The 55554-nt window shown below is 64.9% G+C and carries 58 protein-coding genes (1 of these 58 only partly in view); 45 read left to right on the top strand and 13 right to left on the bottom strand.

The features are described from left to right. On the bottom strand, positions 1-1762 hold the 5' portion of the coding sequence (locus ACFSCT_RS03335) for a DEAD/DEAH box helicase (protein WP_310459385.1). The gene continues 1541 nt to the left of window position 1, outside the view; 1762 of the gene's 3303 nt are visible here — the first part of the coding sequence; its start codon is at positions 1760-1762; the stop codon falls past the left edge of the window. Next, a complete protein-coding gene (locus ACFSCT_RS03330) occupies positions 1762-2661 on the bottom strand; it encodes a hypothetical protein (protein ID WP_379140092.1) in 900 nt (299 codons plus the stop codon). Before ACFSCT_RS03330 ends, ACFSCT_RS03335 begins: the two co-directional genes overlap by 1 nt. Positions 2662-3141: 480 nt before the next feature. On the opposite strand from ACFSCT_RS03330, the gene ACFSCT_RS03325 reads away from it, so the two are divergent. From ACFSCT_RS03325 to ACFSCT_RS03265, 13 genes are all read left to right on the top strand, one after another. After that, positions 3142-4101: an ArdC family protein gene (locus ACFSCT_RS03325; RefSeq protein ID WP_379140091.1), complete on the top strand. Its 960-nt coding sequence runs from the start codon at positions 3142-3144 to the stop codon at positions 4099-4101. Beyond that, on the top strand, positions 4098-4493 hold the full coding sequence (locus ACFSCT_RS03320; RefSeq protein WP_012092593.1) for a DUF2958 domain-containing protein: 396 nt from the start codon (positions 4098-4100) through the stop codon (positions 4491-4493). The genes ACFSCT_RS03325 and ACFSCT_RS03320 overlap by 4 nt, the downstream gene beginning before the upstream one ends. 123 nt (positions 4494-4616) lie before the next feature. Further along, a complete protein-coding gene (locus ACFSCT_RS03315) occupies positions 4617-6767 on the top strand; it encodes a ParB/RepB/Spo0J family partition protein (RefSeq protein ID WP_379140089.1) in 2151 nt (716 codons plus the stop codon). Between the two features lie 98 nt (positions 6768-6865). Continuing rightward, entirely contained in the window at positions 6866-7342 is a 477-nt protein-coding gene (locus ACFSCT_RS03310; protein ID WP_058098278.1) for a hypothetical protein, read from the top strand. Between the two features lie 71 nt (positions 7343-7413). Beyond that, positions 7414-7680, top strand: a complete 267-nt coding sequence (locus tag ACFSCT_RS03305) for a DUF6117 family protein (protein ID WP_012092596.1) — start codon at positions 7414-7416, stop codon at positions 7678-7680. Beyond that, complete coding sequence (locus ACFSCT_RS03300) at positions 7677-7973, top strand: hypothetical protein (RefSeq protein WP_012092597.1); 297 nt, start codon at positions 7677-7679, stop codon at positions 7971-7973. The genes ACFSCT_RS03305 and ACFSCT_RS03300 overlap by 4 nt, the downstream gene beginning before the upstream one ends. 424 nt (positions 7974-8397) lie before the next feature. Next, the gene (locus ACFSCT_RS03295; RefSeq protein ID WP_166507195.1) at positions 8398-8562 is read left to right on the top strand and encodes a hypothetical protein; all 165 of its coding nucleotides are present in this window, start codon (positions 8398-8400) and stop codon (positions 8560-8562) included. Positions 8563-8772: 210 nt separating this feature from the next. Continuing rightward, positions 8773-9261, top strand: coding sequence for a DUF6878 family protein (locus tag ACFSCT_RS03290; RefSeq protein ID WP_012092608.1), 489 nt, complete (start codon positions 8773-8775; stop codon positions 9259-9261). 10 nt (positions 9262-9271) lie between these two features. Next, positions 9272-9652 carry a DUF6915 family protein gene (locus ACFSCT_RS03285; RefSeq protein ID WP_012092609.1) on the top strand — a complete coding sequence of 127 codons (381 nt, stop codon included), beginning with the start codon at positions 9272-9274 and terminating at the stop codon, positions 9650-9652. 39 nt (positions 9653-9691) lie between these two features. Further along, positions 9692-10060 (top strand): thermonuclease family protein, encoded by a 369-nt coding sequence (locus ACFSCT_RS03280; protein ID WP_012092610.1) that lies wholly within the window; start codon positions 9692-9694, stop codon positions 10058-10060. A 131-nt stretch (positions 10061-10191) separates the two neighbouring features. Beyond that, complete coding sequence (locus ACFSCT_RS03275) at positions 10192-10749, top strand: hypothetical protein (RefSeq protein ID WP_143794786.1); 558 nt, start codon at positions 10192-10194, stop codon at positions 10747-10749. Positions 10750-10815: 66 nt separating this feature from the next. Beyond that, a complete protein-coding gene (locus ACFSCT_RS03270; protein ID WP_012092612.1) occupies positions 10816-11232 on the top strand; it encodes a hypothetical protein in 417 nt (138 codons plus the stop codon). Continuing rightward, complete coding sequence (locus tag ACFSCT_RS03265) at positions 11225-11869, top strand: antitoxin of toxin-antitoxin stability system (RefSeq protein ID WP_088233766.1); 645 nt, start codon at positions 11225-11227, stop codon at positions 11867-11869. Before ACFSCT_RS03270 ends, ACFSCT_RS03265 begins: the two co-directional genes overlap by 8 nt. 17 nt (positions 11870-11886) lie before the next feature. Here the strand turns inward: ACFSCT_RS03265 and ACFSCT_RS03260 are convergent, their stop codons facing one another. Beyond that, a complete protein-coding gene (locus tag ACFSCT_RS03260) occupies positions 11887-12270 on the bottom strand; it encodes a type II toxin-antitoxin system VapC family toxin (RefSeq protein ID WP_058098141.1) in 384 nt (127 codons plus the stop codon). Then, positions 12267-12524 carry a type II toxin-antitoxin system Phd/YefM family antitoxin gene (locus ACFSCT_RS03255; RefSeq protein ID WP_058098140.1) on the bottom strand — a complete coding sequence of 86 codons (258 nt, stop codon included), beginning with the start codon at positions 12522-12524 and terminating at the stop codon, positions 12267-12269. Before ACFSCT_RS03255 ends, ACFSCT_RS03260 begins: the two co-directional genes overlap by 4 nt. Positions 12525-12684: 160 nt before the next feature. On the opposite strand from ACFSCT_RS03255, the gene ACFSCT_RS03250 reads away from it, so the two are divergent. From ACFSCT_RS03250 to ACFSCT_RS03200, 11 genes are all read left to right on the top strand, one after another. Beyond that, positions 12685-13107, top strand: coding sequence for an antirestriction protein (locus ACFSCT_RS03250; RefSeq protein ID WP_058098139.1), 423 nt, complete (start codon positions 12685-12687; stop codon positions 13105-13107). 158 nt (positions 13108-13265) lie between these two features. Further along, entirely contained in the window at positions 13266-17615 is a 4350-nt protein-coding gene (locus ACFSCT_RS03245) for a strawberry notch-like NTP hydrolase domain-containing protein (RefSeq protein ID WP_379140085.1), read from the top strand. Continuing rightward, positions 17615-18658, top strand: coding sequence for a DUF7146 domain-containing protein (locus ACFSCT_RS03240; protein ID WP_058099097.1), 1044 nt, complete (start codon positions 17615-17617; stop codon positions 18656-18658). Before ACFSCT_RS03245 ends, ACFSCT_RS03240 begins: the two co-directional genes overlap by 1 nt. Before the next feature lie 372 nt (positions 18659-19030). Next, positions 19031-19966 carry a DUF2493 domain-containing protein gene (locus tag ACFSCT_RS03235; RefSeq protein WP_058099096.1) on the top strand — a complete coding sequence of 312 codons (936 nt, stop codon included), beginning with the start codon at positions 19031-19033 and terminating at the stop codon, positions 19964-19966. Positions 19967-20126: 160 nt separating this feature from the next. Then, positions 20127-20543: a hypothetical protein gene (locus ACFSCT_RS03230; protein ID WP_058099095.1), complete on the top strand. Its 417-nt coding sequence runs from the start codon at positions 20127-20129 to the stop codon at positions 20541-20543. A 704-nt stretch (positions 20544-21247) separates the two neighbouring features. Beyond that, positions 21248-21649: a single-stranded DNA-binding protein gene (locus ACFSCT_RS03225; RefSeq protein WP_058099094.1), complete on the top strand. Its 402-nt coding sequence runs from the start codon at positions 21248-21250 to the stop codon at positions 21647-21649. 232 nt (positions 21650-21881) lie between these two features. Further along, the gene (locus tag ACFSCT_RS03220) at positions 21882-22133 is read left to right on the top strand and encodes a helix-turn-helix domain-containing protein (protein ID WP_058099093.1); all 252 of its coding nucleotides are present in this window, start codon (positions 21882-21884) and stop codon (positions 22131-22133) included. Positions 22134-22172: 39 nt separating this feature from the next. Continuing rightward, positions 22173-22505: a DNA -binding domain-containing protein gene (locus ACFSCT_RS03215; protein WP_425433971.1), complete on the top strand. Its 333-nt coding sequence runs from the start codon at positions 22173-22175 to the stop codon at positions 22503-22505. A 112-nt stretch (positions 22506-22617) separates the two neighbouring features. Next, complete coding sequence (locus tag ACFSCT_RS03210) at positions 22618-22926, top strand: transcriptional regulator domain-containing protein (protein ID WP_379140082.1); 309 nt, start codon at positions 22618-22620, stop codon at positions 22924-22926. Then, on the top strand, positions 22880-23389 hold the full coding sequence (locus ACFSCT_RS03205; RefSeq protein WP_227493460.1) for a DUF2285 domain-containing protein: 510 nt from the start codon (positions 22880-22882) through the stop codon (positions 23387-23389). The genes ACFSCT_RS03210 and ACFSCT_RS03205 overlap by 47 nt, the downstream gene beginning before the upstream one ends. Positions 23390-23762: 373 nt before the next feature. After that, positions 23763-23873 carry a DUF6127 family protein gene (locus tag ACFSCT_RS03200; protein WP_223191438.1) on the top strand — a complete coding sequence of 37 codons (111 nt, stop codon included), beginning with the start codon at positions 23763-23765 and terminating at the stop codon, positions 23871-23873. 27 nt (positions 23874-23900) lie between these two features. Here the strand turns inward: ACFSCT_RS03200 and cueR are convergent, their stop codons facing one another. Next, complete coding sequence (gene cueR, locus ACFSCT_RS03195; RefSeq protein WP_058099091.1) at positions 23901-24350, bottom strand: Cu(I)-responsive transcriptional regulator; 450 nt, start codon at positions 24348-24350, stop codon at positions 23901-23903. 155 nt (positions 24351-24505) lie between these two features. After that, positions 24506-27067, bottom strand: a complete 2562-nt coding sequence (locus ACFSCT_RS03190) for a heavy metal translocating P-type ATPase (RefSeq protein WP_082658172.1) — start codon at positions 27065-27067, stop codon at positions 24506-24508. A 160-nt stretch (positions 27068-27227) separates the two neighbouring features. Here ACFSCT_RS03190 and ACFSCT_RS03185 point away from each other — a divergent pair, with 160 nt between their 5' ends. Both ACFSCT_RS03185 and copM (ACFSCT_RS03180) read left to right on the top strand, forming a co-directional pair. Further along, entirely contained in the window at positions 27228-27434 is a 207-nt protein-coding gene (locus ACFSCT_RS03185) for a heavy-metal-associated domain-containing protein (protein WP_058099090.1), read from the top strand. Next, on the top strand, positions 27434-27838 hold the full coding sequence (gene copM / locus ACFSCT_RS03180) for a CopM family metallochaperone (protein WP_058099089.1): 405 nt from the start codon (positions 27434-27436) through the stop codon (positions 27836-27838). The genes ACFSCT_RS03185 and copM (ACFSCT_RS03180) overlap by 1 nt, the downstream gene beginning before the upstream one ends. 126 nt (positions 27839-27964) lie before the next feature. Here copM (ACFSCT_RS03180) and copM (ACFSCT_RS03175) read toward each other — a convergent pair whose 3' ends face one another. The 7 genes from copM (ACFSCT_RS03175) to ACFSCT_RS03145 all read right to left on the bottom strand — a co-directional run bounded on the left by copM (ACFSCT_RS03175) (position 27965) and on the right by ACFSCT_RS03145 (position 36323). Then, the gene (gene copM, locus ACFSCT_RS03175; protein WP_379140079.1) at positions 27965-29335 is read right to left on the bottom strand and encodes a CopM family metallochaperone; all 1371 of its coding nucleotides are present in this window, start codon (positions 29333-29335) and stop codon (positions 27965-27967) included. A gap of 308 nt (positions 29336-29643) precedes the next feature. After that, a complete protein-coding gene (locus ACFSCT_RS03170; RefSeq protein WP_058099087.1) occupies positions 29644-30054 on the bottom strand; it encodes a hypothetical protein in 411 nt (136 codons plus the stop codon). A gap of 164 nt (positions 30055-30218) precedes the next feature. After that, on the bottom strand, positions 30219-30722 hold the full coding sequence (locus ACFSCT_RS03165; RefSeq protein ID WP_465263169.1) for a DUF411 domain-containing protein: 504 nt from the start codon (positions 30720-30722) through the stop codon (positions 30219-30221). Between the two features lie 102 nt (positions 30723-30824). Then, positions 30825-33230, bottom strand: coding sequence for a heavy metal translocating P-type ATPase (locus ACFSCT_RS03160; RefSeq protein ID WP_088233771.1), 2406 nt, complete (start codon positions 33228-33230; stop codon positions 30825-30827). 101 nt (positions 33231-33331) lie between these two features. Further along, a complete protein-coding gene (locus ACFSCT_RS03155) occupies positions 33332-34303 on the bottom strand; it encodes a cation diffusion facilitator family transporter (RefSeq protein ID WP_088233772.1) in 972 nt (323 codons plus the stop codon). 57 nt (positions 34304-34360) lie between these two features. After that, positions 34361-35869: a multicopper oxidase family protein gene (locus tag ACFSCT_RS03150; protein WP_058099084.1), complete on the bottom strand. Its 1509-nt coding sequence runs from the start codon at positions 35867-35869 to the stop codon at positions 34361-34363. A 73-nt stretch (positions 35870-35942) separates the two neighbouring features. Next, positions 35943-36323 (bottom strand): hypothetical protein, encoded by a 381-nt coding sequence (locus ACFSCT_RS03145; RefSeq protein ID WP_233141200.1) that lies wholly within the window; start codon positions 36321-36323, stop codon positions 35943-35945. Positions 36324-36417: 94 nt separating this feature from the next. On the opposite strand from ACFSCT_RS03145, the gene ACFSCT_RS03140 reads away from it, so the two are divergent. The 19 genes from ACFSCT_RS03140 (at position 36418) to ACFSCT_RS03050 (ending at position 55372) form a co-directional block, all read left to right on the top strand. Continuing rightward, positions 36418-36879, top strand: coding sequence for a c-type cytochrome (locus ACFSCT_RS03140; protein ID WP_082658174.1), 462 nt, complete (start codon positions 36418-36420; stop codon positions 36877-36879). Positions 36880-37085: 206 nt separating this feature from the next. After that, entirely contained in the window at positions 37086-38363 is a 1278-nt protein-coding gene (locus ACFSCT_RS03135; protein ID WP_058099082.1) for an ATP-grasp domain-containing protein, read from the top strand. A gap of 538 nt (positions 38364-38901) precedes the next feature. Then, positions 38902-39183: a helix-turn-helix transcriptional regulator gene (locus tag ACFSCT_RS03130; RefSeq protein WP_012092626.1), complete on the top strand. Its 282-nt coding sequence runs from the start codon at positions 38902-38904 to the stop codon at positions 39181-39183. Between the two features lie 18 nt (positions 39184-39201). Continuing rightward, positions 39202-40377, top strand: a complete 1176-nt coding sequence (locus ACFSCT_RS03125; RefSeq protein ID WP_379140075.1) for a replication initiator protein A — start codon at positions 39202-39204, stop codon at positions 40375-40377. Further along, entirely contained in the window at positions 40374-41027 is a 654-nt protein-coding gene (gene parA / locus ACFSCT_RS03120; protein WP_058096760.1) for a ParA family partition ATPase, read from the top strand. The genes ACFSCT_RS03125 and parA overlap by 4 nt, the downstream gene beginning before the upstream one ends. Then, entirely contained in the window at positions 41024-41767 is a 744-nt protein-coding gene (locus ACFSCT_RS03115; protein WP_058096761.1) for a DNA-methyltransferase, read from the top strand. The genes parA and ACFSCT_RS03115 overlap by 4 nt, the downstream gene beginning before the upstream one ends. Then, complete coding sequence (locus tag ACFSCT_RS03110) at positions 41764-42018, top strand: ribbon-helix-helix protein (RefSeq protein WP_058096762.1); 255 nt, start codon at positions 41764-41766, stop codon at positions 42016-42018. The genes ACFSCT_RS03115 and ACFSCT_RS03110 overlap by 4 nt, the downstream gene beginning before the upstream one ends. Further along, a complete protein-coding gene (locus ACFSCT_RS03105) occupies positions 42015-42500 on the top strand; it encodes a DUF2840 domain-containing protein (protein WP_058096763.1) in 486 nt (161 codons plus the stop codon). Before ACFSCT_RS03110 ends, ACFSCT_RS03105 begins: the two co-directional genes overlap by 4 nt. Beyond that, entirely contained in the window at positions 42497-43042 is a 546-nt protein-coding gene (locus ACFSCT_RS03100; protein ID WP_379140072.1) for a S26 family signal peptidase, read from the top strand. The genes ACFSCT_RS03105 and ACFSCT_RS03100 overlap by 4 nt, the downstream gene beginning before the upstream one ends. A gap of 67 nt (positions 43043-43109) precedes the next feature. Next, positions 43110-43445, top strand: coding sequence for a DUF736 domain-containing protein (locus tag ACFSCT_RS03095; protein WP_058096765.1), 336 nt, complete (start codon positions 43110-43112; stop codon positions 43443-43445). Between the two features lie 2 nt (positions 43446-43447). Beyond that, the gene (locus ACFSCT_RS03090; protein WP_088233775.1) at positions 43448-44212 is read left to right on the top strand and encodes a lytic transglycosylase domain-containing protein; all 765 of its coding nucleotides are present in this window, start codon (positions 43448-43450) and stop codon (positions 44210-44212) included. 243 nt (positions 44213-44455) lie between these two features. Then, entirely contained in the window at positions 44456-46210 is a 1755-nt protein-coding gene (locus ACFSCT_RS03085; RefSeq protein ID WP_379140070.1) for a relaxase/mobilization nuclease domain-containing protein, read from the top strand. Positions 46211-46235: 25 nt separating this feature from the next. Then, positions 46236-48221, top strand: a complete 1986-nt coding sequence (locus tag ACFSCT_RS03080; protein ID WP_379140068.1) for a conjugal transfer protein TraG — start codon at positions 46236-46238, stop codon at positions 48219-48221. A 4-nt stretch (positions 48222-48225) separates the two neighbouring features. Further along, positions 48226-48669: a ribbon-helix-helix domain-containing protein gene (locus ACFSCT_RS03075; protein ID WP_058096996.1), complete on the top strand. Its 444-nt coding sequence runs from the start codon at positions 48226-48228 to the stop codon at positions 48667-48669. Between the two features lie 279 nt (positions 48670-48948). Continuing rightward, positions 48949-50517: an ATP-dependent nuclease gene (locus ACFSCT_RS03070; protein WP_379140066.1), complete on the top strand. Its 1569-nt coding sequence runs from the start codon at positions 48949-48951 to the stop codon at positions 50515-50517. A 172-nt stretch (positions 50518-50689) separates the two neighbouring features. Next, the gene (locus tag ACFSCT_RS03065) at positions 50690-51658 is read left to right on the top strand and encodes an IS110 family RNA-guided transposase (RefSeq protein WP_058096994.1); all 969 of its coding nucleotides are present in this window, start codon (positions 50690-50692) and stop codon (positions 51656-51658) included. Positions 51659-51907: 249 nt separating this feature from the next. Then, complete coding sequence (locus ACFSCT_RS03060) at positions 51908-52366, top strand: ATP-dependent metallopeptidase FtsH/Yme1/Tma family protein (protein WP_143795075.1); 459 nt, start codon at positions 51908-51910, stop codon at positions 52364-52366. Between the two features lie 359 nt (positions 52367-52725). Then, a complete protein-coding gene (locus tag ACFSCT_RS03055; RefSeq protein WP_379140064.1) occupies positions 52726-54708 on the top strand; it encodes an oleate hydratase in 1983 nt (660 codons plus the stop codon). A gap of 37 nt (positions 54709-54745) precedes the next feature. After that, positions 54746-55372, top strand: a complete 627-nt coding sequence (locus tag ACFSCT_RS03050) for a TetR/AcrR family transcriptional regulator (RefSeq protein WP_088233781.1) — start codon at positions 54746-54748, stop codon at positions 55370-55372. The last annotated feature ends 182 nt before the right edge of the window (positions 55373-55554 follow it).

Raw genomic sequence — 55554 nt, 5'->3', positions numbered from 1 at the left:
AGATCGAACCATCCCGGTTGAGCTTACCGGTTAACGTGACCGGCGCATCGGATATGGCCGTCAGGGTGCAGCTTGGCGCTGCACCGGCCAGCCAGTTGTGTCGAAGCCCGAAGAGAGCATGCGGCGGGCACTGCAGAGCTTCGGCAGCCGGTTTGCGCAGGTTCTTTGCGCGCTTTTTCTTCCGGGCATCCTCCGCGCGCTGAACGGCGATCGCGTTGCGTGTCATCTGCACGATGGCGGCACTCTCATACAGCAGGACGCCGCGCGCCTGTCGGCTCGGCTTCCAGAGCGGATCGGCAAAAACACAGGTGCGACCGGTGAGCTCTTCAATCCACTCTGCGAATGCAGCGCCATTGTCGAGCATCGCGGAAAGGAACAGGAAGTCGGCTTCCGGTGCGATGCTGTTGAAGGCAAGGACGCAGAACATTCCGTCCAGCGCCCGGCGGAGATTCGATACGGGGCTGAGGAGATGACATTCGTCAAAGACCAGCAGCCCTACGTTTTCAAAAGCCTCGGGCGAATATGACAGAAGCGCAAGACAGCGCTCCGGCGTCATGACCTCGATGCTTTCGAAGTTGGTGCCGGAAGCGAACAAGCGGTCGAAATCGCTCGAAACAACCGAACCTTCCAGCGATTCCGGGAAGACCTTCTGCAGATCGTCGGAGAGCTGATCCACAAGCGCGTGAGTTGGAGCCAAGAACACAACCGACTTGCCGCTTGCGAGTACAGCAGCAATCTTCAGGCAAGAGACCGTCGTTTTTCCCGCGCCGGTCGGCAGAACGAGCACGGCGGACTTGCCGCTCTCGTGGAATCCTTTCGCTATGGCCTCCCTATGATTGGGCCAGACGAAAGGTGCGGCATTCGCACGATACCTCAGCCAGCTTCGCCAGTAATCCCGATCTGAACCATCGGGTGGCTGCAGGCGTGTAACCGCCGCGCCCGCAATGGAGTCATAGGCTGCCACCAGCAGTGATGCGAGATGACGCGGTCCCGGATAGGTGGTCTGAAAATTCTGGGACAAATCGCCGAGGCGCCCGTGCTCCAGCGAAGAGAGGGCCAACACGCGGGCGAACGCCGCTCTTGCGCCGTCGAACCGCCTTGCCGCCTTCTCTGGCACATCCTCTGCCAGAACTTCCGCAGCAAACAACTCGACACCGACGACGAGGCTCTCGAAGAGCGCCGTTGTCCCCCGCTGTTCAAGCAGTCCGCCGGAGAAGAACCCCTCCGGACGGCGCTGCGCGCGGTCAAGAATGCTCCGGAAATTGCCGCGCGCTAGGTCACGGATATCTTCTGCCAGAATCGTGCAGACATAGTCCTGCTCTCCATCTTCCGGCCTGATAAAGCGCGCGGCTTCGTGGGCGTCCGCATACTGCTCGGCCACCAGAAAAAGCACCGCGGCCGCGATCGCCGGATGGATGCGATCCCGATCCATGATGGCAACAGACCCGGCAGCGTCGGTCTGCGCGAGGTCCTGCGCCAGAATTTGATGCGCCGTGCCGGCAACGAATGCCGCCGCCCTGCGGTAGTCGGCATCGCGCCGGACGGACACAACGATCTCATAGGCGTCGGCAATACGGGCGAGAGGCCATTCGCCGTCAGCAGCGCCGTCACCCGCCGCATCTTCAGCGCCTTCGACGCGTCTCATTCTGCGGGCAGCCAGTTCTGCATACTGCGCTGTAAGCAATTGCGGCAGCTCGGCAGGATTCAGGCCTGGCAAGGCTGGCGCAGTACGCATGATTTCCGCTGTCACCGGATCGAACATTAGTGATCATCCTCCCCGAGCTCGTCAATGAAGGCGATTGCCCGACCGGCAATTTCGTCAAACCAGGTGCGCAGTTCCGAAGGCGGCAGGAATGTCGCCCCGATTCGCTGCGCCCCGGTGATCTTTTCAAGCCCCTCATATCCTTTGAATAAGGCTTTGCGTCCCAGCTCCGAGTCGTGGTTAGGGTTGATCGTCAATCCGGCGCGGTAGGCCCTGAATGCCATATCCAGTACCCGCCCTGCAGCCTCCATGACCGCTTCGTCGGGAATCCTACCGTCAAGCAGCGAAGATGTTGCCGCTACCAGCTCCGAAGCCCTTCTGCCCGCATGGTAGTTTCGGAAGGCAGGCAGAACTTCGTCTCTGAATTTTCGCCGGGGGTCGTTCGAACATTTGTCTTCGAGAATTGTCGCGCGGACGACCGTTTCACCTTTTTCATCCAGTTCGATCATGAGCCCGTCAAGACCCTGTGTCGTCGCGCTGATGTGCGGCTCTCTCATGAGCACGTTGGCGGCAGCACCCTGTCGGGCGGCGATCCAAGAGATCGCCTCGAAGATCAGACCGTCGCGATGCCATCTGTGAGCGTCCTGCTTTTCCGGCGTTTCTCCGGTCACGGTCAGACGCTGCTTCGCATCGGCACGGAGCACGTCGATCGTCAAGGCCGGAACCGCTGGCTGCAGGTCCACGATAATCCGCGCCGCGTGCTTCGCCTGTCCCATCGCGATGATCGCTATGAGCCGCGCTAGTAACTTGACATCACCGACCGTCCAGTGATCGCCGACACAGTGCTCGTTGACCTTGCACGCTGCCGTCGAAATCGCCGTTGGGGACGCAACTCCGGCCTCCGGCCCGGCCGAAACGGTTATCTTGTCGGGGCTGTCTATCTCATGGGCCTTGTTCATCTGGTTAAGACTCTCTTAGCAGCGGCGGCTGCATGCGCGTTCTTTTCAATGACAGTGCTGCGGATGTGCGACAACAACTACATGACTTTATTTGGTTTTACGTGAGAAACGTACTTCAAGTCGAGCAATCTGTTCTGTGAAGTGGCTCGAGGGGTAGCTCGCGATCGGGAACATCGGGAAGTTTGTGGTCATTCGCGCTCACGGCAACGAACGTCCGTTCTCCGCCCCTTCAATCGCTCAAGCCTCTGTTCGGACTGTCACACTATGCAGGCGCAGTGAACGACTACAAGGTTCATCATGGCTGAGATTCTCAGGTGGCAGGGAAAAGCCTTCCCCCTGGTCGGCACTGCGTTGCCGACGCACCCCCATCAGCGGGGAGACCCCGCAACGCCCCCTGAGAGTTCGAGTGCGGGCGGGTTTTCCGTGACGGGTTGAGGGCTGGAGGAGTGGCCTCCGGCGCCCGTCGCGGAGATCATCCCGATGGCCAGACAGGACCGCGCCCGCCCAGGCGGCGCCCGCAGCAATCTCTATGACGACATCACCGACAAGATCATCGCCGAGCTGGAGGATGGCCGGCTTCCCTGGGTCCAGCCCTGGGGGACGGCGGCGGCGAAGGCGCCGCTCGCCATGCCGAGAAACGCCGCGACCGCGCGGCAATATTCCGGGATCAATGTCCTGATCCTCTGGGGCGCCGTGGTCCACCACGGCTATCCCAGCCAACATTGGCTCACTTTCCGCCAGGCGCTCTCGCTCGGCGGAAATGTCCGCAAGGGCGAGCGCGGCACCACCGTCGTCTATGCCGACCGCTTCACCCCCGAGGACGAGAAGCGCCGCGCCCAGGAGACGGGAGAGGAAGCAGGCAGCATTCCTTTCCTGAAGCGCTTCACCGTGTTCAACGCGGCGCAATGCGAGGGCTTGCCCGAGGACATCGCCATCGAGGCCCCGCCATCGCCGCCCGGCATGATCGAGCCAAGGGTCGAGGCACTGATCCGGGCCACGGGTATCGAGTTCCGCATCGGCGGAGATCGCGCCTTCTATGTTCCGGCGCTCGACTACGTCCAGGTGCCGCCGCCGGCTGCCTATTTCGAGCCGATCAACTGGCACAGGACGGCGCTCCACGAGATGGGTCACGCCACAGGCCATGCCTCGCGCCTGGGGCGGGATTTCTCTGGCAGCTTCGGCACGAAGAAGTATGCCTTCGAGGAGCTGGTGGCCGAGATGAACGCGGCCTTCTGCTGCGCCTCGCTCGGCATCGTGCCGACGGTACGCCATGCCGACTACATCGGCTCCTGGCTGGAGGTGCTGCGCAAGGATAACCGCGCCATCGTCCGCGCCGCCTCGCAGGCCAGCAACGCGGCCGACTGGCTGCTGTCGCATCTGCCGGCCGAAGATGCCGGGGAACCGGATCCGGCTGCAATCGACGGGAGGGTCGCGGCATGATCCTCCTGACCGGAACACAGCGTGACCGGCTTCTGGCCAATGGATGCCAGCGCGGCGGGGATCACATCCCCGTCGTGAAATTCTTCAACCCCTTCGGCGCGGGCGTCTGGCTCGCCACTGAGCTGGATCAGGGCGGCGACATCATGTTCGGCCTGGCCGATATCGGCTACCCCGAACTCGGCTCGTGGAGCCTGGAAGAGCTGCGTGGGGTCCGGTTGCCCTTCGGCATGGGGATCGAGCGGGATCTGCTCTTCACCGGGGATTTCCCGATCTCGGTCTGGGCGGAGGCTGCGTGGGAAACCGGCAGCATCCAGGCGGCGGAACGAGCCCTCTACCGCGCCGGTGCGGCATTCACCCGCACATCCACAGATACGGAAAGCCGGGAATCCTGATTTCCGGTTGCCGGCTTTGTGGCCTGGCGTCGCACTCTTCAGAGGAAGAGGGCGGCGCTTCGCTTCGTGACGGGTTGGAGGTCGAGAGAGTGGCTCCCGGCCGCCCGTCGCGGAGAAATCACCATGGCCAAAGCTGCCAGGAAGAAGCCCGTCGCCCCGATGATCGTCTTTTCGCGGGCGCGCGACATTCCGTTCAACCGCATCAGGCTGTCGGACAGCAATGTCCGCGAGACCGATGTCGAGGCGGGTCTGGACGAACTTACCCATGACATCGACCGGCGCGAGGATCTCGTGCAGGGTCTCAATGTCCGCGCCATCCTCGACGAGGACGGCAATGAGACCGGCGAGTTCGAAACCCCGGCCGGCGGCCGCCGCTACAGGTCCATCGCGCGCCTTGTCGAGGCCGGTCGCTTCCCGGCCGAAGGGCTCGTGCCCTGCATCGTCAAGAAGGCCGACGCCAAGACCTCGGCCGTGGACGACTCGCTGGCCGAGAACCTGCTGCGCCTCGCCCTGCATCCGCTCGACCAGTTCAAGGCGTTCAAGCGGATGTTCGACCTGGGCATGTCGAAGGAGGAGATCGCCGACGCATGGCGGACCACCCCGCGCTACATCATGCAGCGTCTTCGCCTCGCCACCGTTGCGCCGACGCTGCACGACGCCTATGCGCGCAACGAGATGACGCTGGCGATGCTGGAAGCCTTCACCGTCAACCCCGACCACGAGCGCCAGCAGCAGGTCTGGGAGCGCATCAGCACGTCGTGGCAGAAGGAACCCTGGCAGATCCGCAACATGCTGACCGAGACCACGGTTCCGGCCGCCGACAAGCGCGCCCGCTTCATTGGCGTTGACGCTTACGATGCGGCGGGTGGCCCGGTGCTGCGCGACCTCTTCTCCGAGGAGAACGGCGGCTGGTTGCAGGACGTCACGCTTCTCGACCGGCTGGTCGACGAGAAGCTGCGCACCGTCGCCGACGAGATCGCCGGTCAGGGCTGGAAGTGGATCGACGCGGCAGTCGAGCTGCCCTACGGCCACACCAACGGGTTGCGCAGGCTGGTCGGCGTGACCCAGGAACTGACCGACGAGGAACGCGCCACCCGAGAGGCGCTGCGCGACGAGTATGACGAACTCGAAGCGCAGTATGCCGAAGCCGACGAGCTGCCCGATGAGGTCGATCAGCGGCTCGGGGAAATCGAAGCCGAGCTGGAAGCCTTCGAGAATCGGCCTGTCACCTTCGCGCCGGAAGACATCGCTCGTGCCGGTGTCTTCGTCAGCATCGGCCGCGATGGCGAGTTGATCGTCAGCAACGGCTACGTCCGCTCCGAGGACGAACAACCCGAGACCGTCGATGGCGAGGATGCCACCGAGGGTGCGGACCCGTCCGATCCCGATGCGGTGCAGCGCGCGGTCATCACCGTCGGCGGCGAGCCCGTCCCGGACGCCGATGAAGAGGATGACGATGCCGTCAAGCCGTTGCCCGAGCGACTCGTGACCGACCTGACCGCCTGGCGGACGCTGGCGCTGCGCAATGCGCTTGCCAAGAATCCGCGCGTCGCCATGACGGCGCTGCTGCACAAGCTGGTTCTCGATACTTTCGAGCGCACCGCCACCTCGGGAACCAGCCTCTATGCCGCCGTGCGTCACATCTATCTTCCCACGGATGCGACCGGGCTCGCTGACAGCGCCGCCGCGAAGATGATCGACGAGCGCGCGGACGCCTGGCGGGGGGACATTCCCTCCGGTGATGACGACCGGCTCTGGGACTGGATCGACGGTCTCGACGATGCCAGCCGCCTGGCGCTGCTTGCGCATTGCGTCAGTTTCGGCGTCAACGCGCTCTACGAGCGGCCCAACCCCTATTCGGGGAATGGCATCTCGCAGCACGGTCTCGACCGCCGCATGGCCGAGGCCGAACGGCTGGCGCAGGCCACCGGCCTCGACCTCGTCGAAGCGGGCTGGAGGCCAACGGTCGAGAACTATCTGGGCCGCGTGACCAAGACCCGCATCATCGAGGCGGTGCGCGAGGGTGCCGGCGATCGCGCGGCCGATCTCATCGCGCATCTCAAGAAGGGCGACATGGCGAAGGAGGCCGAACGGCTCCTGGCCGATACCGGCTGGCTGCCGGAGCCGCTGCGCCCCGCCATCGAGGCGCAGGCCGTGGATGGCGCGACCGATCAGGACGAGGACAGCGTGGCGCTGCCCGACTTCCTCGCCGGTGGCCATGAGGACACGGCCGAGGCCGCCGACGATCCGGAGGCCCTCGTCGCCGCCGAGTGACGCGAATCAGCGGGGCGGCCTCCGTCGCCCCGCATTCCATCCCTTCCATCTCAAGGCCCGGCATCTCGCCGGGCCGCTTTCGTTTCAGGAGCAAGATCATGTCCGCTTCCCTCATCTTCGACATCGTGCCGCTCGGCTCGCTCGTGGCCTACAGCGACGGCCAGCCGAAGCCGCCCGCACGTTTCACCAAGAAGCTCGCCGCGTGGAAATCCCGCAACGGGGCCGGTCGTCTCGTGCGCAAGGAACCGGGCCGCGAGCGCCCGACCTACACGACCACGCCGTCCTTCACCCTGCATGAAGGCGATTTCGGCGAAGGCGGCATCATTCTTATCACCGTCATGCGCAGCTACGGCATCGACAGCGATCTGAGCTTCCGGGTGATCGAACGCCCGAAGATCGGTCAAGTCCGCGTTGTGCAGGATGTCGGAGAGAACGTCGAATTGCTGCACCTCGCGGAGAACCACGAGGCGGCCGAACTCTGGCTAGCCAGGAACGGCTACACCCGCGCGCGCCTCGAGGAGATCACCGCCGACGAGGCAGGCGCCGACGCCGTCGAGGGTCGAGCTGCCGCGTGACGTTCGCCGATCCCGTTCATCCGGCCCGCTTGTCCCGTGACGGCGGGCCTTCTTCGTTTCAGGAGAACACAATGGCCATTCCCGATCCCGTTCGAACGAACTTCGACACTCTGCTTCGTGCTGCCGATGACGGCAATCTCGCCCTTATGGAATGCCTCGACGCCGCGACCCGTGAGACACGCTATGTCCTGTGCGCGGTCGGCCGCGACGGGGGTGATTACGTCTTCACGCCGTTCGGCCATCTCGCAAGCGGCAACCCCTATGACGCCTATCTGCCGCCGGATCCCGACGATCCTGCCGGCTTTGTCGAGAAGGCCGAAGATGGGGGCGCATCATGATGACGGTCGATGAAATCTTCGCCGATGACCGCCGCAATCCGCCATCGGAGCGCTCGCTTCCCTGGGAGGAAACCCGCAACGGCGTCACCGTCATCGTGGAACCGAAACCGCATTGGGCCGAGGACATGCGCGCCTTCCGGCTCGATGCCCGCGAATACTGCCGCTATGCCGACTGGACGGCCCATGGCGCCCGGACGCGCTTTTTCGGTCATATCGACACCTCCGGCGACGATGTGATGATGAAGGCCCGCGCCATGATCGCCCGCGAAATCGCCGATGGGTTCTGGGACTGACCGGCCCTGAAAGCCGAACCTTGCACACGGGGCTATCGGGTATCGCTGCACAAGCAGCGATGGATCGAGTTCGAGCTTCACCATTGCGCCAACTCCTTGGTGTTGTGGGGGCAACGGGTTCCGTCCCCGGCCTGAAACACACCCTGAATATCCGCCGGCAACGAGGCTGGCGCAGCAAAGCATCTGCGACGGGTTTCCGGCACCGGCTCGACGCAAAGCACCATCCCCCGCTTCCATTCGCTAACCTTGGTCCGACCGTCTCTTTGCATTCAACCCCGGTGGGGTCGGCTTACGCGCGCGTGCCGCCCTCGGGGATTCGGAAAGAATCCGAACGCCCGAGGGTGATTGCAGATCCGGTCAGACACTTCGGGCGCCTGTCGCGCGGGGGATGGTCCCCCGCCTCCAAAGACAGGAGCCGGAACCCATGTCCTACGCAGATGCCACCGCTTTCGCCGCCAGCCTCGCCACCACGCTGATGGTCGTGATCGTCGTGTTCCAGGCCGGGGACGGCACCCACGGCGCCATGCCCGCCGACGAGTTCGACGGCGACGAAGAGATGGTGAAGCTCGAACTCGATCCCTTCGGCTGAGGCGCGAAAGCGCCTCCGCCCGACGGCCCGGCCCGCGTCAGGCGCAGCCGGGCCTTGTGCCATGCGCAGGCTGCGCATCGCCAGCGGCGGTGCCGAGGCCTCGCCTCGGCTCTGGAAAGGGAGAGTTGGGCCGGGATCGGGGCGAGCCTGGCGGAAGGAGAGGAGAGCGCCGCCGGGCCATATCATCCCGCTCTCCTGGAGGATCATCCAATGACCGATACCGACAAACCAGCCACGCCGGAATTCGACATGGCCGCCAGCGTCGCGCGCTTCTTCGCCGAGCGCGATGAGCGCAACCGTCGCGCTGAAGCGGTCCGTCCCGACAACAAGACGGCGCTGTTCGATGCGCTGGCCGCCGCAGGCATCACTCTCGTGACCGTCACCTTCGACGGTTCTGGCGACAGCGGCCAGATCGAGGACATCACCGCGCAATCGGACGACCGGACCGTGGACCTGCCGCAGGGCGAGATCACCATTGCCACGGTGGCATGGGGAACCGACAAGGTGACCGCAATCTCAATGGGCGTTGAGGCGGCCATCGAACAGCTCGCCTATGACTTCCTCTCGGAAACCCATGGCGGCTGGGAGAACAATGATGGCGCCTATGGCGAGTTCAGCTTCGATGTGGCGGCGCGCACCATCACGCTCGACTACAACGAGCGCTACACCGCCACCGAATTCTACAGTCACGAGTTCTGAGGGGGCGGAAATGGCACATCCCTATCATCATGCGCTCTCGTCGGTGAAGAAATGGGGCGGCACGGTCGAGGATTACTTGCCCATCCATAGCTGGTTCGATGCCAGCAAGGAGATCCTGGCCGATTTTCGTCATCGCGCGCTTCGCCACCATGCCGAGGGCATCTTCATGGCCGAGACCATTTTCGGGGCGACGATCACCCTGTCCACCGGCAGGGTGATCCCGGCCCGATGGGTCGGGGAGCAGCATGTCCGCGAGGATCTGGGCCGTATCCCGTCCTTCGCCGATTGGGCGCGGGCAATCCACCCGGCGCCTTGGATGGGGCGGACGCAGCGGATCGAGGCGGAGGTCGATCCGCATTGCGTCAATGGCCGACTTCAGGAAGAAGTCTGAGCAGTCGCGTCAGCCTCCCCCTTATGAAAGCCTCTTGCCATGCTCAGCCATATCGTCATCTCCGTCCTGCTCTGCACGGCTTCCTGCGAGCCGGCGGAAATCCGCGTCTGGGACGGTGACTCGATCCGGCTGGGTATGGGACAGCAGTCCGAAGCTGTTCGGATATTCAACATCGACGCTCCCGAAATGGAGGGCCGCTGCATCCATGAAACCGACCTTGCCCGGCAAGCGAAGATCAGGCTGGCGGAAATCCTGCAAGGTCGGCGGGTCGAAATCCTGCGTCAGGGGACCGACCGCTATGGCCGGACCCTGGCGGCGATACGCGTCGAAGGCCGCGATGTCGGCGATATTCTCGTCGATGAAGGGCTGGCGAGAACCTGGGCCGGGCGGCGTGAGCCCTGGTGCTGATCGCCGGATCGTCCCGCCGAGGTGCGGGACGATCCACCGTCGGGACGGGAGAGTAAGAGTGCGGGCCGGTTGGCCGTGACGGATTGTGAGGCGGGAGAGGGGCTTCCGCCGTCCGTCGCGGAGCATTCCCCATGAGCCTTTCCCACCACACCACTTTCGCCTCGATCGGCGAAATTGTCGCGCGACAGATCCTGCCCCGGCTGCGTCACGCCCAGAAGCTGCCTCTGTGCATCTCCTGCATCGGTATCGCCAGCGATGACGAAAACGATGACGTCGGCCGCTTAGACCGCACGCTCGTCATCGGGCAGTGCCAATCCCCCGAAGAGGCGATGACCATCGCCAGCCAGCGCGTTGGGCGCGGTGATTTCCGCGCTGGACAGGGCGATGCGCTGCGCTTTCGCCCCCGCGTCATGGTCATTCAGGACAAAGAACTGGGCCTTGTCCTTGCCGGTCAGGTCCGGGCCGGGAGCGTGCTCTGGCAGCACCCGGTCGCGTCCGACGCCGAGGCCCGCCGCATCGTCACGGAGGCCAGCCGTCTGCGGGGCATGGCCTTCACGGCATCCGGGCGCGGCGATGCAGTATCCGCTCGTGATCTCCGCCACCGCGCCAACCTGCTCGAGGCGCGGCTGGTCGATCCCTTCTGGCGCGAGACGACTGCCGATCTGGTTCGGCTGCCACAAGCCGCCTGACCTGTTGCCCATTCCCACCCATTCGGCCCGGCCCCGCGCCGGGCTTTCTCGTTTCAGGAGCCTGTCATGGCCGACTACTTCACCCATTTCTCCTGCCTGCTCGACGTGGGCAGCCCCGAGAACGCCGCCCGCGCGCTTGATCTCTACAACGCGCTGGCGCGTGAAAACGCCGCCGAAGATCCGCCCTCGGACGGCTTCATGCTTTCGATCCAGCCCGAACATGGCGGCACCCAGCTCTGGATGCGCGATGACGGCACCGGCGATCCCGAGCATGTCATCCAGTTCGTCAAACGCTGTGCCGCCGCGTTCGGCCTGACCGGGCTATGGGGGATGCAATACGCCAATACCTGCTCACGTCCGAGAATCGACGGGTTCGGGGGCGGCGCGCATGTCCTCGACCTCGCCACCGGCGAGACGGTGGACTGGATCTACACCGACGGTTGGCTTTCCACCGTTCTGGACGGGGGCGACCCCAATGCCTGACGTCATCGAAACCACGGTCTATCGGCTCGACGAGCTTTCCGAAGCCGCGAAAGACAATGCCCGCGCCTGGTATCGCGAGGGCGGCTTCGACTACGATTGGTACGATGCCGTCTATGAGGATTTCCGGCGGATCGCGGACATCCTCGGCATCCGCATCAAGACCCGCACCGTCCGCCTCATGGGCGGCGGCGTGCGACAAGAGCCTTGCATCTGGTTTACGGGCTTCTGGTCGCAGGGCGATGGCGCCGCGTTCGAAGGCCACTATTCCTATCGCAAAGGCACGGCGGCGGAAATCCGTGCCTATGCGCCGAAGGATGCGGAGCTGCACCGCATCGCGGATGCCCTACATCAGGCGCAACGCCGCAACTTCTACCAGTTGACGGCCGAGACGACCCATCGGGGGCGATACTATCACGAATACTGCATGGCGATCTCGGTCACCCGCGACAGCCCGACAGGGCAGGGCATGACCGCCGATGCCGAGGAGACCGTCATCGAGGCATTGCGCGATCTCGCGCGTTGGCTCTATCGCCAGCTTGAGCGCGACTACGATGACCTGACTTCGGATGAGGCGGTCGATGAGGCCATCGGTGCCAACGAATACAGCTTCACAGTTGATGGGAATCGCTTCGGCTAAAGCCCGGCTTTCCGGGGTTACAGTACCGACCGCAGGTCCGTCCGTGAGAAATCATCGCCGACAAAGAGCAACGGACAGCCGCGCTCGCTCGCGACCTCATAGGCGAAGCAATCGCCGTAGTTGAGACCGGCGGGATGAACGCCCTTGCCCCAGCGGGCATAGGCTTCGGAGATCCTGCGTGCCGAAGCCTCCGTGACGGAGACGACCTCGAACCCAAGGCCCTCGATCAGGGCGGCAATCTCTTCCCCAACATTGCGGCGCCCGGCCACGATCAGCGTCTCGGCCACGGTTCCGGCCGAGATCAGCAATCCGTCCGCCGCCTCGATCGCCGCCATGCAGGTCTCGGCCTGCGGCTCGTCCAGCACGATCGCCATCAGCGCCGAGGTGTCGACGACGATCACGCCGGCATCCCGTCATCACCATAGAGGAAGTCCTGACTGCGCGCGGCATCGGCGCCGGGCAGTGCCTTGCCCCGCGCCGTGGCCCGGACCCGCTCCATCAGCGCACGCCGGCCTTTCGGGGTCGCTGCGACAGCAACCCGCACGAGGCGGGCGACCTCATGGCCCCGCCGGGTCAGGATCACCTCGTCGCCGGCCTCGGCGCGTTTCACCAGTTCGGTGAGCTGCCCTTTCGCCTCGGTGACAGAAACCCTCATCGCACATCGCTCCAGATGTTCTCCGCTATCCTGCCAAGATGGTCCATAGAATGGTCCATTTCAAGCCCCCAGAGCGAGAGGAGGGCCGGGAGAGGGTGCCTCCGGACGGGTTGAGAGAGGGTCGTCCGGCTGCCGTCCCTTTCCCTCCAGGAGACCGATCATGGCTTTGCCCGAACTTGCTTCTCAATCCGCAACCCGTGTCCCCGACGCGCGCCGCATGAAGTTCCTGCCGCGCCTTTTCGGCCGGCGCCTGCTCATCATCGGCGAGCATGCCGTCTTCCGATTCATGGAGATCCTCAGCCCCGCCGATTACGGCGGCGGGCTCTGGGATTTCTACGAACGCGCCGGCCAGCCGCTCTATCTCGCGCCGACATCAAAGCCCCGTTACCTCCTGTTCTGCGAAGGCAACGGTTTCGAGGGCGAGGTCTCATGCGATGCGGCTGGGATCATCGCCACGCTCTTCGCCTTCTCGCATCTTTCCTTCCGCTACGATGACGACGAACTCGCCGAGGGCTATGGCCGTCTCTACGAACATGCCGCCAATCACCCGGAGGCGGCGGCGATCTTCCAGGCCATCGACTGAAACCCACAAGCGCCCAGCCTGACGGTCGGGCGCTTGTTTCATGCCTGCTTTCGCCACGGCTTCAGAGCGAGAGATGGGCCGGAAGGGGTTTGAGCCGGTGCGGTCGAGAGAGAGCGCTGCCCGGCTTGATCCTGACTTGCTCTCCCGAGGAATCCCCGATGAACATGATTTCCGCATCCGCGGCGGCATCCGCCACCGCGCCGCTTCCGCGCGACCACGACGCCGAGACCGCAGCCCGCATATTCACCGCTGCCGGCCTACTGCTGCCGCATCTGGAGCGCGGTCAGCGCGTCGATGCCGCCACGCTGCGCGGCGCGATGGAAGCGGGTTTCGGCGCTTCCGATGCCACCGGCGCCTGGACCTGGAAGCTGGCCTATGATGCCTGCGAGGCTGCGACCGTCCTCTTCCTGCGCAAATACGGCAATGTGCTTTTCCGTAAAGCCGCCTCGAAGTCGGCGATCCTGCCGCAGCTCGGCAAGATCTCCGGGCTTCTGCCGACGCATACGCGCCGCTCGGAAGAAGCGCAGACCTTCCAGCAGTTCTCCACCCCGATCCTGCTCGGTTTCGCGGCGGTCACGGCGGCGGCGATCACGCCTGCCGACCGTGTGCTGGAGCCCTCGGCCGGCACCGGGCTCCTCGCCATCCTGGCCGAGATCGCCGGCGGCACGCTTCTCGTAAATGAACTGGCCGAGATGCGCGCCGGCCTGCTTTCCTCTCTCTTTCCGGCCCTTTCCGTTACCCGCTTCGACGCGGCCCAGATCGATGACCATCTCGATCCCTGCCTTGTCCCGACCGTCGTGCTGATGAATCCACCGTTCTCGGTCATGGCCAATGTCGAGGGGCGCATGCGTGACGCCGCCTTTCGCCATGTCGCTTCGGCGCTGGCGCGTCTTGCGCCCGGCGGACGGCTCGTGACCATCACCGGCGCGAGCTTCGCCCCCGATAATCCGGCGTGGACCGCCTCCTGGACCCGGCTGCAGGAACGCGGTCGCGTCACCTTTTCCGCCGCCATCGACGGCTCGGTCTATGCCAAGCAAGGCACCACTGTCCCGACCCGGCTCACGGTCATCGACAAGCTGCCGGCCGAAGATGCGGCGGTGTTTCCGGCAGCGCCTGGTGTCGCGCCGGACGTGGCCACGCTGATCGCCTGGCTAGCCGACCTGCTTCCCACGCGGCTGCCGGTCGATCCCGGCCTGACGGTGCCGGTCGCACGACCCACCGCGCCCCGCACCGTGCGCGGCTACGTCAACCGCGCCGCGCGATCCGCGCCCGCCGCGCCCCTTGCGGAACCGGAGGCCGTGCCGGTCGCCTACGAGACCGTGGATTGGGAACCGGCCGAGGGCGGCGGCCTCTCCGACGCGATCTACGAGGAATACGGGCTTCAGACCATCCGCATCGACGGGGCGCAGGCGCATCCTACCCAGCTCGTGCAGTCGGCCTCGATGGCGAGCATCGCGCCGCCGAAGCCCAGCTATCGGCCGACGCTTCCCAACGACATTCTCGGCAAGCTGTCCGAGGCGCAGCTGGAGACCGTGATTTATGCGGGCGAGGCCCATGGGGGCTTCCTCGCCGGGGGCTGGACGATCGATGACACGCTCGACAATCTCGCCGCCGCGCCGGAGGATGCCGAGGGAGCAATCCGTTTCCGTCAGGGCTTCATGATCGGCGACGGCACCGGCGTCGGCAAGGGTCGGGAATCCGCCGCCATCATCCTCGACAACTGGATGCAGGGGCGGCGTAAGGCGATCTGGATCTCGAAATCCGACAAGCTGTTGGAGGACGCGCAACGTGACTGGTCGGCGCTCGGCATGGAGCGGCTGCTGGTCACGCCGCTGTCGCGATTCCCGCAAGGCAAGCCCATCACGCTGAACGAAGGCATCCTGTTTCTAACCTATGCCACGCTGCGCTCCGACGACCGGGGGACAAGGGTTTCCAGGGTCAAACAGATCGTCGAATGGTTGGGCACAGACTTCGATGGGGTGGTGATTTTCGACGAGGCGCATGCCATGGCCAATGCCGCAGGAGGCAGGGGAGAACGCGGCGATGTCGCCGCCTCGCAGCAGGGCCGTGCCGGGCTGCGCATCCAGCATGCGCTTCCCGATGCCCGAGTCGTCTATGTCTCGGCCACCGGCGCCACCACCGTCCACAATCTCGCCTATGCGCAGCGGCTCGGTCTCTGGGGCGGCGAGGATTTCCCCTTCTCGACCAGGGCGGAGTTCGTCGAGGCGATCGAGGCCGGCGGCGTCGCGGCGATGGAGGTGCTGGCCCGCGACCTGCGGGCGCTTGGCCTCTACACCGCCCGCTCGCTGTCCTTCAAAGGCGTGGAATACGAGTTGCTCGACCACGAACTGACCCCTGAACAGGTCCGCATCTACGACAGCTATGCCGATGCCTTCGCCATCATCCATAACAATCTCGATGCGGCGATGCAGGCCGCCAACATCACCGGCGGCGAGGGCGGGTCCGGCACGCTGAACCGGCAGGCCAAGTCCGCCGCCCGCTCGGCCTTTGAGAGCGCCAAGCAGAGGTTCTTCGGGCACCTGTTGACGTCGATGAAAACCCCGACGCTGATCCGGTCCATCACGGCCGATCTGGAAGCGGGACATTCTTCCGTCATCCAGATCGTCTCGACCGGCGAGGCGCTGATGGAACGGCGGCTGGCAGAGATCCCCACCGAGGAATGGGGCGATCTGAAAATGGACCTGTCGCCGCGCGAATATGTCCTAGATTACCTTGCCCATTCCTTCCCGGTCCAACTCTACGAGCCGTTCACCGACAGCGAGGGCAATCTGTCCTCGCGCCCGGTCTATCGTGATGGCCAGCCGGTCGAGAGCCGCGAGGCCGCGGCCCGGCGCGACGAGATGATCGCAAGCCTCGCCAGCCTGCCGCCGGTTCCCGGCGCGCTCGACCAGATCATCCAGTATTTCGGGACCGACACGGTGGCCGAGGTCACGGGTCGTTCGCGCCGTATCGTCCGCAAACGCAGCGTCACCATCGACTGGCTCGTCGTGGAAAGCCGCGCCGGTTCGGCCAACCTGGCCGAGACGCAAGCCTTCATGGACGATCAGAAGCGCGTGCTGGTCTTTTCCGATGCGGGCGGCACGGGCCGGTCGTATCACGCCGAACTGTCGGCGAAGAATACCCGGCTGCGTGTCCACTATCTCCTCGAAGCCGGGTGGAAGGCGGACGCCGCCATCCAGGGCCTCGGCCGCACGCATCGCACCAACCAGGCACAGCCGCCACTGTTCCGACCGATCTCGACCAATGTGAAGGCCGAGAAGCGCTTCCTCTCGACCATCGCCCGCCGTCTTGACACGCTGGGCGCGATTACGCGCGGCCAGCGCCAGACCGGTGGTCAGGGCCTGTTCCGCCCGGAAGATAACCTGGAATCGCATTACGCCCGTGACGCGCTGCGCCAGCTTTATCTCCTGCTGGTGCGCGGCAAGGTCGACGGCTGCTCACTGGAGCGGTTCGAGGCTGCCACCGGGTTGAAGCTGATGGATGCGAACGGCATCAAGGACAATTTGCCGGCCATCACCACCTTCCTCAACCGGCTGCTGGCGCTGACCATCGAGCTTCAGGGCATCCTCTTCACCGCCTTCGAACAACTTCTGACCGCCCGCATCGAGGGCGCCATCGCCTCCGGCACCTATGACGCCGGGCTGGAGACCCTGCGCGCCGAGAGCTTCGTAGTGACGGATCGGCAGGTGATCTACACGCACCCGCGCACCGGGGCCGAGACCAGCCTGCTGACCATCACCGAACGCAGGCGCAACCGCCCGGTGACGCTCGACGCCGCGCTGGCGGAACTCGACGATCCCCGCGCCAGGCTGCTGATCAACGAGCGCTCAGGCCGGGCAGCGGTGCAGATCCCCACCACCAGCGTGATGTTGGACGATGGCGAGATCGAGCGCCGCGTCCGGCTGATCCGGCCGATGGAAGCGCAGAACGTCCAGGTCAGGATGATGCGCGAGACCCATTGGGTCGAAGCCGACAGGGATGCCTTCGCATCGGCCTGGGAAGCCGAAGTCGCGGAGGTGCCGGAGTTCGCCGAGTCCAACTTGCACATGGTGACGGGCCTGCTGCTACCGATCTGGAAGCGGCTGCCGAACGACTCCACTCGCGTCTATCGGCTTCAGTCTGACGCCGGCGAGCGCATCATCGGCCGCAAGGTCTCCCCGGCTTGGGCGGCCAATGCGACCGAGACCGGCATCACCTCGGTCTCGCCGGACGATGCCTTCGCGGCGCTGCTGGAAAGTCGGACCATCCTCGATCTCGCTGAGGGCCTCCAGCTTCGCCGGGTCCGGGTCATGGGGGCAAACCGGATCGAGCTGTCGGGTTTCACCGACACCATGCGCCAGCGCCTCACGGCCTATGGGCTGTTCCACGAGATCATCTCCTGGAAGCTGCGCATGTTCGTGCCGGTCGATGCCAGCGGTCCGGCGATCCTCGGGAAGCTCTTCGACCGCTGGCCGGTCGAGCGCATCGGCGAGCGGGAGGCAGCCTGATGCCCAGGCACGACGCATCCGAACTGGCGATCCGCCTTGGCCGAGAGGCCGAGGCGGTCTGCCGCCACTACCTGTCGTCCGGCCACCGCGCCGGGCGATACTGGCTGGTCGGTGACGTGCAGAACACCCCAGGACGCTCCATGTTCGTGCGACTGACCGGCCCGGAATCCGGCAAGGGTGCGGCGGGCAAGTGGAGTGACATGGCGACGGGAGAGCATGGCGACCTTCTCGACGTCATCCGCGAGGCGCTCGGCCTCGCCGATTTCAAGGACGTGGCTGAGGAAGCGCGCCGCTTCCTCGCCCTCCCGCATCCCGAACCGGCAAAGACGAGAGCGCCGACCGACAGCACATCCGGCGCGGCACCCGGTTCGCCTGAAGCGTCGCGGCGGCTCTTCGCCATGGCGCAGCCGATCCACGGCACCCTTGCTGCGATCTACCTCAACCGGCGAGCGATCACCACGCTCGAAGGCACCACCGCGCTGCGCTACCATCCCCGGTGCTATTACAGGCCCAACGAGCATGCGCCCACCGAGATCAGGCCGGCGGTGGTCGCCGCCGTCACCGATCTCACCGGCCACCAGACCGGCGCGCATCGCACATGGCTCGCCCCGGACGGTTCCGGCAAGGCGCCTGTCGAGACACCGCGGCGGGCGATGGGCGACCTTCTCGGCCACGCGGTCCGCTTCGGCATCGCCGATGAGGTGCTCGCCGCCGGCGAGGGCATCGAGACCGTGCTGTCGCCGCGCCAGGTCCTGCCCCGCATGCCGATGCTGGCGGCGCTTTCGGCCGCTCACCTCGCCGCCATCCTGTTCCCGCCGTCGCTGCGCAGGCTCTATGTCCTGCGCGATCGCGACCCGGCCGGGGACGGTGCAAGAGACCGACTGGCCGCCAGAGCAGCCGATCTCGGGATCGAGGCGGTCTCGCTCATGCCGCGCGAGGGCGATTTCAACGATGATCTGCGACGCCATGGCGCCGATGCCCTCGGGGCGGCCTTGAAGGATCAGCTTCATCCCGAAGACGTCCGCCGTTTCATGGAAGGGTGAGGGTGTGATCGGCCCCGGAGGCTCGGTCCGGCTCGGCCTCTGCCGGTTTCGTTCGCTTGGCATCGGCAGGTGCATCCACCGCCGGAGAGTCCCGCACCCACGGCCTTCGGAGAGGGCGATCGGCGCACAAACGGGACGGGCAGGCAATGGCCGGGAGCGACTAATTTCCGCCGGCGGGGAGCCACCCCACGCGACAGGTCGCGTGGGGACCCCGTCTCTGGCCCCGCCTTTGCATCGCGAAAGGCAAATTAGCCGCACCCGGCCATCAAGGCCCTCGCCGAGCGGGCGAGGGCTGTCAACCCGTCCCGCCCGTGCGCTTCGACGCCTGCGAAGGCCGCGATGGGCGCGGTCTCCAGACGAAGGACGCAACCGATGACGTTTGATCCCGAATATGCAGGGGCCGAGCCGGTCCACACCTCCTCCCAGACCGATCACGCCCTCACCGAACTCCAGCTCTACGGCTGGCGCCCGTTCCAGGACGAACCTGATCCCCGGCCGCTCCCCGAGGGCAATACCGTCGCTGTAGCCGTCACAGACATCTTCGACGCCCTTGTGGCGACGCTCAGTGACACCCGTCTCGAACCCGATCTCGAAGAGCTGCTCTGGGGGGCCGCCAATCTCTTCCACCGCGCCACCAGCCGGGTCGAACGCGATCTAGACGCCAACGAGCAGGCGCAGCGCCGGATGCAGCGGGAACAGGACGGCAGCGAGGTGAAGTCGGTCGAACTCGAACGCCTTACGGCCGAGGGGCAGACCCTGATTGAACGGCGCGCCAGCATGGAACTCTTCCGCGACCTCGCCGCCGAGGCTTTCGAGCACCACACCGGCAGCGCCTGGCGGCCGCGCACCGGCTCGATGGTCAACCATCGCAACCTGACTGCCGCGATGATCGACTCCAGAGACTTCCTTGCCGCCAAGCGCCGGGCCGAGACCGAGGTGATGCTGCCCGCCGGCCCTAAGGTGGCCGTGACCGGCGGCGCCGACTTCAACGATCACCGCCTGATCTGGGCGAAGCTCGATCAGGTCCATGCCAAGCACCCCGACATGGTGTTGCTGCACGGCGGGTCGCCGAAGGGAGCCGAACTGATCGCCTCCCGCTGGGCCGATCACCGCAAGGTGCTTCAGGTCGCCTTCCGGCCCGACTGGACCAAGCACGCCAAGGCCGCGCCGTTCAAGCGAAACGATGCCATGCTGGACGTGCTGCCGGTCGGCGTCCTCGTCTTCCCCGGTACCGGGATTCAGGAGAATCTCGCCGACAAGGCCCGCAAGCTCGGCATCCCGGTCATGAAGTTCGACGGCGGGGCGTAAGTCCCGCCGCCTGGCGGCTTTAAGCCGCCGAACCTTGACAGAAAACGCCGCCGCGCCTTTGATGGAACATCCTTGCAGAACCGGCGAAGCAGCATAGTCGCAGGCGGAGCGTATCTCCCGGCAGCCTGTCGTGATCCCCAACCGTTCTCTGGAGGTTTCCATGACGCTGATCCTGCTCGCCATCTCGCTCAGCATCGCGGCCTGTGTGATCGCCTACAATCTGGCGATCTATGCCTTGCCCGTCATGGCGGCGATCACGACCGCGCAATATGCCTGGGGCGCGGGGGCCGGTGTCGTGATGTCTGGCCTCATGGCCATCGGTGCCGCTTTGCTCTCGATCGCCCTTGTGATCCTGGTTCTTGGCTTCGCGAGGAACCCGGCCCTGCGGCTCATTGCGCTCGCTCTCTTCGCCGTGCCCGCCGTCATCGCCGGCTATGCCCTTGTCTATGGCATCACCAAGAACGCCATCGACTCGGGGCTGGTTCTCAACCTGCTCGGCGGCATGGGCGGCCTTGTCATCGGCATCTCGGCCATCGTCAATCTGAACGCCCTCGGCGAGTCGGTGTTCTCGCGCTGAAACGGCGGACGCGATCAGCCACTTCTGAGGAAGACTGGCAGCTTGCGCCATCGGGCGACGGTCGTTCCATCAAAGACGGAAAGTCGGTCCGACGCAGCATGTCACCATCGCACCCGGTCTGCTTCGCCCGGCTCTGGAAATGGGACATCGGTGCGTACCCGCAGTCCCGTGCGGTCGATGCCCCGCTGCATCGGTCCACGTCGTTTCGTGGGGCCTCCGCGAACACCTTCCTTGCCCCTTCACGATGCTGTGGGACCGAGCCTTTGGCCGATGAAGCAGGACGGTGTCATAGCGGGCATGAGAACCCGATAGCCTGTTCGATCACATCGCGGATGACAGGGCCTTCCGGCGGCGGACACGACGTTGACCGGCAAAGACGGTTGAACGAGTGCCATGCCGGTGGTCTCGGTTCGCAGGGGGCCTGCCTGGCCGCTGTCGCCAGCAAGGACGATGGTTCTGCTGTGCGTCCCCGATCTGCTTTCGAAAGCACCATCCCTCCGCCTGACTGATCCCCTAAGTCCGTTCGGCTTCCACCAGCAACCCCCGCGGCTCCCAGCCGTGTTGCCGCGCAAGCGCGGCTGCCCGCCCCACCTGGGGCCTTGGGGGCAAGCTGCAGCAAGGGCGGCAGTTGCAGGAGTCTTCCGACGGCCTTGGCCGGGTCTCGTCGGAGGGACGGTCCCTCCGAGGAGCAACGGAGACCTACAATGCAGAACATCGTCATCCTCGCCGGCAACATCGGCCAGGCCCCCGAAACCCGCACCACCCAGGGCGGCACCGGCATCACCCACTTCACCCTGGCCACCTCGCGCCCCCGCTATTCGGAAGGCCGCGTCCTGCGCGACGAGAACGGCTATCGGGTCCAGGACACCGAATGGCACCGCATCACCTGCTTCAACGGCCTCGGCAAGACGGTCCAGCAGCATTGCGACAAGGGCATGAAGGTTCTGGTTCGCGGCCGCATCCACTACACGAAATGGACCGATGCCGCCGGGGTCGATCGCTACGGCTGCGAGATCATCGCCGAGACGGTCGATTTCCTGAGCCGGGCGAAGCAGACCGAGAACGACGACGGCAAGTTCATCGACGACGATGACATTCCGTTCTGATCGGGAACCCGAGGCCCGGCGGCGCAAGCCGCCGGGTTTCTCCCCTGTCTCAACGGATCGCGCCCGCCGCCTCTGGCAAGGTCCAGCGACCGAATCAGACGGGCATGGACGAGGGCGTCGCCTCTCTATCCATGATAATTGCACCTGAATTTCGGCTGGCGCTCATAGCAAGAACGACTATTATAGTCGTAGTTCTGGAGTGCGTGCATATCCCGGTGGGAGGTGATCATGTATGATCACCGCTCGCCAATCACGGGCTGCGCGCGCGTTACTGGGATGGACACAGGAGACGCTCGCCGACAAGGCCCAGGTCGCATTGACCGCACTCAAACGCCTCGAATCCCAAAGCGGGCTCGAGGTGTTCGAGTCCACCCGCGACCAGGTGCGCCGCGCTCTCGAAGCGGCCGGGATCGTTTTCCTGTCGACAGATAAGGGCGAGGGCGTGTTGCTGCAACACAATGGAGCCAACACCGACAAACGGTGAAATAGCGGCCAGCGTGATGTCAGGTTCTCGTCAAAAGGAATGGCTATCTTCCGCCGAAGATGGTTAACAAATACGTTACCCGAACGTGAGCGAATGATGGGCCGCGCGACACAGACATATCTCGACACACCACCGTCCAGCCAGACGCTGACGTCTTATGATCGCGAGCACATGAAGCTCTACATGCGCCTTCTCGATGCCGAGCGTGATGGCGCCGATTGGCGCGAAGCTGTGCAGGTTCTCTTTGGCCTCGATCCAGAGTGCGATCCCGACCGCTGCCGCTCCATCCATGATACTCATCTCGCTCGCGCGCATTGGATGACCGAACACGGCTACCGCGAACTGGTCCGCGAAAGTCAGCGCAAGACCTGACCCGTGATGCGTGCCGCGCATCACCTGTTGACCAGCGCCTGACTTCCGAAACGCAACTCATGCGGGAATCTTGAGCCTTCCCTATTCGTTTGAGTGGATTCGGGAGGCCGCGATGACCCCTGACGCATCGACCTGGCGTTCTTCGGCGCAATACGACCATCAGGATGAACTGACGGCATCCGATCTGGCCTGGGAATGGCTGCGCCGCAATGACGATTATGACGCAGATTTTGAAGCCTCGATTGCCGACCAAGGAGACCCCCAACCGCTGACCGAACGGATCCGGCAGCGCTGGGGGTTGCGATTTCCCGGTCGATCCGCTGGTCCCGCCGCCCGATGCGCCGGTCTTCTGGCTCCCAGCGGAGGACACAAGTGTGGTGGTGCTGACCGAAGTCCCTTTGGAACTTGGCGACAGCACTGACGGCGCTCCGCTGAACTGGCGCCTCGACTTCTCGGTCGAGAACGCTGGCGCAGAGTTCCACGTCCCGCTTGGCAATGGGCAGAAGCTCCAGATCTTCGACGGCGCCATTAAGGGGGACGCGATCGCGGTCGCCGTCGTCCCTCTCAGCCTCGCCGGTTTCGACCGGATCGAGGCCATTCAACGCTTCCTTTCCGCCCTGCATGGTCGCGCGATCCCGCCGGATACACGCATGACACGCCAGCAACGCGCGCGCCTCCGACGGATGCTGCGGGCCTTCGATGGCCATCGGGCTGGTGCCACGCAGCAGGAGATCGCGCGGGTTCTTCTGAACACCGGCCGGCTTGACCGGGACGAATGGCAAGCATCCTCGGCCCGTCATGCCATCAAGGCACTCCTGCGCGATGCCCGTGCAATGGTCGCCGGCGGTTATCGGAAACTCCTTCGTCATCGCCGCCCACGATAGCGCGGGTTTGCGCCGGCAACAGCCACTTCGTTGCGCCCGTCGCGGGCGCGTGGCTCTTCGGTGCCACGCTGCTATACAAGATCAACTCCAGCACCAATGCGCGTATGCGCGGGCGGCTGGTGCTGAACGGATCGACCGAAATCCGAGATCAAAGGGCGAGATTTCAGGGGCGCACGCCTCCGAGGCGACGGCGCTCTGGCTGCAGACCATGGCGCCGCTCGCGCAGGGCGACACCGTCGAGTTGCAGGGCACCTTTCGCGCGGCGGATGGGTATTTCGCGGCCGATCACACGTCGTTCTGGGGCTGCAAGGTCGGTTGAGCGGCGGAAGGGAGAAGTGATGACACCACCCGTTCCGATCAGGGCTTTGTCCGCATGCCGGACGCCGAGTTCGAGGCGATCCTGACGCGCACGGCGGAAGAAGGCGCAAAACGCGCACTGGCGGATATCGGCCTCGACGGCGAAGAGGCCGCGCCGCCGGATTAAGCGGCGATGGCCGACAATGCCCCGCAGTCAGACGGAGGGGCGGCTGCCTGGCAGGGGTGCCCTCGCGGGTGCCGGCCGATGCTCCGGGGCCGCTTGCTCGAAGTCGCAGAGGATCGGGCAGTCGGGCCGGTGGTCGCCCGCGCAGGCGTCCGCCAGCGTCGTGAGCGTGGTGACCATGTCCTCCATCTCGGCGATCCGATGCCGCAGCTCCTCGATGTGCTGAAGAGCGACGCGCTTGACATCGCCGCTCTGCCGGCTGCCGTCACGCCAGAGGTTCAGGAGCTTCTGGATCTCGGGCACCGAGAAGCCCAGATCGCGCGCGCGACGGATGAAGCGCAGCATGTGGACGTCGGTGTCCGAATAGTCGCGATAGCCCGATTGGGTCCGGTTGGCGGGAGGGATGAGGCCGGTCTGTTCGTAGTAGCGGATCATCTTGGCGGAGACTCCCGAGGCGTGGGCTGCTTGTCCGATGTTCATGGGTGGCTCCTTTGGTTGGTGGTGAAGATGAGCGGAACGGCCGCTGGCGGAAAGATGACGTCGTGCGTGACGTGCGTGATATTGGTCATGACGGTCTTCCAGGCTAGGGGAATGACCGGGACGCACTCTGGCGCCCCGGTCGGCGCGGGTGGCGATCACTCGGCAGGTGCAAGCCGGCCGGACATGGCGGGGCTGGCGGTCGCTGGGGCCGTCGGATCGGTCCCCATCGGCGGCGTGAAGCGGCGCAGGCGGAGCGCGTTGCCGAGCACGAAGACCGAGGACAGCGCCATCGCCCCGGCGGCGAAGACCGGCGACAGCAGAACCCCGTAGGCCGGGTAGAGCACGCCCGCCGCGACCGGGATCAGCGCGGTGTTGTAGGCGAAGGCCCAGAACAGGTTCTGCCGGATATTGCCGATCGTCGCGCGCGACAACGCGATGGCGTTGGGCACGCCCTTGAGGCTGCCCGACATCAGCACCACGTCGGCGGCCTCGATCGCCACATCCGTTCCGGTGCCGATGGCAAGGCCCACATCCGCCTCGGCCAGCGCCGGGGCGTCGTTGATGCCGTCACCGACATAGGCCAGCGTCCCATGACTGGTCTTGAGACGGCGCACGGCCTCGACCTTGCCTTCGGGCAGCACCTCGGCCACGACCTCGTCGATGCCTAGCCGCCGGGCGATGGCTTCGGCCGTGCGGCGGTTGTCGCCGGTGATCATCGCAACCTTCAGGCCGAGGTCGTGCAACGCCGCGATCGCGGCCGGCGTCGTCTCCTTGATCGGGTCGGCCACGGCGATGATCGCCGCCAGCTTGCCGTCGATCGCGGCGTAGAGGGGCGACTTGCCCTCGTTGCCGAGACGCTCGGCGATCTTGGCGAAACCGGCCACGTCATGGCCAAGCTCGGCCATGTAGCGGTCTGCGCCGATCTCGACGGGCTTGCCGCCGGCCACGGCCCTGACGCCGAACCCTGTCACCGACTCGAAGTTCGAGACGGCGGGCAGCGTAAGGCCTTCCCCGGCGGCCGCGTCCACGATCGCACGGGCGATCGGGTGCTCCGACTTCTCCTCGACCGCGGCGACGAGGCTCAGGACCTCGGCCCGCTCGAACCCGGCGGCCAGTTCCAGATCGGTCAGCGCGGGGGCGCCTTCCGTCAGCGTGCCGGTCTTGTCCACCGCCACGACCCTGGCATCCTTCAGCAGCTGGAGCGCTTCGCCCTTGCGGAACAGCACGCCCATCTCGGCGCCGCGCCCGGTGCCCACCATGATCGAGGTCGGCGTGGCGAGGCCCATCGCACAGGGGCAGGCGATGATCAGGACCGCGACGGCGTTCACCAGCGCGAAGGTCAGCGCCGGGTCGGGACCGAAGAAGAACCAGATGCCGAAGGTCAGCGCCGCCACCGCCATGACGGCCGGGACGAACCACATGGTGACGCGGTCCACCAGCGCCTGGATTGGCAGTTTCGAGCCCTGCGCCTCCTCGACCAGGCGGATGATCTGCGCCAGCACCGTGTCCCCGCCGACCGCAGTGGCGCGAAAGGCGAAGGCGCCTTTCTGGTTCACGGTGCCGCCGGTCACGGCAGCGCCCGCCTGCTTCTGGACGGGGATGGGCTCGCCGGTGATCATCGATTCATCCACCCAGCTCTCGCCCTCGACCACCTCGCCGTCCACGGGGACGCGCTCGCCCGGACGGACCTCGACGAGATCGCCGGGAGCCACGTTGGCCACCGCGATGTCCTCGACGCGGCCGCCCCGGCGCACGCGCGCGGTCTTGGGCTGCAGGCCAACAAGGCGGGTGATCGCCTCGGAGGTGCGGCCCTTGGCGCGCGCCTCGAGATAGCGGCCGAGCAGGATCAGCGTCACGATAACGGCTGCCGCCTCGTAATAGACGTTGACGGTGCCCGCCGGCAGCAGGCCGGGGGCGAAGGTGGCGACAAGTGAATAACCGAAAGCCGCCAGCGTGCCGACCGCGACAAGGCTGTTCATGTCAGGCGCGCCACGGAACAGGGCGGGAAGGCCCTTCTGGTAGAAGCGGATGCCGGGGATGGCGAGGACCAGCAGCGTCAGCGCGAACTGGATATACCAACTGGCCTGCATGCCGATGGTGCCCGCGACGAGGTCATGGACGGCGGGAATGAGGTGGCTGCCCATCTCGAGGACGAAGACCGGCAGGGTCAGCGCCGCCGCCAGGATCAGGTCGCGCCGCAGCGTCTCGCGCTCGGCCTCCTTGCGGGCGTTGGCCTGCGCCTCATCGGCCCCGCCGCCGTCGATCAGCCGCGCCTCGTAGCCGGTTTCGGTGATGGCCCGCAGCAACGCGCCGGCATCGGCCGGGCCCGTGACGGTCGCGCGCTCGGTGGCGAGGTTGACGGTCGCCGAAGCAACGCCGGGCACCGCCTGCAGCGCCCTTTCGACCCGGCCCACGCAAGAGGCGCAGGTCATCCCCTCGATGGCGATCTCGACCGCACCCTGGGGCTTGGGCACGTCATAGCCCGCGCTTTCCACCGCACCCACCAGCGCGGCACGCTCGACCGGCGCGCTGAGACGGATGTCGGCGCGCTCGGTGGCCAGGTTGACATTTGCCGAGGCGACGCCGGGCACGGCCCGCAGCGCCTTCTCGACCCGGCCCACGCATGAGGCACAGGTCATGCCCTCGATGGACAGGCTGATCGGGGGCAGATTGATGCTGCCGGCTCCGGGCTCGCGATCTCGCGCTGGGGCGGTCATGAAGGGGGTCTCCTTGAAGCTATTCCATCATCCGCCAAGGGAAATAAGGGTTCCCATCGCTGGAAGGTCAAGACCTGTCAGGATCGATTCTTTCCTCTTGACCTTCCAACGATGGGAAACCCTATCTCACCTTGCATGAGACGAACCACAGGAGGCACTCATGCAGTTCCACATTGAAAATATGACCTGCGGCGGCTGCGCGTGCGGCGTGACCAGGGCGATTCACACGGTTGATCCCGCAGCGAACGTCGAGGCCGATCCCCCGAAGCGCAAGGTCGTCGTCACCTCCGGGCAGCCCCGCGCCGCCTTCGAGGCCGCGCTGGCCGAGGCGGGCTTTCCCGTCGCGCCGGTGGGGACGGTCGCCTGATGAACAAGCTGTCCGTTCTGTTCATGGCGACCGCGCTTGCCGCCGCGGGCGGACTGGCCGTTGCGCAATCGCAGATCGTGGATGAAGGCGTTACGATCACGGATCGTTCGGACATGGGTCATGGCGCGCATGGTGCGGCTGCCTCCGACAGCCCGGCAGTTCAGGCCTACATGGCCGCAAACGACCGCATGCATGCCGGGATGGCCGTCGAGTTCAGTGGCGACGCCGACGTGGATTTCATGCGCAGCATGATCCCGCACCATCAGGGCGCCATCGACATGGCGCGCGTCGTGTTGGGACACGGCGAGGACCCGCAGATCCGTGCCCTCGCCGAAGACGTGATCGCGGCGCAGGAGGGCGAGATCGCCATGATGCGCGAGTGGCTGGCCGCCCGCGGTCAGTAACAGGCTCGCGCCCCCCAAGGGATAGCGAGGGCCCGCCAATGAGACGGCGGGCCCTATTGTTCTGACCGACCGCGGCTCGGTGCCTGGCCGGTAGCTGGCGCCGGAGCGAACTCCGGCGCCGATCGCTCAGCGCGCCGGGCCGCCGTAGACGATGCCGTTCGGGCGATCGCCAACCGGCACTGTCTTGACCACTTCCTGGCTCCCCACGTCGATGATCGACACGGTATCGTCGGCGATGTTGGTCACGAACACATAGACCCCGTCCGCCGATGCCGATACTCCATGGGCGCCGCGGCCGGTGGTGATGGTCTTCACCACCTGACCGATTGCGGTGTCGATCACGGATACGGTGTCGTTCGGCTCGGCCTCGGTGCCCTGATTGGCGACATAGACGAATTTCCCATCCTGCGTCGCGATGAGCTGGATCGGGTTCGGCCCGACGTCGATCCTGTTCGTCACCTCGCGGGTTGAAGTGTCGATCACGGCGACGCGGTTCTCGTCGCGCAGCGAGACATAGACCTGATCGCCCGAGGGCGTGAACCCGACCTGAACCGGCGCGGTCCCGATCGGAATGCGCGCGACCTCGGACAGCGCCTGGGTGTCGATGACGGACACGGACCCGTCCTCGACATTGGCCACGTAAAGCTGGGTCTCATCCGGGCTGAGCCGTAGGCCGTGCGGATAGTCCCCCGTCGCGATACGCCCGATGACTTCGGCCCGTGCGAGATCGACGACCGCGATCTCGTCTCCGCCGGCCAAGGAGACATAGGCGCGCCCCTGCCGGTCAGCGACCACATGGGCCGGGTGCGAGCCTACCGCGACGGTCGCCTTGGGCGCCGAGAGGTTCTGCGGATCGAGAATGACCAACAGACCCTCGGCCGCACCGTCCCCGCCGTGCCCATGCCCGTCCGACCCGTGATCCCCTTCGACGGCAGGATCGCCAACGGCCAACAGCAGCTTGCCGTCAGGCGTCAGGTCGACGTTGTGGGGCGCGATCGGGATCAAAACCGTGTCGACCGCTCCGGTGGCGAGATTGATGGCGCTGATGGAATTGCCGCCTTCATTGGCGGACCAGACAGTCCCGCCGGTCTGACCAAAGGGCGCAGGTGCCTCGCCGGCCTTCGCCTCCAGCCATGCCTGCATTTCGGCGATCTCGCCTTCCTGCACCGCGATGATCTGCTCCGCCCACTCCCTTGTCTTCGGGTCGTCGCCATACTGCAGGACGATCCGGGCCATATCGATCGCGCCCTGATGATGCGGGATCATGCCCCGGACGAAGGCGACATCCGGATCGTCGGCCATGACGCCGTCCATCATCGGTCCGTGCATTTCATTCATCGATTCGACGTAGGCCCGGGTGAAATCCGGAAGGCTTTCGTTAACCGGGGCCGCCCCGGCGTTCGGCGCGCCCATCATCCCCTGCATCATCCCACCCTGCATCATCTGGCGCATCGCGCCCATGCATTCCGGGGTCATGGCCTGGCACTGCTCGGGCATCATCCCTTGCATGCCGGGCATCTGGCCTGAAGGCGGCGTTGGCGCGGGCGCCTGCTCCGCCTGTGCGGGCGGGGTTCCCGGGTGATGGGTGTCATGTCCGGCCTGCGCGAGAGCAGCGCCTGGCAGGCCTGCCAGCAGGCTGACAGTAAGGGCGATTACGATTGCTGTTCGGTTCATTGGATTTCATCCTCTGGTTCCGGAGCACCGGCCCGGATTTGCGGGCGCGGCTCTCCATCCTGTTCGTTTGTCTTTCGGGTTTGCGCGGAGCGGCCGGAGACGTCTCTCGTCCTCGCGGCGATCCCTGCGCATCACGCAGCGATGAGACGTGGCGGCTTCAGGATGCCTTCGGGTGATCGGTCGTGCGGATCAGTGCGCACAACCGTGAAAACCTCACCGTTCACGGACGGGCCGAACGTCGGCGGCGCGACGAGAACCGCGGCGGCCAGACAGATCTGGCAGCAGTCCGCCGGACCCTGGCCACTGTCCTCGTTCAGGCAGCCTGCCGATTGATCTGCGCCATGCTCGTCCGGCAGGTGAGGCTGGGCGCAGTGGCTTGCCGTGGCGGCGACCTGCTGCTGGTGGATGGCGTGTCCGGCGGGGCCGGCATGTACCGGGACCTGCAGAACCAGGGCGCCGATGGCAAGCAGCAGGATGCAAACCGCAAACTGGCGCAATCGACCGCATCTCACCCGGAAGGCAGCTCGCACCCGCCCGGTCATGCGCCACTTTCCTTCCCGGCGGCACGCCGGGCCAGTGCGATGTCGCGTTCACGTCTCCCGCCACCCGACGCCGCGAGACCGCCCCGCTGACGGAGGCAAGCCGCCTCGGCCAGGTGCTGTTTCGGATCATTCGCAAGTCGGGCGATCATGTCGGCAGCCCCGTGTCAGATTTCCCGTGGACCGAGAAAGCGCCCGAAGCTCCGGACGGTCGGGCCGAACAGGAACGCTTCATAGGGCTCGGGATCGACGCCCGGAAAATCCATGCCGGGCGAGCCGGCCGGCATGCCGGGAACGGCCAGCCCCGTCGCGTCAGGCCGCTCGGCCAGAAGGCGGCGGATGGCTGCGGCAGGCACATGGCCCTCGACCACGTAGCCGCCCACCTCGGCGGTGTGGCAGGAGGCCAGTTCGGCCGGGACGCCGAGCCGCTGCTTGAGGCTGTCCATATCGGAGGATTCTACCACCTTCACCGGGAAGCCTGCGGCCTCGATATGCGCGACCCAGCCATCGCAGCAGCCGCAGGATGGATCCTTGCTGACGCTCACCAGCGGCAGCGCTTCGGCATGTCCCCGCCTTGGCATGGACATCAGCAGGGGCAGCGCGCCGGCAGCGGCCAGAACGGTGCGCCGGCTGATGGGGTGATCGTTTCTCATCGTCAAACCTCGTTTCATGGATTCATTATCTCGCCGTCACGGTCCGGGCGCGACGCACGAAGGGGTGAGCAGGTGCTTGCATGCTGCGGCATGGTGCCGGCAGAGGCGCGCCAGCGGGCATCACAGCTTCACCCTCCGCAGCCGAGCGGCATTGGTGATCACGCTGACCGAGGACAGCGCCATGGCGGCCGCCGCGATGATCGGCGACAGCAGGATGCCGAAGAACGGATACAGCACCCCGGCCGCGACCGGCACGCCCAGAGCGTTGTAGATGAAGGCGAAGAACAGGTTCTGGCGGATATTGCCCATGACCGCTTCCGACAGCTTGCGGGCGCGGACGATGCCGGTCAGATCGCCCTTGAGCAATGTGACGCCCGCGCTTTCCATCGCCACATCGGTGCCGGTGCCCATGGCGATGCCAACGTCCGCAGCGGCCAGCGCCGGGGCGTCGTTGACGCCGTCGCCGGCCATCGCCACCACCTCGCCCGCCGCCTTGTGCCGCTGCACGACCGCGCTCTTCTGGTCGGGCAGCACCTCCGCCTCGACCTCGTCGATGCCGAGCTGGCGCGCGACGGCCTTCGCCGTGGTCCAGTTGTCGCCGGTGAGCATCACCACGCGGATGCCCTGCTCCTTGAGCGCGGCGAGCGCCTCGGGCGTCGATGGCTTGACCGGATCGGCGATGGCAAAGATGGCCGCAACCTGCCCGTCCACCCCCATGAAGATCGCGGTTGCGCCGTCCTCGCGCAGCCGGTCGGCCTCATCGGCCAGCGGCGCGACATCGACGCCCTGCTCGGCGAGGAACTTGGCATTGCCAAGGGGAATGCGCTTGCCCTCGACCACTCCGAGCGCGCCCTTGCCGGTGGGTGAGTCGAAATCCGCGACCGGTGCGAGTTCAAGGCCGCGCTCCTCGGCCGCCCGCACGATGGCCAGCGCCAACGGATGCTCGCTGGCGCGTTCGACACTGGCGGCAAGGCGCAAGGCTTCTTCCTCGGTAAAGCCAGCAGCCGGAACGATGGCGGTGACGGCGGGCCGGCCCTCGGTCAGGGTGCCGGTCTTGTCGACGATGATGGTGTCGACCTTCTCCATATGCTCCAGCGCCTCGGCGTTCTTGATCAGCACGCCCGCCTGCGCGCCGCGCCCGACGCCGACCATGATCGACATCGGCGTCGCCAGCCCCAGCGCACAGGGGCAGGCGATGATCAGAACCGAGACCGCCGCGATGAGACCGAACGAGAAGCGCGGCTCGGGACCCCAGATCGACCAGGCGATGAAGGCGAGCACCGCGACCACGATCACCGCCGGGACGAACCAGCCGGAGACCTGATCGGCCAGCCGCTGGATCGGCGCGCGGCTCCGCTGCGCCTCGGCGACAAGCTGGACGATCTGCGACAGCATGGTGTCGCGGCCGACCTTCTTCGCCTCGATCACCAGCGCGCCGGACTGGTTCATGGTGCCGCCGATGGCGGTGGCGCCGACCTCCTTGGTCACCGGCATCGACTCGCCGGTCACCATCGATTCATCGACGGCGCTGCGACCCTCGAGCACCTCGCCATCGACCGGAACCTTCTCGCCGGGCCGCACCCGCAGGCGGTCGCCGACATGAACGGTGTCGAGCTGAACCTCCTCCTCGGTGCCGTCGTCGCGGATGATCCGGGCGGTCTTGGGGGCAAGGTCGAGCAGCGCGCGGATCGCGCCGCTGGTGCTCTCTCTCGCGCGCAACTCCAGCACCTGCCCGAGCAGCACGAGCACGGTAATGACCGCCGCCGCCTCGAAATAGACCGCGACCGAGCCGTCGGGCTGGCGGAACTGGTCAGGAAAAATGCCCGGCGCCAGCGTCGCCACGACGCTGTAGATCCAGGCCGTGCCGGTGCCCATGGCGATCAGGGTGAACATGTTGAGGCTGCGGTTGACCAGCGACTGCCAGCCGCGCTGGAAGAATGGCCAGCCCGCCCAGAGAACGACTGGCGTGGCGAGGAGCAGTTGCAGCCAGTTCGAGGCCTGCTGACCGATGGCGTGGGTCAGCCCGAAAAGATGCCCGCCCATCTCGAGGACGAACACCGGGATCGTCAGAGCAAGGCCGATCCAGAACCGGCGCGTCATGTCGATCAGTTCTACATTCGGCTCTGCCTCTAGGCTGACCAGAACCGGCTCCAGCCCCATGCCGCAGATCGGGCATGATCCGGGCCCGACCTGCCGGATCTCCGGGTGCATCGGGCAGGTGTAGATCGTCCCTTCGGGAACCGGCTCTGCCTTGGCCGCCGCGGCGGCCGGATCGAGATAGCGTTCCGGCTCGGCCAAGAACTTCGCCCGGCACCCGGCCGAGCAGAAGTAATATGGCCGACCGGCATGCTCGGCCTTGTGCTGGGTCGTGTGGGGATCGACCATCATTCCGCAGACCGGGTCCTTGACCTTGTGCGTGTCGTCCTGCGCGGCGGCTGCGTGGTCATGCGCGTGATCATGCACATGTCCGTGGGCCGAATGGGCGTGAGTCTGGTTCTGGTGATCGTGTTCCGTCTTGCTGGTCATGTTCACGCCTCCTCGGCGTTTCCTGAGCTTGCGTTTCGTCTGTTCTGCGCCTTCCAATCGCTGGAAGGTCAAGAGGTGATTGGATTCCGGAGTTCCTGCCGTCAGTGACTACCGTGGACCTTTCCGACGCTGGCCCGTCCTGACCCGGCATGTGACCGCGTGATGTCGATGTCGGCCGCGGTCTCCTCACCATCGAGACAGTATTCCTCGATCTGCAACGTCGAGAAGTAGATGTTGAACTGCTGGCGCAGAAGATTGTTCGCCTGCCGCAGCACCCGCTCGCCGTCCTGCCAGTTCCGAACGCAGATATGGCTCGAGAAGACATTGCGCCCGGATGTCAGGCTCCAGGCATGGACGTGATGCACGTCCGTCACCCCCTCCAATTGCCGGATGGCCTCGATGGCGGCTTCCAGGTCGAGGTCTTCCGGCGTGCCTTGCAGCAGGATGTGCAATGCCTCGCGCAGAATGCCCCAGGAGGCCCAGAGCAGCACCAGTCCGAAGGCCATGCCAAGCAGAGGATCGATGGCCATAAAGCCCGTGAACCGGATCACCAGCGCAGAGATGATGATCAGGAAGCTGCCGACGAAGGTCTGCAGGATGTGCCAGTAGGCGCCGCGCATGTTCAGGTTGCCCTTCTGGCGCTCGTACAGCAGCCAGAGCGCGACAAGCTCGGTGGCGATCCCGCCCGCAGCGGCAAACAGCATCGGCGTCGTGGCCAGCTCGATCGGCTCCATGAGGCGCATCGCGCCCATCCACAGCACCAAAAGCGCCATCGCGACGAGAAACAGGCCGTTGAAAAGGGCGCCGAGGATCTCGGCCCGGACATAACCGAAGGTGCGCGCGGGGCTGGATTTCCGCTCGGTCAAGCGTAGCGCGACCAGCGCGATGAGCACGCCGCCCACGGCCGAGAAGGTGTGAAAGGCATCGGAGATGACGGCGACCGAGCCCGTCCAGATGCCGATTCCCAGCTCGATGACAAAGTAAAGGCCGGTGAGCCAGCCCGAGATGACAAGCGCCTTGCGATCGCCGCCCACGGGCATGTGACCGGCATGGCCGCCGTGAGACATCGACATGAGTCCGCCTCCTTGTTGCTGAGGGAGAACGCCGGGATCCGGCGTTCTAGGTTTGGCCTATGCGCTGACCGCGAATTCGGTCATCATGCCGGTTTCGAGATGCGGCATGTGGTGGCAATGCAACATCCAGCGCGCCGCCTCACCGGCGTCGAGCGCCACATCGACCATCGACATCGGCGGCACATAGACCGTGTCGCGCAACGCGCCCGCGACCGCACGTCCGTTCAGCCTGACGACCTGGAAGACATGCCCGTGCAGATGCATCGGGTGACCCATCATCGACATGTTGTGAAAGGACAGCACTACCCGCTCACCACTGCGCGCGGCTATCGGGCGATGCTGTCCCCAGACGGCTCCGTCGATCGTCCAGACATAGGGCTGCATCGAGCCGCCCAGCATCACCATATGGCTGCGGTCCACCGGCCGATCCGGCAGCGCCTCCGCCGCGAGCAGACGCGACTCCTGCGCCAGATCGGTGTCGAAGGCGGGGGCTTCCGATTCAGCCACGGCATCGATGCGCCGGATTTCGGCACCCTGCGTGGCAAGGATCAGGCCGGTGCGCTCACGCGCGCCTTCCCGCAGCGCGAGGATCGGCCAAGCGCCGCCCTCGTTCGGCAGGTCGATCTCCAGATCGAGCCGCTGGCCCATGGCCAGGCCGAAGCGCGTGCCAGAAACCGGCTGAACCGCATGTCCGTCCACCGCAACAAGCCGCGCCTGCGCCTCGCCGGTCTCGATCCAGAACACTGTCGCCGCGGCGGCGTTGATCACACGCAGGCGGACGCGCCCGCCGCGCTCGATCTGCACCACCTCGGGGTCCGACAGCGTGCGGTCATTGGCAAGATAGGCGTCCCAGTCGTAGTCATTGAGGTCCATCGCCATGGCGTCCATGGCACCCATCCCCATCATGCCGCCCATGGCGCCGTGATCCATGCCTTCCATCGGCATGTTCCCCATGGCGCCATGATCCATACCCGCCATGCCGCCCATGCCCGCGCCGTGGCCGCCTCCATGGCCGTCTGCCGTCCCATGGCCGTCGAGGATCTCGGCCATCACTTCCTCGGGCGCCTTGAACGAGAAGTCATGCAGGAAAAGCACTACTTCCTGACGGTCGGCGCTGATATCCTCGGCGCTGCGCACGATCAGCGGTGCTGCCAGAAGGCGCATTTCGTGCAGCGGCACATGCGCGTGCATCCAGTAGGTGCCGGGCAGCGGCGCGAAGTCATAGGCGCGTGTCTCGCCGGGGGCGAGCATCGGCAAAGGCATGTCGGGCACGCCATCCTGCGCGTTGGGCGGGATCTGGCCGTGCCAGTGGATCAGCGTGTCAACATCGAGATCGTTGCGCAGATCCACCCGGAAGCGCGCGCCGGGGTTGAGTGTCAGGCCCTGTCCGGTGGGTCCGGAAAGACCCCAGACGGTGGCGGCGCGACCGTCGATGTCCAGCGTCCGGCTAGCGGCGTGCAATGATAGCGGGGCGGCGCCCTGCGCGGCCGCGATCCGGGGCAGATGCGCATAGGCCAGCACGGCTGCGCCAGCGGCAAGAAAGCCGCGTCGTGAAAGGGTATTCATGGTCGTCTCCTCGGGACAGCCTGTCCCGTTCATCAAAACCGACAGAACGCCGCGGGCTCCAGCCCGGACGCAATCAGAGGAGACGGAGCTTGGGAGGTCGTTCGTTCAGCCCAGGTGCCCGACTGGCAAGCACTGCACCGGTCGGCAGGTCATGGCTGGCAGGCGCGTAATCGCTGCCAGAGCCTTCGCTCGGCGAGGTCAGGAAGACCGAAAAACCTACGCAAAGCAACTCACAGGCTTCGGCATCGCCTGAGCCACAGTGCTGGTCGCCATCACAGGGATTTTCGCTGCCGGCCGCAACCTGCATCATCTCGCCGACATGCACCGAGTGATCCGGTTCTGCGCTCAAGCGCGCCGCGTGCGCGGACGTCGCCGTCGTCATGACGGCGATCGCGAGGACGGCAAGCATGGTGACGAGGCGCGCGAACATGCCGGAAAGATAGGCGCTGGTCACGGGAATGTCCATTGCCCCCGGCGTCGCGCCTCTGGCAGTAATTCAATTTCGGCATGTAGCCGATTGAAATTCTTCACCAGCAGTCATGCAACTCATGCGCAATGAACTCCGTAATATCTTGTGGCTCGGGTTGCTCCTCGGCGGCCTGATCCTGGCGATCCTCGTTGGGTGGCATCAGGTCCGCACGGTATCCCCCGCCGCGGCATCCGCAGAAGTCATCGAACAGGGCCGGCAGGTCTATGCGGACCAATGTGCGTCCTGCCACGGTGCGCAGCTCGAGGGGCAGCCGGACTGGAAGACGCCCCTTCCATCCGGACGTCTCCCGGCGCCACCGCACGATGCCGGCGGCCACACGTGGCACCATCCCGATGACATCCTGTTCCGCATCGTCAGGGAAGGCACGGCCGCCATCGTCGGGGGCGGCTATGAGAGCGACATGCCGGGGTTTGCCGATCTTCTCAGCGACGCCGAGATCCGGGCTGTCCTCGCCTATATCAAGAGCACCTGGCCAGAGCGCGAGCGGACCTACCAGGAGAATGTGTCGCAACCACACTGATGGCACCTTCGGGATGGAGCTGCCCGTGCGACCGGCAGTGCAATTTCCCGAGGCCCACCGGTCACAGTTGAGGCCGCCGAACAGAAGCGGCATATTTGGATCGACCTGATGGCGAAACCTTTGGGAGGGATGTTCGTGGGATTATTCATGGCTTACTTGGCATTTGAAGCGCGCTCGATCTTGGCGCCGCCTCGGGTTTTCCCTCGATGAACAATCCCGGCTCCAGTTCATCGAAGCGGGTTCATGACCGCACGGAGCGGCTCAACAAGAGCTGCTTCTGCGTTACACTGGACCTTCCATCGCTGCGCGAAGCGATGGAGCGCGAGGCCGGTGATCCGGCGTTCTTCGAGACGTTCATCCGCCCCAAGGCCCATCTGTTCTCGCACGTGCCGGTGTTCCTTTCGGCCACCGCCGTCAATGAGATGCGCGCGATCGCAGTGGCTGTGGAGACCACCGCCCAACTCGCGGCATACAAGGCCGCAGTCCTCTCTTGGGTGCCGGAAATCGCGCGGGCGGATCATGGCCCGCTCGGGGCATTGATGGGCTACGACTTCCATCTTGGCGAAGACGGCCCCCGCTTGATCGAAATCAATACCAACGCCGGCGGGGCGTTTCTCAATGCCTTTCTTGCGAGGGCGCAGCGCGCGTGTTGCACCGAAATGGATATCCCCCCGACGCTGCCATCGTTCGAGGACGCGGCGTTTCGCATGTTCCAGAACGAATGGATTCGGCAGCGGGGAACGGGCGCGCCACAACGCATCGCCATCGTCGATGACAGTCCGCCGGAACAGTATCTCTACCCCGAGTTCGTGCTCGCGGGGCAAGTTTTCGCGGCACGAGGGGTAGACGCGATCATCGCCGACGCCAGTCACCTTCGCTACGACGATGGTCGGCTCAGCGCCGATGGAAAGACAATCGACCTCGTTTACAACCGGGTCACCGATTTCGCCTTCGATCAGCCCGAGCACAAGGCATTGCAGGAAGCCTACCGGGATGGCGCGGTGGTCGTGACGCCGAATCCGCACAATCACGCGCTCCTTGCAGACAAGCGCAACCTTTCGCTTCTTTCGAATTCCGCGACGCTGGAGGCCTGGGGCGTGGAACCGAGACTTCGCGCCCTGCTTGATGCCGTTCCACGCACCGTGCTGGTCAGTCCTGACAACGCTGACGCACTTTGGAAATCCCGCAGGGACCTGTTCTTCAAGCCGACCGGCGGACATGGCGGCAAGGCGGTATATCGTGGCGACAAGCTGACGAAAGGGGTCTGGGCGGAGATCGCGGAGGGCGGATACGTTGCTCAGACGCTGGTCCGCCCCAGCGAGCGCATGATCAGGATCGACGAGATACCCCAGACGCGCAAAATGGACGTGCGTCTGTATACATATGATGGCCAGGTGCTTCTGGTGGCCGCGCGCCTCTATCAAGGTCAGACCACGAACTTCAGGACGCCAGGGGGCGGCTTCGCGCCCGTGTTCGTGATCTGAAGCGTGAGCTGGCGGGGTTTGGCTTTAATATATCAATGCATTAATTTGGGGAGCATTCAACATCAGGCGCATCCCCTCCGGCACTTGCCCTCGCGAAAGCGTTCTCCCGATCCGGTTGCGGCCGGATTTTTTCGTTGTTTTCGAGGGCTATTCGGGCGGCTGAACACTGACCCCGCTGCCATGAGGTCCGGAAGCGGTTTCTCCGGACCGATACTCTCCTGACCTGATGACTGTGCCGGTTGGTGAATTTCTTACAGCAAGCTGAAATTGTGTGCTTTTCGGCTTTTCGGGATCGCCGGCCCGAATACTTCGATGCCGGTGGCGTTCGTGAGGGGGAGAATAAATCGAGCTATCGCCCTCAGAATAGTTCCGTGCTGCTCTCGTCGCGGATACGGAGGGGGTATCTTTCGCCCCTGATGGTGGGCGATTTCGATACCCCCCAACTTCGCCCTGCACCTCGCCGGTCTTCCTTCGCCACCGTGGTCATTGCCCGCCGCTGATCCGCAGTGGCCGTTTGCAACACCACGGAGGCCCGATCATGCCACATGAACCCGTCGTCCTGCCGCCGCGTTTTCTACGGACCAAAGAGGCCGCGACCTTTCTCAGCCTCTCGGCCCGGACGCTCGAAAAACACCGCACCTACGGAACCGGGCCAGCCTATCGCAAGCTTGGCGGCCGTGTGGTCTATGCCATCGACGATCTTGAGGCCTGGACCGAGCGCGGCGCGGTGACCTCCACCTCCGATCCGCGCGGCTCCGTGCTGCCCGCCAAGCGTCATGCGTTTCCGTCCGGCCCGCAGGCTGGTCGTTACGCCCGCTGACCGCTCGCGGTTTTCTTCATGACGGTGCGACGTCGATCCCTTTCCGAGCGCGGGCAACTCGACCTGTTCAGGGCGCTCCCCGGCGATTTCGCGCCACGAGACGCGCAGGATCTCATGGCCTATCCCTTCTTCTCCCTCGCCAAGTCGAAGCGCATCGCGCCCATCGACTTCGCCGCCGGCAATGTCTCCATCCGGGTCGAGGCTGTTCCCGATCACGGCATGGCCACGATCTGGGACGCCGATATTCTGATCTGGGCGGCGAGCCAGATCGTCGAAGCCCGCGACAGCGGCCTTCGCACCTCCCGGCTGATGGCCGCCACGCCCTACGAGATTCTCACCTATGTCGGGCGCGGCACCGGCTTGCGCGACTATCAGCGCCTGAAGGCGGCGCTCGACCGGCTGCAATCGACCACGATTTCCACCTCGATCCGCCAGCCGGTCGAAGGGCGCCGGCATCGCTTCTCCTGGATCAACGAATGGCAGGAACGCACCGACCATAGCGGCAGACCCGATGGCATCGAGATGATCGTGCCGGACTGGTTCTACCAGGCCGTCCTCGACGATGCGCTCGTGCTGACCATCGACCGGACCTATTTCGACCTAACCGGCGGCCTTGACCGCTGGCTCTATCGCCTGGTGCGCAAGCACGGCGGCCGCCAGCGCGATGGCTGGCGGTTCGATTTCCGTCACCTTCACCAGAAATCCGGCAGCCTGTCGCCGTTCAAGCGCTTCGCCTTCGAGCTGCGCGACATCATCCGGCGCCAGCCTCTGCCGGGCTATTCGCTGTTTCTCGAAGCTGAGGTTGGCGGGCGGATGCTGCTGGCCTTCGAGCCGGTCGCGCCCTGTGGAAAACCTGTGGATGGCCTCGTGCTATCAGGAACCCGGACTATCGTGCTATCGGGAACCGGAGGCTCGTGCTATCAGGAACCGAAACCGGGCTTAACACCCGGAACCCATTCAGGAAATCGCGCCCTTAACTTAGAGTCTAACAAAGAGTCTAACTTTGAAGAGCGCGCGCGCGATGTGGAAAACCTCATCCGCGACACCGTCAGAAACCTCGGTAGAGCCGCGAAGGAGAGGGCCTCATGTGCCCTGACACCGCCTCGACCGGCATCTGATCGAGGCGCAACCGAGGCTCCTGAATCTGCCGATACACCCCGCCTGCCTCTCGATCTGCCGGGGGGGTGCGAATGATCATCGCGCTCCTCAACCAGAAGGGCGGCGTCGGGAAGACGACGCTGGCGCTGCATCTTGCCGGAGAATTGGCGCAGGGTGGCAAGCGCGTCACCCTGATCGACGCCGATCCGCAAGGTTCCGCCCTCGACTGGTCGCAACAACGCGCGCGTGAGGGCCTGCCCCGTGCCTTCGGCACACTCGGCCTGGCGCGCGATACGCTGCACCGTGAGGCGCCAGAGCTTGCCCGCGATGTCGATCATATCGTCATAGACGGGCCGCCGCGCGTCGCCGGCCTCATGCGCTCGGCGCTGCTCGCCGCCGATCTCGTGCTGATCCCGGTGCAGCCATCGCCGTTCGACGGCTGGGCCTCGGCCGAGATGCTCGCCCTCCTGACGGAAGCGAGCATCTATCGCCCGCAGCTCGTCGCGCGCTTCGTGCTCAACCGCTGCGGCTCGCGCACCGTCATTGCCCGCGAAACGGCCGAGACGCTGGCGGACCACGACCCCCCGCTACTCGCCAGCGCCATCGGCCAGCGCGTCGTCTTCGCCGACGCCGCGCAGACCGGGCGGCTCGCCAGTGAGATCGACGCCCGATCACCTGCGGCGCGCGAGATCGCAGCACTGGCTACCGAGGTCGAACGGCTGGGCATCGGGAGGGCGTCGGCATGACGATTCTCACCGGCGATTGCCGCGAACAGATGCCCTGGCACGCACCCTACGACATGATCCTCGCTGATCCGCCCTATGGCGGCACCTCGCTCGCCTGGGATCGGCGTGTCGAGGGCTGGGTCGGGCTGGCGCGCGCCGCGCTTACGCCGACCGGCTCGCTCTGGGTCTTCGGTTCGCTGCGCAGCTTCATGGCGACAGCGGACCGCTTCACTGATGCGGGCCTGCGGATCGCGCAGGAGGTGGTTTGGGAGAAGCAGAACGGCACCGGCTTTCATGCCGACCGCTTCAAGCGCGTGCATGAACTGGCGGTGCAGTTCTATCCCGCCGAGACGACATGGCGCGACATCTACAACGACGTCCAGACCACGCCCGACGCAACAGCCCGCACCGTCCGGCGCAAGCGGCGCCCACCCCATACCGGCAAGATCGACGCCGGCCATTACGTCAGCCATGACGGCGGGCCGCGCCTCATGCGCTCGGTCATCTACCTGCGCAACTGTCATGGCCGCGCCATCCATCCGACCGAGAAACCTGCGGCGCTCCTGGAAATTCTGATCCGCACGAGCTGCCCGGAAGGTGGCCTGGTCGGCGACTGGTTCGCCGGTTCCGGCGCGGCCGGGGAAGCCTGCCGGCTTTCCGGCCGGCGCTATATCGGCTGCGAGATCGACCCCGACATGGCCGAGCGCGCGCGGGCGCGCATCGCCACCGTGCTGCCGTTTCATGACGGAGGCCCGTCATGACGGCGCGCACCGACAAGCGCGGCTTCGCCGCCCGCCCGGCCGATCCCGAAGGCTGGATCAGGGCCGGCGATGCGCGACCAGCGCGAGATGGCGCCGTAACCGCCCATTCCGCCCGGCTGACGATTGACATCACGCCCGAGCTTCGCGGGCGGATCAAGATCGCCGCGATCAGACGCGGCATCACCGTCGCCGACATGCTGCGCGACCTGCTGGCGCGCGAGTTTCCCGACATATCGGGAGACCGCCCATGAACGGCATCGACGCCCATGACGACGATCTGACCCGCGTGGAACTGACCTGGGTGGAAGGCAGGACCGAATACTGGATCAGGTTCGGCCATGAGGCGGGAACGCAGCTCCTCGACCGCAACCGCCGTATCGTCTCTTTCGGTCCTGGCGCGGTGTTCGCGTTCGTCCGCTGGGCGGCGAACGACCACGGCACGATCATTTCGCGCCTCGACATCCTGCGCGCGGTTGCGCCGGGCGAGTCCTATCAGACGCTGCCCTTCGCCCGTCCGGGCGGCGAAATCCTGCTGAAGATCGAAGGCTGGCCGAAGGTCGAGGCCGTCCTCCGCCATGTCGACGGGATCGAGGCCATTGGCGTCGATCCCGCCCAGGTCGATCCCGATCACTGGCGGCACGTTGCCCATTGGATGAACGCGGGCGAAGCGCCGCGACCCTACACCGCCGAGCGCCATCAGGCATGGCTCCGGCGCCGGGAGATCGCCCCATGACGCGCTTTCGCTATGTCATGGCGACAACGGCTGCCACGCTCGGGATCGCCATTACCGGATTCGTTCCGACCGCGCCAAGGCTGGTCTGGAACGCATCGGCCAGCGTGCCCATCGGCTTCTACATCGTCACGCCCACTCAGCGGATCGAGGTGCCCGATCTGGTCGCCGTCATCCCACCCGAACCCATCGCTTCGTTCATGGTCAAGCGCGGCTATGTCGCCCGCGACGTGCCGCTTCTGAAGCATGTCCTCGGCTTGCCCGGACAGCGCGTATGTCGCGCTGGCCGCGCCATCTCCGTCAACGGCGTTCCGCTCGGCGAGGCGCGCGACCACGACAGCCTCGGCCGAGACCTGCCGGTCTGGCTGGGCTGCCGCGTCATCGCCGAGGGCGAGGTTTTCCTGATGAACCCGGACGTCGGCGACAGCCTCGACGGCCGCTATTTCGGCCCGCTCCCCGCCTCCGCGGTGATCGGCCACGCGATCCCGCTTTTCACCGACGAAGACGGCGATGGCCGCTTTGTCTGGCGCGCGCCGATGCGGTGACGGCGCGTCCAGTGCGGGGCGTGCGAGCGGCCCGCGTCTTCTCTACCGCATAGGAAAGGAGCCTTCCATGGCACAGATCGGCCAGTTTACCCGCACCCCGTCCGGCTATTTCGGGCAGCTTCGCACCCTCTCGCTCGACCTTGAGCTGACCTTTGTTCCGATCGATGATGTCGAGTCAGAGAACGCGCCCGCCTATCGAATTCGGCTTGGGGATGAAGACGGGCCGGAAGTCGGCGCAGGCTGGAAACATTCTGGCGAGCGCGCAGGACCGTTCGTCTCCGTCCTTCTCGACGATCCCGTCTTTCAGCAGCCGATCCGCGCCCGGCTGTTCCAGTCGGACGAAGATGGCCGCGAGTGGGGTCTGCACTGGACCCGTCCGAAGAAGCGCGACGAACAGGGGTGATCATGGTCACGTCCTGCACTCGTCCCGCTTCGGGGAGATGCGGTGTCCGCCGCCGCATCATCCTCCTTCTTTTTTCCGGCCTGTTCGTCTCCACCATCGCCCCGCTGTCCGGTCTGGCGCAAACCACCGTGCCGGATCGCACGGTCGCTGCGCATCCGCACGGCGCGCATATCGAGGAGGCTTCGCAGCGTTTCGGCATCCCGCCGTCATGGATCATCGCCGTGATGCAGGTCGAAAGCGCGGGCGATATGCGCGCCATATCCACCGCCGGGGCGATGGGGCTGATGCAGGTCATGCCCTCGACTTGGGCGGAGCTGCGCATCCGCCATGCTCTCGGCCGCGACCCCTTCGAGCCGCGCGACAACATCCTCGCGGGCACCGCCTACCTACGCGAGATGTGGGATCGCTACGGCAATGTCGCCGCGATGCTCGCGGCCTACAATGCCGGTCCCGGTCGCTACGATGAATACCGCGCGACGGCTCGTCCGCTGCCTGCCGAGACGCGCGCCTATGTCGCTGCTTTGACGCCGATCCTGCTCGGCGAGCGGCCTTCCGGCAGCGGCTCGACGGTCGCTCCGCCGCCCGACTGGCGCGAGGCGGCGCTCTTCGTCGCGCGTGAAATAGGCGCTTCCGCTGCCGATCCCGCGTCCCCCGACCGCACGCCGGACGATGCCCCTTCGCTCGTCCCGGCGGCACCGGACGCACTCACCGCCTTGCAGTCGGAGGGGCTGTTCGTCGCCCGCGATGCCGGTGGGGACCGGCCATGAGCAGCGGCACCGCAATTCGCATCCCATCGGGCGCTGGCGTGTCATGGAGGGCGCAGAGGGTGGCGGCAGGCACCACGACCGAAAGATGGCAGGATAAAAGCGCGCACGGTGCGGCTCAGGCGGGCGGTTGTTTTTGTTCATGTTTCTGGCGCGTTTCGCACCGTGCGGCGCTATCGCGCACCGTGTGCTTCGCGTCCATCTTCCTGATTTTATTCTCTGTTTTGCACCGTGCGGGGATGTGCCATGTCCGATGAGCACGAGTTCCGCATCCGTCCGGGGCGCATCCGCTCAACTCGTGCGCAGCAAACCCGGCCCTTCATCGCGCAGGCACTTGCCGCCGCGAAGAAGGCCGGAGGCGGCGTCTCGCGATCCGGTCGCGTCACATCCGGCAATCGTTCCCGCTTCGGGCGCGGCCAGCGCGCCAGCGTACAGGCCAACCGCCTCATCACCTCCCGTACACGCGGCGCCGTCGTCAAGGCACGCGTCGTTCGCCACATGGCGTCGTCGGCGCCGCTTGGTGCGCATCTTGATTACCTGCGCCGTGACGGCGTGACCCGAGACGGAGAGAAGGCAAGGCTGTTCGGGCCGGGAACGGAGGATGCCGATGGTCGCGCTTTCGCGGAGCGCTGCGGTGATGACCGGCATCATTTCCGGTTCATCGTCTCGCCTGACGACGCGCTGGATATGTCCGACCTCCGATCCTTCACCGACGATCTTGTCGGCCAGATGGAAAAGGATCTCGGCACGCGCCTCGATTGGGTGGCGGTCGATCACTGGAACACGGCGCATCCGCATGTCCATCTGATCGTGCGCGGCACCCGCGACGACGGGCAGGATCTCGTGATTTCCCGAGACTACATCAAGGAGGGGATGCGGGACCGGGCGCGCGATCTCATCACCCTGGATCTGGGGCCGCGCACCGATCTCGACATCCGCCGCAGCCTTGAGGCCCAGATCGAGGCGGAACGCTGGACACAACTCGACCGGCAGCTTGCCCGCGACGCTGGCAAATCCGGTATCGTCGATCTCGCCCCGCTCGCTGATCACCCGCAGGACGAGTTCCACACGCTGAAGGTCGGTCGGCTGCGCACCCTTGAAATCCTCGGGCTGGCCGATCAGATCGGCCAGTCGCAGTGGTTCATCAAGCCCGAGGCTGAAGCGGTCCTACGCGAGCTTGGCGAGCGTAGTGACATCATCAAGCGCATGCACCTCGCCCTGACCGAACGCGGCATCGAGCGCGGCTCCGCCAGCTATGTCCTCGCCGGTGAAAGCCTCGACGTTCCGGTTATCGGCCGTCTGGTCGAACGCGGCGTTGATGACGAGTTGAAGGGGACCGCCTATGCCGTGGTCGATGGTGCCGACGGCCGCAGCCATCATATCAGGCTCCCGCATCTGGATGCCGCTGGCGACAGCCCGCCCGGCTCGATTGTCGAGCTGCGCGCTTATGAGGATGCGCAAGGCGCGCGCCGTGTCGCGCTTGCCGTCCGCTCCGATCTCGATCTCGGCGCGCAGATCGGCGCCTCGGGTGCGACCTGGCTCGATCGGCAGGCCATCGCCCGCGAGCCCATCGCCCTATCGGACAGCGGCTTTGGTGCCGAGGTCCGTCAGGCTCTGGATGAGCGCGCGGAGCATCTGATCGGCGAGGGCTATGCCGAGCGGCAGGGCGGCCGCGTTGTCTTCGCGCGCCGACTGCTCAGCACACTGCGCAGGCGCGAACTCGACAGCCTCGCCGAGAAGCTCGCGGCAGATACCGGCATGTCCTTCGAGCGCGCCGCCAGTGGCGAATATGTCGCCGGTTCCTATCGTCAGCGCTTCGCACTCGCCTCCGGCCGCTTCGCCATGATCGAGGGTCCCGGACCTGACGGGGGTCTCGGCTTCCAGCTCGTGCCCTGGTCGCCCTCGCTGGAAAAGCAGATCGGCCGTCACGTCTCCGGCGTGGCCCGCGACGATGGCGGCATCGATTGGGATTTTGGGCGCAAGCGCAGCCTCGGCCTCTGACCTCAACTGGAAAGGATCTCTGCCCATGTCCGCCACCAAAATTCTCTGGGGACAGATCACCACCGTCTTCCTCATCATCCTTGCCACCACCTGGGGCGCGACGCAATATGTCGCCTGGAGCCTCGGCTATCAGCCGCAACTCGGCCCGCCCTGGTTCGAACTGCTCGGGACGCCGATCTATTATCCCCCGGCGATCTTCTGGTGGTGGTATTTCTATGAAGCCTATGCGCCGCCGATCTTCGCGAAGGGCGGCATCATCGCGGCCTCGGGCGGCTTCATCGCCATCGCGGTCGCCATCGGCATGTCGGTCTGGCGGGCGCGCGAGGCGAAGAACGTCGCCACCTACGGCTCGGCGCGTTGGGCCTCAAAGCCCGAGGTGAAGGCCGCCGGCCTGCTCGATCCCGATGGCGTAGTCCTCGGCCGATATGACCGCGAGTATCTGCGGCATGATGGCCCCGAGCATGTGCTGTGCTTCGCGCCGACCCGTTCGGGCAAGGGCGTCGGCCTGGTGGTGCCGACGCTGCTGACCTGGCCGGGCTCGGCAGTTGTCCACGACATCAAGGGCGAGAACTGGCAACTCACTTCGGGGTTTCGTTCACACCATGGTCGCGCGCTGCTGTTCGATCCGACCAACCCGAAATCCTCGGCCTACAATCCGCTGCTCGAAGTGCGTCGCGGCGAGTGGGAGGTGAGGGACGTGCAGAACATCGCCGACATCCTCGTCGATCCCGAAGGCAGCCTCGACAAGCGCAACCATTGGGAAAAGACCTCCCATTCGCTCCTCGTCGGCGCGATCCTTCATGTTCTTTATGCCGAGCCTGACAAGACGCTGGCAGGTGTGGCCAGATTCCTGTCCGATCCCAAGCGTCCGGTGGACTCCACCCTGCGCGCCATGATGACAACCGCGCATCTGGGTGAGGCGGGGCCGCATCCGGTCGTGGCCAGTGCGGCGCGCGAGCTGCGCAACAAGTCCGAGAACGAGCGGTCGGGCGTGTTGTCGACGGCGATGTCGTTTCTCGGCCTCTATCGCGATCCCGTCGTGGCCGAGGTCACGCGCCGCTCCGACTGGCGGATCAGCGATATTGTGGCCGGCGATCAGCCGACCACGCTCTACCTCGTCGTGCCGCCTTCCGACATCAACCGCACCAAACCCCTGATGCGATTGCTGCTCAATCAGGTTGGCCGTCGCCTCACCGAGGATCTGCAAGCGAATGCCGGAAGGCATCGGCTGCTCTTGATGCTCGACGAGTTTCCAGCGCTCGGGCGGCTGGACTTCTTCGAGACGGCGCTGGCCTTCATGGCGGGCTACGGCCTCAAGAGCTTCCTGATCGCGCAGTCGCTGAACCAGATCGAGAAAGCCTATGGGCCGAACAACTCGATTCTCGACAACTGCCATGTCCGCGTGAGCTTCGCCACCAACGATGAGCGCACCGCCAAGCGCGTGTCGGACGCCCTCGGCACCGCCACCGAGATGAAGGCGATGAAGAACTATGCCGGGCACCGGCTGTCGCCCTGGCTGGGGCATCTCATGGTCTCGCGCTCGGAAACCGCGCGCCAGTTGCTCACGCCGGGCGAGATCATGCAGCTCCCACCACATGAGGAGATCGTCATGGTGGCGGGCATCCCGCCGATCCGGGCGACGAAGGCGCGCTACTTTGAGGATGCCCGGTTTCAGGAGCGCGTTCTTTCCCCGCCTGATCTGACGCGCCCGGAAGGAACCCGTGCCGACGACTGGACCGCGTTGCCGATCCCGGCGCGACCCGGTCCTGCCGAGGATGACGAGGACCACATGAGGGATGATGAAGATCCGACCGAATCCGAACGCCGCTTGCAGCCCGAACTCAGCCGCGTGAAGCCGGTGGAGAAGAAAAAGCCCATCGAGAACGAGTTCGAGCCCGATCTTTCCGATGACGTGGAAGAAGATGTTGCCCGGAACCGACGCATGATCCGCCAGGTGCAGGGGATTGCCCGGCAGGTCGCCATGGACCCGAACGACGGCATGGAGCTGTAGCGCCATGACACGCCACAGGAAGAAATCGAAGATCACGATCTATCTTGACCCCGATGTCACCTCGGCGCTGGCGGACTTTGCGGCACGCCGGGATCGCTCGCAATCCATGATCGCCGAAGCCGCCATCGCGTCGTTCCTGTCGCCGGACGATGCCGAGCGGCGCGAAGCGGTTGTCGTCAAGCGCCTCGACCAGCTCGACCGCCGCATGGCGCGGCTTGAGCGGGACGTCGGCATCGCCGTCGAAAGCCTGGCGGTGTTCATTCGGTTCTGGGTCACGACAACGCCGGCGCTGCCTGAGCCAGCGGCGAAGGCCGCGAAGGCCAAGTCGGCGGAACGATATGAGGCGTTCATCACCGCACTCGGCCGGCGCCTCGCGCAGGGGCCGAAGCTCCGGCAGGAAATCTCGGAGGATGTGGCCGGATCAGAACAGGGTGCGGGGACACACTGATTGGTATACCATTTCGAGCCCATCAGCGACATTCAGGCAGACTGCGGTATGGCGCAGCCCCTCACGGATGCGGAAGAAGACCCGGCCCAAAGTAGACATTCCAGCGCTGTCGATCCTGCCTGGCGACATGTCCGAAAGCGGACACCGCACTCTTGCCGAACGGAAATCCACCCAATCAGTAAGACACGGCGGCGGCCTTCGGCGGATACTTGCGGTTCAAGCTGTGCAAAGCGCTGTTCGCTCGGTATCGTTGGCCAAGGGCGGGAGGGATGTTCAGCAGTGGAAATAAGTAGACTTAAAATATCAAACTTTCGCTCTATCAAAGAGGCAGACATTCAGTTTGGCGCGGTTACAGTCCTTATAGGAACCAACAACGCCGGAAAGTCGGCGATACTGGAAGCGATCCGCATCGCGCTTACCAGACGGTGGGGACAGCGCGGAACCGGATTCACTGAATATGATGTGCATCTGTGCGACGGTAGGCCAGATCCAAAAGTCGGCGATCCCGTCGTTATCGAGGTCGAGTTCCAGGAGGCTGTCGCCAACGAGTGGCCCGAGGACCTCCACGGCGAACTCGAAGACATCATCCAACTCGATCCAGTGACCGGCCGCGCGTCAATAATCATGCGCGTCAGCTGCTCATGGGAAGCGGCCGAAGAGAGTTTCGTGCCACGATGGGAATTCCTGAACGTCGAAAGGAACCCACTCGCCGGGCGCGGCGCTCGCGCCGTCAATCTCCAGGAGTTCTTCCAGTTTCTGCCCGTCTTCTACCTTGAGGCGCTCCGCGACGTCACGGACGAGTTTTCCTCAAGGAGCCAGTTCTGGGGCAAGTTGCTCCGGACGGTGCAAATCCCTGAACCTCTCGAGCAGAAATCAAAGCGGATCTTCGACCTTCTGAATCGACGCTTGCTCGACGCTGATCCGCTTCTGGCCAATCTTGCCAACGGTCTTTCCCATATCAGCCGCGTCGCCGCCACCGACGTCCCAGGCCAGGCGGACTTGCGGCTGCTGCCCCTCAATACATGGGATATCCTCTCGAAGGCGGAGGTCATCTATCAGACGGAGGGCGGCAAACCGTGGCTACCGTTGGCGCGGCACGGTCAAGGCGTGCAGAGCCTTTCCGTCATGTTCCTCTTCAAAGCCTTCGTTGAGCTGATCCTGAGCGATCTGTACCGGCCCGAAAGCACAGCTGTCCTGGCTCTTGAGGAGCCGGAGACACATCTCCATCCTCAGGCGGCCCGCAGCCTTTGGCGTCATATCACTGAGCTCCCAGGCCAGAAGATCGTAACGACACATTCGCCGTACTTCCTACAGCACGTTCCGTTCCGCGATATCCGCGTCGTCCGTGTCGAGGCCAACGGCACAACTGTAAGCGCTCTCCCCCGTCAATTCCGCGCGCCCGTCCCGCATGTTCCCCAGATTGACGCCATCATCGCAGCCTCCGCCGGCCTCATCACTTATGACCGCGGTCTCAACGAACTCGTGCTGTCCGGCGCTCTGCCCCAAAACCAGTATCGCGATCTCCTCATCGCCTACGGCGGACGCCCTGACACACAGACCATCCACGCCGCGCTGCGTAAGGCATCCGATGCATCGCAGGAGTTCGTCTCGGACGCGGAACTGGAGCAGCTGGAGACATTTGCTCGGCGGATCCGTGGCGAAATATTCTTCGCACGCCGCTGGCTTCTCGTGGAGGGCCCGTCCGATTACCATCTGGTTCATGGCATCGCCAAGGGCCTTGGCTACGACCTTGATGAACACGGCGTCGCCGTCATCGATTTCCAGAACAATGGCAGCCCCGAGATTATGCGTGAGTCATTGTCTCAGCTTTCCAATCTGGGAAGGTAGAGGCAGACGGTTTCTGGGACGGCCATCCCAGGAACTGGTGACGGGCGGGCCTCCCCGAGGAATGACCCGACGAGCGGTCGCAAAATATCTTGCCACCCGTCACATCTGTCAGGCCATCCGAACGGTAGAGGGGCCTTCGCGGCCGTGCATAATCAAGGATCACGACAAGCATATGAGCAGCAACTTCCACGAAGGCCATCGCACGAATATCATTGCGTTTGAGGTTTCTAAAGCGAGCCTAACCGTCCACAGCCTGCCCGACGACCGGCAGGTCACCATCCCAAACACCGCGCCCGCGATCAGACGCTTGCTCAAAGCAAAGACGAAAGGCAGCAACCCTTTCGTGATCTGCGAGGCATCCGGTGGATATGAGCGCCATGTTCTGAATTGCGCAGTCGAGGTGGGGCTTTCAGCCCATCGGGCGCATGGCACGCGGACACGGAATTTCGCGAAATTCTTGGGCCTCTCTGCCAAGACAGACGCGGTGGATGCGCGAATGCTCGCGCTATTCGCCGCCAAGTCGGTCGATCTGCGGCTATGGCAGCCACCCGCCCCAGAGACGGTCGAGCTGCGTGGCTTGCGGCGGCGGCGCGATGATCTGGCACAGATGATCCGCATCGAGCAAAACAGGTTGGAGCATCCGCAAATCAAGCATGTGGAACGCTCTCTGAAGCGTCATGTTCGCGCCATGAGCAACGAGATCAAGGAGCTCGATACTCAGATCGCCGCATTGGTCGCCGCAACGCCGGAGTTTCGGCAGAAGTCGGGCCTGCTGACGTCTGTGATCGGCGTGGGGCTAAAGACGGCAGCGGCCTGTCTGGCTTATCTTCCAGAGCTGGGGTCGCTGACCAAAGGAGAGGCTGCTTCGATTGTCGGTCTTGCGCCCCATGCTCAGGATTCAGGGACGCTGAAAGGACGCCGCCGCATTTCAGGAGGCAGGCGTGAGGTCAGGTCGAGCCTCTATATGGCGGCATTGACTGCCCTCCGCCTCGATCCGGCGATGCAAGCTTTCGCGCACCGCCTGAAAGAGCGTGGCAAGCCCGCGAAAGTGGTCATCACCGCAATCATGCGGAAGCTCGCCGTCATCCTGAACGCGGTGCTCAAGACTGGGGAGCCTGCGCGTCGAACTCATTCGGCATAGCGATTGCGGACCTTCGCTCGCCTGCGCACGAACAACCGCTGTGCGGACCGAAGCTGCCGTTCGCAGATGCAGCGAGAGCATGTACTTCGCTGGCGCGGGATTCACCAAAAGGGCGGGGAGCCGACCTTCGCCGCGGGTGCGAGCACCGCGCGTTTTCACGATCTGAGCGGACATTCAGCCTGACTTGCTCCGCCGGGTCTGGGTTGATTGATACTAAGGCCGGGAGCCAACTGTTCGCTGCGGGTGAGAATGCCCCTGAACGAGGAGCCGCTTGAGGTGCAGACCGAGGCGTGGCTAATGAAGCGTATCGCAGTCTGCCCCCGCGGCCATGCGGCGGAGGCGGCGGTCTTCGATCCCATCATCGCGGCAAGCGGCGAGCCGGCCTGCAGGGACCTCGCCCAAGCCACCCGCATCGCGCTTCCCATGGAAACCAATCTCGGCCTCGGTGCCGACCATCCGCTGGTCCACCGCAACATCGATCTCGCGGGGCATCCGCCGCTGCGGGACGGCGATCTCCTCGACCTTGTCGATGCGCGGCTCCAGGCGGCCACGCAGATGGCGCAATGCTTCGTTGAGGCTCCTCGTAACCGACTTCTGAAGCTTGCAGACGCTCTCGAGACGGCAGGCACGCTCGACGCGGGCGACATCGCCGAGATCTTCAATGGAGGGAAGGGCGGGATACCGTGCAACCCGCAGCCATCGCGATAATGGCCGCAAGCATCGTCCGGCATTCGCGACGTCCGGATCGGTCAGGCTCCCGCTGCGCGTCTTGGCGGCTGCCGCCAGCGTCGCATCAGTCTCCAACCCCGAGATCACAGCCAGCCATCACCGCTTAAGAGAGGTTTGTCCCATGAGCATCAGCATCGCCGCCGACGGCAGCCCGGGCCGCTTGGACGAGGAGCTCAAGCGCCCGCACCATCTCGTCGCCAACCTCAAGCGCATCTGATTGGCCCGTCACCCAAATCCGACCATTTCACATATAACTTGATATTTGAATATCGAACACTATCTATTGTCTTCAAGGTCGTCACGTTTGACACGGCCAGATACAGATAGCGGAGCCTCACATGACCCATGGCGCACACTCCGGCCTTTACGGCCCTTCCACCGCTCCGGATGGTTTCGAGCACGAACCTGACGCTACAGCCGGCTACTGGAGCCATCGGGCCAAAAACACCTTGCCGCCCCCCGACTTCATTGGCCCCTATGCCCGGCACCGCCCGCTCCCCACGCCGGGCGTGGAAGACCGGAGAGCCTGGATAATCGGTGGCGGAATTGGCGGGCTCGCCGCAGCATTTTACCTAATCCGGGACGGCCATATGCCGCCCGCCCATATCACCGTTCTTGAAGAGATGGATATCGAAGGCGGCTCAATGGACGGCGCCGGCAACCCCGAAGACGGCTACCTTATCCGGGGCGGCAGGGAGATGAACTGGAACTATGACACGCTGTGGGACATGTTCCAGGATGTCCCAGCCGTAGAGCTCCCTGAAGGCTATTCGGTATTGGATGAATACCGCCTGCTGAATGACAACGACCCCAATTATTCCAAGGCGCGTCTGATGCGCAATCAGGGTGAAATCGTTGATTTCACTGATATGGGGCTGACCCACTCCCAGCAATGGGAAATGATCCGTCTGATGCTTAAGAGAAAAGAAGACCTCGATGATATAACCATTGAGGAATACTTCTCCGAAGGTTTTCTGAGCAGCAATTTCTGGGCGCTGTTCCGCTCCATGTTCGCGTTCAAGAACTGTCACAGCCTTCTGGAAACCAAGCTGTACATGCACCGCTTCCTAGATTCCGTTGACGGTTTCGGGGATTTGTCAGCCCTCGTTTTTCCCAAGTACAATCAATATGATACCTTCATCAAACCGCTGGCGGGCATGCTGCGCGAAAAAGGCGTGCGCTTTCAGTTCGGCACGCGCGTGCAGGATCTGGAGCTGAGCGAGACCGGCGCCCAAAAGACCGTGACAGGCATTGTCTGCACTGTCGCAGGTCAGCCGCAACGACTGGAGGTTGGGGACACCGATCTTGTCTTTGCGCTGACAGGCTCGATGACGGAGAACACGGCCTATGGCGATCTGGATACTGTGCCCCAACTGATGGTCGGACGCCACGAGCCCGGCCAGGACAGCGGCTGGACGCTCTGGCGGAACCTGGCGGAAAAATCTGATGTGTTCGGCCATCCCGAAAAATTCTATGGCGACACCGACCAGTCGATCTGGGAGTCCGCCACCCTGACCTGCAAACCCTCGCCGCTTGTCGACAAGCTCAAGACGCTTTCGGTCAATGACCCGTATTCGGGACGCACAGTGACAGGCGGTATCATTACCTTCACGGACTCAAACTGGCTGCTGAACGTGACGTGCAACCGTCAGCCCCATTTTCCCGATCAACCTGAAGACACGCTTGTCTTGTGGGTCTATGGCCTCTTGATGGACCAGCCGGGCAATCATGTCGGCAAGGCCTTGCCGGAGTGCACAGGACGCGAGATTCTCAGCGAACTCTGCTATCATCTGGGGATTGAAGACCAGATCGATGATGTGGTCGCCAACACCAAGGTGCGTACCGCGCTGATGCCCTATATCACGGCGCAATTCATGAAACGCGCCGCCGGCGACCGGCCCCGGGTCGTGCCGGAAGGATGCACGAATCTGGGCCTGATCGGGCAATTCGTCGAAACCCGCAACGACATAATATTCACAATGGAGGCCTCTATCCGCACCGCCCGGATCGGCGTCTACAAATTGCTGAACATTCCCAAGCAGGCGCCCGACATCAGCCCAACCCAGTATGACATCCGCAATCTACTCAGGGGCGCGCGCGCCCTGAATAGCGGCAAGCCGTTCCTGGGCGAGAGGTTGCTGCACCGGTTGCTGGATCGGACGTATTATGCGCATATCCTGCCTCCCTTGCCTGAACCCGAGACCCAGCGTGATGAAGCCTTCGAGGCCGAAGTCGATACTCTGGCCGCCAAAGGCGGTGCCGCGCTGAAGGCCCTGGGGAGCTGGATCAGCAACGTCCGCAAAGGCTTCTCGAGCGAATGACCGCTGATCCCAGAGCCACAGCCAGAAGACTCTCGCCATGACAGATGCCCCCCGTCGACTGTCGCGACAGGAACAGCAACAGCGCACACGCGAGTGCCTTCTGGATGCGGCTGAAATGCTGTTCGCCGAAGGCGGGGTCAATGCGACCTCGCTTCGAAACGTATGCGAGCGGGCCGGGTTCTCCCAGGGGGCTTTCTATTCCAACTTCGCGAGCAAACAGGACCTTTTGCTTTCGGTTCTCGAACGTCATATCGAACGCGAAGCGGCCCTGCTGCAGTCTCTGGTGAAATCGGTGTCAAGCGATACGCTTGATCACGCTCTGGAAGGGTTTTCAGAGCACCTCACGGCCATCGCGGAGCAAACACAATGGTCCCTGTTGGCGATCGAACTGCAATTGCAGGCGCAGCGTGACGCCGATTTCGCCGCTCAGTGCGCTCACGCGCGCAACGCTAGCTATGACGCCCTAGCCTCGGTTCTGGAAACGCTGAAAACGCGCTTCGAGCTGAGCTATCAGCTTCCAACACGCCAGCTTGCGATCAGCCTTTACGCCCTGTGGTCCGGACTCGTGCTGTCTCGGGCCGGGGGTGAGACCATATCTCGCGCCGACTTACTTCTGACCCATTTCAGAGGATTGGTGGCCTCACCCAAATCTTTGAAGGGTTGAGACAGTATTGGTGCCGAGAGCTAGCCTTCCGCCTCCGCCGGGGTTCGCAAGCGCAGCGAATGGCGGCTTCGACGGGCAGCGCTGCAGCATCCTGAGCCGAGACTGAAGGTCGGCTCCGGGCCGTGAGAGACTTGGGCGATCGGTCAGTTCCGACCGCAACATTGCTTGTATTTGCGGCCCGA

This window comes from Paracoccus pacificus, from assembly GCF_042680785.1.
Taxonomy (GTDB): Bacteria; Pseudomonadota; Alphaproteobacteria; order Rhodobacterales; family Rhodobacteraceae; genus Paracoccus; species Paracoccus pacificus.
Note: the sequence above shows the minus strand (reverse complement) of the source record. Positions and strands in the feature narration are given on the sequence as shown.

Coding starts and splice junctions, on each gene's coding strand:
- ACFSCT_RS03330 (WP_379140092.1), bottom strand. CDS start 2,661: ATGAACAAGGCCCATGAGATAGACAGCCCCGACAAGATAACCGTTTCG.
- ACFSCT_RS03325 (WP_379140091.1), top strand. CDS start 3,142: ATGGCCAGACAGGACCGCGCCCGCCCAGGCGGCGCCCGCAGCAATCTC.
- ACFSCT_RS03320 (WP_012092593.1), top strand. CDS start 4,098: ATGATCCTCCTGACCGGAACACAGCGTGACCGGCTTCTGGCCAATGGA.
- ACFSCT_RS03315 (WP_379140089.1), top strand. CDS start 4,617: ATGGCCAAAGCTGCCAGGAAGAAGCCCGTCGCCCCGATGATCGTCTTT.
- ACFSCT_RS03310 (WP_058098278.1), top strand. CDS start 6,866: ATGTCCGCTTCCCTCATCTTCGACATCGTGCCGCTCGGCTCGCTCGTG.
- ACFSCT_RS03305 (WP_012092596.1), top strand. CDS start 7,414: ATGGCCATTCCCGATCCCGTTCGAACGAACTTCGACACTCTGCTTCGT.
- ACFSCT_RS03300 (WP_012092597.1), top strand. CDS start 7,677: ATGATGACGGTCGATGAAATCTTCGCCGATGACCGCCGCAATCCGCCA.
- ACFSCT_RS03295 (WP_166507195.1), top strand. CDS start 8,398: ATGTCCTACGCAGATGCCACCGCTTTCGCCGCCAGCCTCGCCACCACG.
- ACFSCT_RS03290 (WP_012092608.1), top strand. CDS start 8,773: ATGACCGATACCGACAAACCAGCCACGCCGGAATTCGACATGGCCGCC.
- ACFSCT_RS03285 (WP_012092609.1), top strand. CDS start 9,272: ATGGCACATCCCTATCATCATGCGCTCTCGTCGGTGAAGAAATGGGGC.
- ACFSCT_RS03280 (WP_012092610.1), top strand. CDS start 9,692: ATGCTCAGCCATATCGTCATCTCCGTCCTGCTCTGCACGGCTTCCTGC.
- ACFSCT_RS03275 (WP_143794786.1), top strand. CDS start 10,192: ATGAGCCTTTCCCACCACACCACTTTCGCCTCGATCGGCGAAATTGTC.
- ACFSCT_RS03270 (WP_012092612.1), top strand. CDS start 10,816: ATGGCCGACTACTTCACCCATTTCTCCTGCCTGCTCGACGTGGGCAGC.
- ACFSCT_RS03265 (WP_088233766.1), top strand. CDS start 11,225: ATGCCTGACGTCATCGAAACCACGGTCTATCGGCTCGACGAGCTTTCC.
- ACFSCT_RS03255 (WP_058098140.1), bottom strand. CDS start 12,524: ATGAGGGTTTCTGTCACCGAGGCGAAAGGGCAGCTCACCGAACTGGTG.
- ACFSCT_RS03250 (WP_058098139.1), top strand. CDS start 12,685: ATGGCTTTGCCCGAACTTGCTTCTCAATCCGCAACCCGTGTCCCCGAC.
- ACFSCT_RS03245 (WP_379140085.1), top strand. CDS start 13,266: ATGAACATGATTTCCGCATCCGCGGCGGCATCCGCCACCGCGCCGCTT.
- ACFSCT_RS03240 (WP_058099097.1), top strand. CDS start 17,615: ATGCCCAGGCACGACGCATCCGAACTGGCGATCCGCCTTGGCCGAGAG.
- ACFSCT_RS03235 (WP_058099096.1), top strand. CDS start 19,031: ATGACGTTTGATCCCGAATATGCAGGGGCCGAGCCGGTCCACACCTCC.
- ACFSCT_RS03230 (WP_058099095.1), top strand. CDS start 20,127: ATGACGCTGATCCTGCTCGCCATCTCGCTCAGCATCGCGGCCTGTGTG.
- ACFSCT_RS03225 (WP_058099094.1), top strand. CDS start 21,248: ATGCAGAACATCGTCATCCTCGCCGGCAACATCGGCCAGGCCCCCGAA.
- ACFSCT_RS03220 (WP_058099093.1), top strand. CDS start 21,882: ATGATCACCGCTCGCCAATCACGGGCTGCGCGCGCGTTACTGGGATGG.
- ACFSCT_RS03215 (WP_425433971.1), top strand. CDS start 22,173: ATGGCTATCTTCCGCCGAAGATGGTTAACAAATACGTTACCCGAACGT.
- ACFSCT_RS03210 (WP_379140082.1), top strand. CDS start 22,618: ATGACCCCTGACGCATCGACCTGGCGTTCTTCGGCGCAATACGACCAT.
- ACFSCT_RS03200 (WP_223191438.1), top strand. CDS start 23,763: ATGCCGGACGCCGAGTTCGAGGCGATCCTGACGCGCACGGCGGAAGAA.
- cueR (WP_058099091.1), bottom strand. CDS start 24,350: ATGAACATCGGACAAGCAGCCCACGCCTCGGGAGTCTCCGCCAAGATG.
- ACFSCT_RS03190 (WP_082658172.1), bottom strand. CDS start 27,067: ATGACCGCCCCAGCGCGAGATCGCGAGCCCGGAGCCGGCAGCATCAAT.
- ACFSCT_RS03185 (WP_058099090.1), top strand. CDS start 27,228: ATGCAGTTCCACATTGAAAATATGACCTGCGGCGGCTGCGCGTGCGGC.
- copM (WP_058099089.1), top strand. CDS start 27,434: ATGAACAAGCTGTCCGTTCTGTTCATGGCGACCGCGCTTGCCGCCGCG.
- copM (WP_379140079.1), bottom strand. CDS start 29,335: ATGCCCGAGCAGTGCCAGGCCATGACCCCGGAATGCATGGGCGCGATG.
- ACFSCT_RS03170 (WP_058099087.1), bottom strand. CDS start 30,054: ATGACCGGGCGGGTGCGAGCTGCCTTCCGGGTGAGATGCGGTCGATTG.
- ACFSCT_RS03165 (WP_465263169.1), bottom strand. CDS start 30,722: ATGAAACGAGGTTTGACGATGAGAAACGATCACCCCATCAGCCGGCGC.
- ACFSCT_RS03160 (WP_088233771.1), bottom strand. CDS start 33,230: ATGACCAGCAAGACGGAACACGATCACCAGAACCAGACTCACGCCCAT.
- ACFSCT_RS03155 (WP_088233772.1), bottom strand. CDS start 34,303: ATGTCGATGTCTCACGGCGGCCATGCCGGTCACATGCCCGTGGGCGGC.
- ACFSCT_RS03150 (WP_058099084.1), bottom strand. CDS start 35,869: ATGAATACCCTTTCACGACGCGGCTTTCTTGCCGCTGGCGCAGCCGTG.
- ACFSCT_RS03140 (WP_082658174.1), top strand. CDS start 36,418: ATGCGCAATGAACTCCGTAATATCTTGTGGCTCGGGTTGCTCCTCGGC.
- ACFSCT_RS03135 (WP_058099082.1), top strand. CDS start 37,086: ATGAACAATCCCGGCTCCAGTTCATCGAAGCGGGTTCATGACCGCACG.
- ACFSCT_RS03130 (WP_012092626.1), top strand. CDS start 38,902: ATGCCACATGAACCCGTCGTCCTGCCGCCGCGTTTTCTACGGACCAAA.
- ACFSCT_RS03125 (WP_379140075.1), top strand. CDS start 39,202: ATGACGGTGCGACGTCGATCCCTTTCCGAGCGCGGGCAACTCGACCTG.
- parA (WP_058096760.1), top strand. CDS start 40,374: ATGATCATCGCGCTCCTCAACCAGAAGGGCGGCGTCGGGAAGACGACG.
- ACFSCT_RS03115 (WP_058096761.1), top strand. CDS start 41,024: ATGACGATTCTCACCGGCGATTGCCGCGAACAGATGCCCTGGCACGCA.
- ACFSCT_RS03110 (WP_058096762.1), top strand. CDS start 41,764: ATGACGGCGCGCACCGACAAGCGCGGCTTCGCCGCCCGCCCGGCCGAT.
- ACFSCT_RS03105 (WP_058096763.1), top strand. CDS start 42,015: ATGAACGGCATCGACGCCCATGACGACGATCTGACCCGCGTGGAACTG.
- ACFSCT_RS03100 (WP_379140072.1), top strand. CDS start 42,497: ATGACGCGCTTTCGCTATGTCATGGCGACAACGGCTGCCACGCTCGGG.
- ACFSCT_RS03095 (WP_058096765.1), top strand. CDS start 43,110: ATGGCACAGATCGGCCAGTTTACCCGCACCCCGTCCGGCTATTTCGGG.
- ACFSCT_RS03090 (WP_088233775.1), top strand. CDS start 43,448: ATGGTCACGTCCTGCACTCGTCCCGCTTCGGGGAGATGCGGTGTCCGC.
- ACFSCT_RS03085 (WP_379140070.1), top strand. CDS start 44,456: ATGTCCGATGAGCACGAGTTCCGCATCCGTCCGGGGCGCATCCGCTCA.
- ACFSCT_RS03080 (WP_379140068.1), top strand. CDS start 46,236: ATGTCCGCCACCAAAATTCTCTGGGGACAGATCACCACCGTCTTCCTC.
- ACFSCT_RS03075 (WP_058096996.1), top strand. CDS start 48,226: ATGACACGCCACAGGAAGAAATCGAAGATCACGATCTATCTTGACCCC.
- ACFSCT_RS03065 (WP_058096994.1), top strand. CDS start 50,690: ATGAGCAGCAACTTCCACGAAGGCCATCGCACGAATATCATTGCGTTT.
- ACFSCT_RS03060 (WP_143795075.1), top strand. CDS start 51,908: ATGCCCCTGAACGAGGAGCCGCTTGAGGTGCAGACCGAGGCGTGGCTA.
- ACFSCT_RS03055 (WP_379140064.1), top strand. CDS start 52,726: ATGACCCATGGCGCACACTCCGGCCTTTACGGCCCTTCCACCGCTCCG.
- ACFSCT_RS03050 (WP_088233781.1), top strand. CDS start 54,746: ATGACAGATGCCCCCCGTCGACTGTCGCGACAGGAACAGCAACAGCGC.